The organism is Stenotrophomonas mexicanensis, assembly GCF_032911605.1.
Classification (GTDB): Bacteria; Pseudomonadota; Gammaproteobacteria; order Xanthomonadales; family Xanthomonadaceae; genus Stenotrophomonas; species Stenotrophomonas maltophilia_A.
The window spans coordinates 113,121-168,696 of sequence record NZ_JAWJTG010000001.1 but is presented as its reverse complement, the minus strand read 5'-3'; the positions used below and the strand labels follow the sequence as shown (position 1 = coordinate 168,696).

The 55,576-nt window shown below is 64.8% G+C and carries 57 protein-coding genes (2 of these 57 only partly in view); 36 read left to right on the top strand and 21 right to left on the bottom strand.

Translation table 11 applies throughout. The features are described 5' to 3' along the window. Positions 1–2,445, bottom strand: partial view of a phosphoenolpyruvate--protein phosphotransferase gene (gene ptsP, locus R1L06_RS00830; protein WP_317216632.1) — the 5' portion only. 66 nt of this gene lie to the left of the window's left edge; only the first 2,445 of its 2,511 coding nucleotides appear in the window; the start codon lies at positions 2,443–2,445; the stop codon falls past the left edge of the window. A gap of 156 nt (positions 2,446–2,601) precedes the next feature. Here ptsP and R1L06_RS00825 point away from each other — a divergent pair, with 156 nt between their 5' ends. The 3 genes from R1L06_RS00825 (at position 2,602) to R1L06_RS00815 (ending at position 5,604) form a co-directional block, all read left to right on the top strand. Beyond that, positions 2,602–3,615 (top strand): LacI family DNA-binding transcriptional regulator, encoded by a 1,014-nt coding sequence (locus R1L06_RS00825; protein ID WP_317216631.1) that lies wholly within the window; start codon positions 2,602–2,604, stop codon positions 3,613–3,615. Continuing rightward, entirely contained in the window at positions 3,552–4,055 is a 504-nt protein-coding gene (locus tag R1L06_RS00820; protein WP_317216630.1) for a Rap1a/Tai family immunity protein, read from the top strand. The genes R1L06_RS00825 and R1L06_RS00820 overlap by 64 nt, the downstream gene beginning before the upstream one ends. Positions 4,056–4,311: 256 nt before the next feature. Then, positions 4,312–5,604, top strand: a complete 1,293-nt coding sequence (locus R1L06_RS00815) for an NADH-quinone oxidoreductase subunit D (protein WP_498371067.1) — start codon at positions 4,312–4,314, stop codon at positions 5,602–5,604. Positions 5,605–5,613: 9 nt separating this feature from the next. On the opposite strand, the gene R1L06_RS00810 is transcribed toward R1L06_RS00815, so the two are convergent. From R1L06_RS00810 to R1L06_RS00790, 5 genes are all read right to left on the bottom strand, one after another. Next, complete coding sequence (locus R1L06_RS00810) at positions 5,614–6,270, bottom strand: TetR family transcriptional regulator (RefSeq protein WP_197615173.1); 657 nt, start codon at positions 6,268–6,270, stop codon at positions 5,614–5,616. Positions 6,271–6,326: 56 nt separating this feature from the next. After that, on the bottom strand, positions 6,327–6,902 hold the full coding sequence (locus R1L06_RS00805; protein WP_317216629.1) for a TetR/AcrR family transcriptional regulator: 576 nt from the start codon (positions 6,900–6,902) through the stop codon (positions 6,327–6,329). A gap of 76 nt (positions 6,903–6,978) precedes the next feature. Then, the gene (locus tag R1L06_RS00800) at positions 6,979–8,508 is read right to left on the bottom strand and encodes a TolC family protein (protein ID WP_317216628.1); all 1,530 of its coding nucleotides are present in this window, start codon (positions 8,506–8,508) and stop codon (positions 6,979–6,981) included. A gap of 2 nt (positions 8,509–8,510) precedes the next feature. Beyond that, entirely contained in the window at positions 8,511–11,558 is a 3,048-nt protein-coding gene (locus R1L06_RS00795; protein ID WP_317216627.1) for an efflux RND transporter permease subunit, read from the bottom strand. Beyond that, complete coding sequence (locus R1L06_RS00790; protein ID WP_253143160.1) at positions 11,555–12,643, bottom strand: efflux RND transporter periplasmic adaptor subunit; 1,089 nt, start codon at positions 12,641–12,643, stop codon at positions 11,555–11,557. The genes R1L06_RS00795 and R1L06_RS00790 overlap by 4 nt, the downstream gene beginning before the upstream one ends. Positions 12,644–12,992: 349 nt before the next feature. Between R1L06_RS00790 and R1L06_RS00785 the strand changes: the two genes are divergently transcribed. The 8 genes from R1L06_RS00785 (at position 12,993) to R1L06_RS00750 (ending at position 22,343) form a co-directional block, all read left to right on the top strand. After that, the gene (locus R1L06_RS00785) at positions 12,993–14,111 is read left to right on the top strand and encodes an AraC family transcriptional regulator (protein ID WP_263010003.1); all 1,119 of its coding nucleotides are present in this window, start codon (positions 12,993–12,995) and stop codon (positions 14,109–14,111) included. 175 nt (positions 14,112–14,286) lie between these two features. Further along, a complete protein-coding gene (locus tag R1L06_RS00780) occupies positions 14,287–14,697 on the top strand; it encodes a hypothetical protein (protein WP_012511082.1) in 411 nt (136 codons plus the stop codon). A 265-nt stretch (positions 14,698–14,962) separates the two neighbouring features. After that, the gene (locus R1L06_RS00775; RefSeq protein WP_180837104.1) at positions 14,963–15,643 is read left to right on the top strand and encodes a DUF3313 family protein; all 681 of its coding nucleotides are present in this window, start codon (positions 14,963–14,965) and stop codon (positions 15,641–15,643) included. Between the two features lie 12 nt (positions 15,644–15,655). Beyond that, positions 15,656–16,450: an RNA polymerase sigma factor gene (locus R1L06_RS00770; protein ID WP_317216626.1), complete on the top strand. Its 795-nt coding sequence runs from the start codon at positions 15,656–15,658 to the stop codon at positions 16,448–16,450. Continuing rightward, the gene (locus R1L06_RS00765; protein ID WP_317216625.1) at positions 16,447–17,490 is read left to right on the top strand and encodes a FecR family protein; all 1,044 of its coding nucleotides are present in this window, start codon (positions 16,447–16,449) and stop codon (positions 17,488–17,490) included. Before R1L06_RS00770 ends, R1L06_RS00765 begins: the two co-directional genes overlap by 4 nt. Positions 17,491–17,598: 108 nt before the next feature. Next, positions 17,599–20,055: a TonB-dependent siderophore receptor gene (locus R1L06_RS00760; protein ID WP_317216624.1), complete on the top strand. Its 2,457-nt coding sequence runs from the start codon at positions 17,599–17,601 to the stop codon at positions 20,053–20,055. Positions 20,056–20,101: 46 nt separating this feature from the next. Beyond that, positions 20,102–21,985: a PepSY-associated TM helix domain-containing protein gene (locus R1L06_RS00755; protein ID WP_317216623.1), complete on the top strand. Its 1,884-nt coding sequence runs from the start codon at positions 20,102–20,104 to the stop codon at positions 21,983–21,985. A 124-nt stretch (positions 21,986–22,109) separates the two neighbouring features. Next, on the top strand, positions 22,110–22,343 hold the full coding sequence (locus R1L06_RS00750; protein WP_049422290.1) for a metallothionein: 234 nt from the start codon (positions 22,110–22,112) through the stop codon (positions 22,341–22,343). 24 nt (positions 22,344–22,367) lie between these two features. Here the strand turns inward: R1L06_RS00750 and R1L06_RS00745 are convergent, their stop codons facing one another. From R1L06_RS00745 to R1L06_RS00735, 3 genes are all read right to left on the bottom strand, one after another. Then, the gene (locus R1L06_RS00745; RefSeq protein ID WP_317216622.1) at positions 22,368–22,919 is read right to left on the bottom strand and encodes a cysteine hydrolase family protein; all 552 of its coding nucleotides are present in this window, start codon (positions 22,917–22,919) and stop codon (positions 22,368–22,370) included. Between the two features lie 3 nt (positions 22,920–22,922). Further along, the gene (locus tag R1L06_RS00740) at positions 22,923–23,561 is read right to left on the bottom strand and encodes a DUF6766 family protein (protein ID WP_197615163.1); all 639 of its coding nucleotides are present in this window, start codon (positions 23,559–23,561) and stop codon (positions 22,923–22,925) included. Between the two features lie 100 nt (positions 23,562–23,661). After that, entirely contained in the window at positions 23,662–23,850 is a 189-nt protein-coding gene (locus R1L06_RS00735; protein WP_080355380.1) for a hypothetical protein, read from the bottom strand. A 148-nt stretch (positions 23,851–23,998) separates the two neighbouring features. Between R1L06_RS00735 and R1L06_RS00730 the strand changes: the two genes are divergently transcribed. From R1L06_RS00730 to R1L06_RS00700, 7 genes are all read left to right on the top strand, one after another. Beyond that, positions 23,999–25,162: a zinc-dependent alcohol dehydrogenase gene (locus tag R1L06_RS00730; protein ID WP_317216621.1), complete on the top strand. Its 1,164-nt coding sequence runs from the start codon at positions 23,999–24,001 to the stop codon at positions 25,160–25,162. Positions 25,163–25,172: 10 nt separating this feature from the next. Continuing rightward, positions 25,173–25,679 (top strand): hypothetical protein, encoded by a 507-nt coding sequence (locus tag R1L06_RS00725; RefSeq protein WP_317216620.1) that lies wholly within the window; start codon positions 25,173–25,175, stop codon positions 25,677–25,679. Between the two features lie 102 nt (positions 25,680–25,781). Beyond that, the gene (locus tag R1L06_RS00720) at positions 25,782–26,723 is read left to right on the top strand and encodes an acyl-CoA dehydrogenase middle domain-containing protein (RefSeq protein WP_317216619.1); all 942 of its coding nucleotides are present in this window, start codon (positions 25,782–25,784) and stop codon (positions 26,721–26,723) included. Beyond that, positions 26,711–27,469 (top strand): PIG-L deacetylase family protein, encoded by a 759-nt coding sequence (locus R1L06_RS00715; RefSeq protein ID WP_317216618.1) that lies wholly within the window; start codon positions 26,711–26,713, stop codon positions 27,467–27,469. The genes R1L06_RS00720 and R1L06_RS00715 overlap by 13 nt, the downstream gene beginning before the upstream one ends. Further along, the gene (locus R1L06_RS00710) at positions 27,466–28,053 is read left to right on the top strand and encodes a class I SAM-dependent DNA methyltransferase (RefSeq protein ID WP_317216617.1); all 588 of its coding nucleotides are present in this window, start codon (positions 27,466–27,468) and stop codon (positions 28,051–28,053) included. Before R1L06_RS00715 ends, R1L06_RS00710 begins: the two co-directional genes overlap by 4 nt. Continuing rightward, positions 28,050–28,742, top strand: a complete 693-nt coding sequence (locus R1L06_RS00705) for a glycosyltransferase family 2 protein (RefSeq protein ID WP_317216616.1) — start codon at positions 28,050–28,052, stop codon at positions 28,740–28,742. The genes R1L06_RS00710 and R1L06_RS00705 overlap by 4 nt, the downstream gene beginning before the upstream one ends. Positions 28,743–28,899: 157 nt before the next feature. Continuing rightward, positions 28,900–29,328, top strand: coding sequence for a BLUF domain-containing protein (locus tag R1L06_RS00700; RefSeq protein ID WP_049463400.1), 429 nt, complete (start codon positions 28,900–28,902; stop codon positions 29,326–29,328). Positions 29,329–29,440: 112 nt separating this feature from the next. Here the strand turns inward: R1L06_RS00700 and R1L06_RS00695 are convergent, their stop codons facing one another. Then, a complete protein-coding gene (locus tag R1L06_RS00695; protein WP_180837258.1) occupies positions 29,441–29,833 on the bottom strand; it encodes a response regulator in 393 nt (130 codons plus the stop codon). A gap of 205 nt (positions 29,834–30,038) precedes the next feature. Between R1L06_RS00695 and R1L06_RS00690 the strand changes: the two genes are divergently transcribed. The 4 genes from R1L06_RS00690 (at position 30,039) to R1L06_RS00675 (ending at position 32,567) form a co-directional block, all read left to right on the top strand. Then, entirely contained in the window at positions 30,039–30,377 is a 339-nt protein-coding gene (locus tag R1L06_RS00690) for a hypothetical protein (RefSeq protein ID WP_253143148.1), read from the top strand. 237 nt (positions 30,378–30,614) lie between these two features. Beyond that, positions 30,615–31,082 carry a BLUF domain-containing protein gene (locus R1L06_RS00685; protein ID WP_180837253.1) on the top strand — a complete coding sequence of 156 codons (468 nt, stop codon included), beginning with the start codon at positions 30,615–30,617 and terminating at the stop codon, positions 31,080–31,082. Beyond that, a complete protein-coding gene (locus R1L06_RS00680; RefSeq protein WP_317216615.1) occupies positions 31,079–31,840 on the top strand; it encodes a DUF72 domain-containing protein in 762 nt (253 codons plus the stop codon). The genes R1L06_RS00685 and R1L06_RS00680 overlap by 4 nt, the downstream gene beginning before the upstream one ends. Further along, on the top strand, positions 31,833–32,567 hold the full coding sequence (locus tag R1L06_RS00675; protein WP_180837074.1) for a DNA-formamidopyrimidine glycosylase family protein: 735 nt from the start codon (positions 31,833–31,835) through the stop codon (positions 32,565–32,567). The genes R1L06_RS00680 and R1L06_RS00675 overlap by 8 nt, the downstream gene beginning before the upstream one ends. 39 nt (positions 32,568–32,606) lie before the next feature. Here the strand turns inward: R1L06_RS00675 and R1L06_RS00670 are convergent, their stop codons facing one another. The 4 genes from R1L06_RS00670 to R1L06_RS00655 all read right to left on the bottom strand — a co-directional run bounded on the left by R1L06_RS00670 (position 32,607) and on the right by R1L06_RS00655 (position 34,493). After that, the gene (locus R1L06_RS00670; protein WP_180837072.1) at positions 32,607–33,104 is read right to left on the bottom strand and encodes a YciE/YciF ferroxidase family protein; all 498 of its coding nucleotides are present in this window, start codon (positions 33,102–33,104) and stop codon (positions 32,607–32,609) included. 313 nt (positions 33,105–33,417) lie between these two features. Next, a complete protein-coding gene (locus R1L06_RS00665) occupies positions 33,418–33,840 on the bottom strand; it encodes a low affinity iron permease family protein (protein ID WP_317216614.1) in 423 nt (140 codons plus the stop codon). Continuing rightward, complete coding sequence (locus R1L06_RS00660) at positions 33,837–34,091, bottom strand: hypothetical protein (protein ID WP_049463392.1); 255 nt, start codon at positions 34,089–34,091, stop codon at positions 33,837–33,839. The genes R1L06_RS00665 and R1L06_RS00660 overlap by 4 nt, the downstream gene beginning before the upstream one ends. A gap of 123 nt (positions 34,092–34,214) precedes the next feature. After that, positions 34,215–34,493 carry a hypothetical protein gene (locus tag R1L06_RS00655; protein ID WP_373695411.1) on the bottom strand — a complete coding sequence of 93 codons (279 nt, stop codon included), beginning with the start codon at positions 34,491–34,493 and terminating at the stop codon, positions 34,215–34,217. A 180-nt stretch (positions 34,494–34,673) separates the two neighbouring features. Here R1L06_RS00655 and R1L06_RS00650 point away from each other — a divergent pair, with 180 nt between their 5' ends. Then, positions 34,674–37,322: an excinuclease ABC subunit UvrA gene (locus R1L06_RS00650; protein ID WP_317216613.1), complete on the top strand. Its 2,649-nt coding sequence runs from the start codon at positions 34,674–34,676 to the stop codon at positions 37,320–37,322. A gap of 72 nt (positions 37,323–37,394) precedes the next feature. Here R1L06_RS00650 and R1L06_RS00645 read toward each other — a convergent pair whose 3' ends face one another. Continuing rightward, a complete protein-coding gene (locus R1L06_RS00645; RefSeq protein ID WP_317216612.1) occupies positions 37,395–38,903 on the bottom strand; it encodes a S1 family peptidase in 1,509 nt (502 codons plus the stop codon). 830 nt (positions 38,904–39,733) lie between these two features. Further along, positions 39,734–40,687 (bottom strand): alpha/beta fold hydrolase, encoded by a 954-nt coding sequence (locus R1L06_RS00640; protein WP_317216611.1) that lies wholly within the window; start codon positions 40,685–40,687, stop codon positions 39,734–39,736. A 124-nt stretch (positions 40,688–40,811) separates the two neighbouring features. Between R1L06_RS00640 and R1L06_RS00635 the strand changes: the two genes are divergently transcribed. The 3 genes from R1L06_RS00635 to R1L06_RS00625 all read left to right on the top strand — a co-directional run bounded on the left by R1L06_RS00635 (position 40,812) and on the right by R1L06_RS00625 (position 43,156). Next, positions 40,812–41,426 (top strand): TetR/AcrR family transcriptional regulator, encoded by a 615-nt coding sequence (locus tag R1L06_RS00635; protein ID WP_373695410.1) that lies wholly within the window; start codon positions 40,812–40,814, stop codon positions 41,424–41,426. 61 nt (positions 41,427–41,487) lie between these two features. Further along, the gene (locus R1L06_RS00630; protein ID WP_317216610.1) at positions 41,488–41,964 is read left to right on the top strand and encodes a nuclear transport factor 2 family protein; all 477 of its coding nucleotides are present in this window, start codon (positions 41,488–41,490) and stop codon (positions 41,962–41,964) included. Positions 41,965–42,235: 271 nt separating this feature from the next. Beyond that, positions 42,236–43,156: an MBL fold metallo-hydrolase gene (locus R1L06_RS00625; RefSeq protein WP_012511063.1), complete on the top strand. Its 921-nt coding sequence runs from the start codon at positions 42,236–42,238 to the stop codon at positions 43,154–43,156. Positions 43,157–43,270: 114 nt separating this feature from the next. On the opposite strand, the gene R1L06_RS00620 is transcribed toward R1L06_RS00625, so the two are convergent. The 3 genes from R1L06_RS00620 to R1L06_RS00610 form a co-directional block, all read right to left on the bottom strand. Continuing rightward, a complete protein-coding gene (locus R1L06_RS00620; RefSeq protein ID WP_049422314.1) occupies positions 43,271–44,152 on the bottom strand; it encodes an RNA polymerase sigma-70 factor in 882 nt (293 codons plus the stop codon). A 75-nt stretch (positions 44,153–44,227) separates the two neighbouring features. Then, positions 44,228–44,632, bottom strand: coding sequence for a cupin domain-containing protein (locus R1L06_RS00615; protein ID WP_032127296.1), 405 nt, complete (start codon positions 44,630–44,632; stop codon positions 44,228–44,230). 55 nt (positions 44,633–44,687) lie between these two features. Next, positions 44,688–45,167 carry a carboxymuconolactone decarboxylase family protein gene (locus R1L06_RS00610; protein WP_071228236.1) on the bottom strand — a complete coding sequence of 160 codons (480 nt, stop codon included), beginning with the start codon at positions 45,165–45,167 and terminating at the stop codon, positions 44,688–44,690. 89 nt (positions 45,168–45,256) lie between these two features. Here R1L06_RS00610 and R1L06_RS00605 point away from each other — a divergent pair, with 89 nt between their 5' ends. The 6 genes from R1L06_RS00605 (at position 45,257) to R1L06_RS00580 (ending at position 48,910) form a co-directional block, all read left to right on the top strand. After that, positions 45,257–45,565, top strand: a complete 309-nt coding sequence (locus R1L06_RS00605; protein WP_317216609.1) for a sigma factor-like helix-turn-helix DNA-binding protein — start codon at positions 45,257–45,259, stop codon at positions 45,563–45,565. Beyond that, positions 45,562–46,593 carry a LysR family transcriptional regulator gene (locus R1L06_RS00600; RefSeq protein WP_293793929.1) on the top strand — a complete coding sequence of 344 codons (1,032 nt, stop codon included), beginning with the start codon at positions 45,562–45,564 and terminating at the stop codon, positions 46,591–46,593. Before R1L06_RS00605 ends, R1L06_RS00600 begins: the two co-directional genes overlap by 4 nt. A 129-nt stretch (positions 46,594–46,722) precedes the next feature. Continuing rightward, a complete protein-coding gene (locus tag R1L06_RS00595) occupies positions 46,723–47,490 on the top strand; it encodes an SDR family oxidoreductase (RefSeq protein WP_317216608.1) in 768 nt (255 codons plus the stop codon). Between the two features lie 21 nt (positions 47,491–47,511). After that, the gene (locus R1L06_RS00590; protein WP_317216607.1) at positions 47,512–48,066 is read left to right on the top strand and encodes an OsmC family protein; all 555 of its coding nucleotides are present in this window, start codon (positions 47,512–47,514) and stop codon (positions 48,064–48,066) included. After that, positions 48,051–48,347 (top strand): hypothetical protein, encoded by a 297-nt coding sequence (locus R1L06_RS00585; protein ID WP_317216606.1) that lies wholly within the window; start codon positions 48,051–48,053, stop codon positions 48,345–48,347. Before R1L06_RS00590 ends, R1L06_RS00585 begins: the two co-directional genes overlap by 16 nt. Positions 48,348–48,460: 113 nt before the next feature. After that, positions 48,461–48,910, top strand: coding sequence for a BLUF domain-containing protein (locus R1L06_RS00580; RefSeq protein ID WP_317216605.1), 450 nt, complete (start codon positions 48,461–48,463; stop codon positions 48,908–48,910). A gap of 43 nt (positions 48,911–48,953) precedes the next feature. Here the strand turns inward: R1L06_RS00580 and R1L06_RS00575 are convergent, their stop codons facing one another. Both R1L06_RS00575 and R1L06_RS00570 read right to left on the bottom strand, forming a co-directional pair. Continuing rightward, on the bottom strand, positions 48,954–49,307 hold the full coding sequence (locus R1L06_RS00575; protein ID WP_087922597.1) for a response regulator: 354 nt from the start codon (positions 49,305–49,307) through the stop codon (positions 48,954–48,956). 3 nt (positions 49,308–49,310) lie between these two features. After that, positions 49,311–50,444 carry a two-component system sensor histidine kinase NtrB gene (locus R1L06_RS00570; protein WP_317216604.1) on the bottom strand — a complete coding sequence of 378 codons (1,134 nt, stop codon included), beginning with the start codon at positions 50,442–50,444 and terminating at the stop codon, positions 49,311–49,313. Between the two features lie 798 nt (positions 50,445–51,242). Between R1L06_RS00570 and paoA the strand changes: the two genes are divergently transcribed. The 4 genes in view from paoA to R1L06_RS00550 are tightly spaced (at most 9 nt apart) and all read left to right on the top strand, a layout consistent with a single transcriptional unit that may run on beyond the window. Continuing rightward, positions 51,243–51,890, top strand: a complete 648-nt coding sequence (gene paoA, locus R1L06_RS00565; RefSeq protein WP_317216603.1) for an aldehyde dehydrogenase iron-sulfur subunit PaoA — start codon at positions 51,243–51,245, stop codon at positions 51,888–51,890. Beyond that, positions 51,887–52,837: an FAD binding domain-containing protein gene (locus R1L06_RS00560; protein WP_317216602.1), complete on the top strand. Its 951-nt coding sequence runs from the start codon at positions 51,887–51,889 to the stop codon at positions 52,835–52,837. Before paoA ends, R1L06_RS00560 begins: the two co-directional genes overlap by 4 nt. After that, a complete protein-coding gene (gene paoC, locus R1L06_RS00555) occupies positions 52,837–55,041 on the top strand; it encodes an aldehyde oxidoreductase molybdenum-binding subunit PaoC (protein ID WP_317216601.1) in 2,205 nt (734 codons plus the stop codon). The genes R1L06_RS00560 and paoC overlap by 1 nt, the downstream gene beginning before the upstream one ends. A gap of 9 nt (positions 55,042–55,050) precedes the next feature. Further along, positions 55,051–55,576, top strand: partial view of an XdhC family protein gene (locus tag R1L06_RS00550; protein ID WP_317216600.1) — the 5' portion only. It continues 536 nt past the right edge of the window; the window shows 526 of its 1,062 coding nt (coding positions 1–526); its start codon is at positions 55,051–55,053; the stop codon falls past the right edge of the window.

Genomic DNA, 55,576 nt, shown 5'->3' with positions numbered 1-55,576 from the left:
CAGTGCTTGCAGATCGATCAGCGCGTTGCCACGCAGGCGTGCCTTCACTGCCGGAATGTCGTTCGGGGTCATCGACAGTTCGTCCACGCCCAGGCCGGCCAGCAGCATTGCACCAAAGGGATCGCCGGCCAGGCCGCCGCAGACGCCAACCCAGCGCCCATGCAGGCGTGCACCTTCCACCGTGGCGCGGATCGCGCGCAGCACGGCCGGGTGCAGGCTGTCGGCCTCGGCGGCGAGTTCCGGGTTCTGGCGGTCGATCGCCAGCACGTACTGGGTCAGGTCGTTGGTGCCGATCGAGAAGAAGTCGGCATGGCGCGCCAGTACATCGCTCTGGGCTGCTGCGGCAGGGACTTCAATCATGATCCCGATCGGCACTTCGGGTGCCTCAAGCGCGGCGCGCAACCGTTCGCAGATGGCGCGCAGTGCGATCAGCTCGGGCACCGAGGTGATCATCGGAAACATGATGGACAGGCGTGCGCCGTCCTTCGCCGCGCGATACAGCGCACGCAGCTGTGGTTCCAGCAGGTCGGGGCGGCGCAGCAGCAGGCGCGCGCCACGCACGCCGAGGAACGGATTTTCCTCGCGTGGCAGCTCCAGGTGGGCGACCTGCTTGTCGCCACCGATATCGAGCGCGCGCACGATCAGCGGGCGGCCGTCGAGTGCCTTGGCCATCGCCACGTACGTGGCGTACTGCTCCTCCTCGCTGGGCGTGCTCCCGCGCTCGAGGAACAGGAATTCGGTGCGCATCAGGCCGACGCCTTCCGCGCCTTGCTCCAGTGTCAGCGGCACCTGCTCGGGCAGGTTGACGTTGGCGCCGATGTCGATGCGGTGGCCGTCAGGGGTCTGTGCCGGCTGCGCGCGTTGCGCCGCTTCACGCTCGCGGATCTGCTGCTGTTCGGCGATCCACGCACGGGCCGAGGCGAGATCGGCCTCGGACGGAGACAGATAGAGGCGCCCGCTGCTGCCATCGATGATCGCCTCGCTCCCCGCGCTGATCGTCAGCAGCTCCGCGCCCGCGGCGACCAGCGCCGGCAGGCCCAGCGTGCGCGAGAGGATCGCGGTGTGCGAGGTCGGCCCGCCCAGCGCGGTGGCGAGGCCAAGCACGCGATCGGTGTCGAGGTTGGCCGTGTCCGACGGCGACAGGTCGGCGGCGAGCAGGATGCACGGCTGCGCAGGCAGGTCGGCAAGGCCGCCACCCGCTGCAGACGGATCAAGCTGTGCCAGTACGCGCCGGCCCACGTCACGCAGATCGGCGGCGCGCCCGGCCAGTACCGGGTTGCCCAGGACCGCCAGGCCCGACGCGATCTGCTCGATGGCCTGGTGCCAGGACCACGCAACGCCATGGCCTTCGACCATCAGCTGGCAGGTGCGGGTAATCAGATCGGTGTCGTCGAGCAGCGCAGCCTGCGCCTTGAAGATTGCCGCATCCGAGGCGCCGAGCCGGCGCTGGGTGTCGTCCTGCAGCGCGGCCAGTTGTTGGCGGGTGCGGCTGAGCGCGTCCTGCAGGCGCGCGCCGCCTTCGCCGAGCGGGGTGGGGCGGTCGGCGACCTCTGCCCGCGTGCTGGCCAGTACATGCACCGGGCCAATCGCCAGGCCAGGGCTGGCGCCGATGCCGACGATCGCCGCCTGTGCGTCAGGCGGATTCCAGCCCGCAACCGGCGCGGCCTTGCGCTGCGCCGCGCGCTCGGCATCGGCCTTTTCCTGCGCAATCAGCCCGTCCATGACCTTACGCAGCGCGGCCAGCAGGGCTGGGGCATCGGCGCCCTCGGCAGACACGCTGACCGCGTCGCCATGGCGCAACCCGAGCTGCAGCAGCGCCACCAGGCTTTTGGCATCCGCAGCCTGATCGCCCGCACGGACCTGTGCGCGGGCCGCGAAGCTGCGCGCCGTCTCGGCCCAGCGCGTGGCCGGGCGTGCGTGCAGCCCGTTGGGGTAGGCGATGGTCCAGTCGAAACGCTCGGCCAGGTCCGTCACTGGCGCATTGGGGGCCGTGGTCGCAACATCGCCGGCCAGCGCGTTGATGATCTCGCTCGCATCGACCGTGGTGAACAGGCGCTGCAGCGTGGCCTCGTCCTGGATCAGCCGGGTCAGCCGCCGCAGCAGGGTGATGTGGGTATCGGACTGGGCGGCAATGCCGACCACCAGGCGGGTGACCTGACCCGGATTCCACTCCACGCCTTCCGGAAACTGCAGCACGGCAATGCCATCGCGGCGCACCAGGTGACGGTCCTCGCCCAATCCGTGCGGAATGGCCACGCCATGGCCGAGGAAGGTGTTCGCCAACACCTCACGACGCCCCATGCTGGCCTCGTAACCGGGCGCAACGCAGCCGGCGGCGACCAGCATCTGCGCCACTTGGGCAATGGCGTCGGCCTTGTCGAGCGCCCGCGCATCCAGGCGGATCAGTTCCCGGCTGACGGGGGCAGGGGTGGTCAAGGGCTGCAAGGCGGGCTCCGGGAAGGGGGTGCTGTGGCGTATTGGGAACGTTCCCAGTTCCTATTTCAATGTGCACTGCACAAAAATCCAATAGTCCTTTGGCGTTAGCATTGTCCTGAATGGCCATCCGGCCTCGAACAGCGACAGTTTCCGGGAACGGTTCCAATGAGCATCAGCATCAATGACGTCGCGCGCGTGGCGGGGGTGTCCAAATCCACGGTATCGCGGGTGCTCGGCGGCGGCCCGGTCAGTGAGGCCGTGCGTGGCCGGGTGGAGGCGGCGATCCGCCAGACCGGCTATCACCCCAACCTGCAGGCACGACGCCTGCGGGCCCGGCACACCGGCATCATCGGGCTGATCGTGGCGGACATCCGCAACCCGTTCTTCACGGCGCTGATCCGCGCGGTGGAGGAGATGGCCTATCGTGAAGGCCTGCGCGTCACCCTCTGCAACACCGACGAGGACCCCGAGCGCGAAGCGCTGTATCTGCAGTTGATGCACGAGGAGCGCATCAGCGGACTGATCTTCGCGCCCACCCGGACCACGGTGGGCCGGCTGGAGCGGCTCGCACTGGACTATCCGACGGTGCTGGTGGACCGTGCCGCACCCGGCGGGTCGATCGACAGCGTGGTGCTCGACAATCCGGCCGCGATGGCAGGCCTGGTCGAGCATCTGGTCGCGCGCGGCTATCGCCGCATCGGCGGCCTGTTCGGCAGCACCAGTACTACGGCGGCGGAGCGTCGGGACGGCTATCTCGCTGCGATGCGTACGCATGGGCTGGAGCCGGATTATCGCGAGGTTGAGCCCACGGCTGAAGCGGCCATTGCAACGGTCGAACAGTGGCTGGCTGGCCCATCGCGGCCGGAGGCGCTGGTCGCCAGCAACAGCCTGCTGCTCATGGGGGCATTGAAGGCCGCCCGCAGCGCGGGGCTGGAGATTCCGGATGCGCTGGCGCTGGCGGGTTTCGACAACGAACGCTGGACCGAGCTGGTCGAACCGGGCATCACCGTGATCGAACAGCCGGTCGAAGAGATGGGGCGCGCAGCGATGTCGCTGTTGCTGGAACGACTGCGCACGCCGGAGTTGCCGGTGCGCCGGTTGGTGATGACGGGTCGATGCGTGGTGAGGGGATCAACTGCATGGAATCCAGATGGACGACAACCAAGGTCCAAGGCATGAGAGGACATCAAGGCCGACAGGCGGGTCGTCGCATGAGCCGGCTGCTTACGCTTGGAGCCTGCTTCCTGGCCGGATCCTTGCTTGCGGAGACATCACCACCGAAGCGCACCTGGCTTGTAAGCGGCGCAGAGCTGATCACGCTACTGCAGGGAAAAGGGGCTGACGGATTCTGTGCCGGCGAACAGTGCCGGAATCTGTCCAGCGCCCGTGCCAGTGCCTACATCCAGGGTGCTGCCGATGCCAGTCGTGGCCAGTGGTGTGGCCAAGGCCAGATCCTTCCACATGAACTGGTCGATCGTGTCGCCTCCCATCTCCAGCAACTGCCCCAGGACCGCTTGCAACAGAATGCTTCTTCGCTGGTTGTCGAAGGCCTGCGAACAGCATTTCCTTGCGAGCGCCGGGCATCGCGCGGTGGCATTGGACAGTCCAGGAGAAACTGACCCAACCTCATTGAAGTGATCTGCCACGCTTGGTCCCCGCCGCAACCGGGGTTGGCAGCACGTGCCGCCGTCGAGAAAATCCGCGCGTTGACCGCAGACTGCTTCGGCTCGGGAACAATCCCAGCGCCCCACGTTCCAGACCAGGTAGTCCATAGCCTGCCTTCCACGTCGAAGTAGCATCGACGCTTGGAGCATTAAGCACTTCCGCTGAATGCGTTCGGTCTACGGAAGCTATTGGATGAACACTGAAAGGACGATGGCGGGCGCTCCCGCCCCCATGCGCGATGGTCGCCGGGATACCGAGATCCGGAACTACGTGATGAACCTCGGCCCCCAACATCCTGCGGCACATGGGGTACTGCGCCTTGTGCTTGAGATGGATGGCGAGACCGTTGTGCGCGCGGATCCGCATGTGGGCCTGCTGCACCGGGGTACCGAGAAGCTGGCGGAGTCCAAGCCCTTCAACCAGTCCATCGGCTACATGGATCGGCTGGACTACGTATCCATGATGTGCAATGAACACGCCTACGTACGTGCGATTGAAACCCTTCTGGGAATCGAGGCGCCCATCAGGGCACAGTACATCCGCACGATGTTCGATGAGATCACCCGTATCCTCAATCACCTCATGAACATCGGAACGGGCGCGCTGGACCTGGGCGCCATGGCCGTGATGCTCTATGCATTCCGGGAACGCGAAGAGCTGATGGACTGCTACGAGGCGGTATCCGGCGCTCGAATGCATGCCACGTATTACCGGCCCGGCGGTGTGTACCGTGATCTGCCTGACCAGATGCCGAAGTACAAGGAGTCACGCTGGAAGAAGGGGAAGGAGCTGCGGCGGCTGAACGCCGCGAGAGAAGGGTCGCTGCTCGATTTCATCGAGAATTTCACCCGCGAGTTCCCGAACCGCATTGATGAGTACGAAACCCTGCTCACCGACAACAGAATCTGGAAGCAGCGCACGGTGGGCATTGGCGTTGTGAGCCCGCAGCAGGCCATGGAGTGGGGCATGACCGGGGTGATGCTGAGAGGCTCGGGCGTGGCGTGGGACCTGAGGAAGAAGCGCCCCTACGCGAAGTACGATGCCGTTGACTTCGACATTCCGGTTGGCAGCGCCGGTGACTGCTATGACCGCTACCTGTGCCGTGTCGCGGAGATGCGGCAGTCCAACCGCATCATCCGGCAATGTGTCGACTGGCTTCGCGCCAACCCCGGCCCGGTGATGGTCCAGAACTTCAAGGTGGCGCCGCCGTCCCGGCAGGAGATGAAGTCCGACATGGAAGCGCTGATCCATCACTTCAAGCTCTTCAGCGAAGGCTACCAGGTGCCGGCAGGTGAGACCTACGCAGCGGTCGAGGCGCCCAAGGGCGAGTTCGGTTGCTACCTGATTTCCGATGGCGCCAACAAGCCGTTCCGGGTGCACCTGCGTGCTCCCGGCTTCGCTCATCTCTCTTCTCTGGATGAAATCGTCAGGGGCCACATGCTGGCGGATGTCGTCGCCATGATTGGCACCTACGACATTGTGTTCGGCGAAGTGGATCGATGAGGAACCGGGTCAGCCCACGCATGGGCTGAGCCACGCTCCGGCGGCCGCGAAGGGAACAGCCATGTGCAGCCTGAGCAGGTCTTCCACGGTGCGCGCCCCGCCCATCTCCAGGTCGAGGATGCCGGGCTCCAGGATTGATCCCAGCAGAACACCGACCGCGATCGCATGAAGGCTGCGCGACGCGGTGGCTGCATCAACGCCCTCACGGAGCTGGCCCAGTGCTCCTGCACGCTGGTATACAAGCTCCAGCATGCGGACCTCCGGCATCGCGCACGCTGCGAGCACGTCACCTATGCCGCCCAGCTCACGTGATTCACCAGAGCGCAGGAGAAGCTCAACCGTCCGGCGAACGCGTGGGGTGCGGCGCGTGTGATCAAAGACCCTGACCAGGTCCGCAAACAGAAGCTTGAACGGGTCACTACACTGCCGGATGGCGGCCTCCCGCAGTCCCTCGGGTGCATCTGGCCGCCCACGCGCGGAAAGTTCACCCAGCAGGTTCTGACGGGACCCGAAGTGCCAGTAGATCGCGCCCCGCGAATGGCCGCACTCGGTGGCGATCAGCTCCAGCGTGGCGCCCGCGGGCCCATGGCGCAGCAGGCACACCAGTGCAGCATCGAGGATCCTCTCACGCGTGGCGTGTGCATCCTCCCTGGTTCTTCTAGCCATGGCACGGTTGCATCCCTGCTGTTCGATGAGCGCGCGGCCGCGCGTCCTGATCGTCCTTAGACAAGGCGATGGGACGGACCATGGCCACAGCGCTGCACCGGGATCTGCGGCGTTTGAATGTCGATCTTCGGTTCATTGGCGGGGGCAGGGCAGGACAGTGAGCCAAGCCACAGACCATCGGCGGCGAGACGCGCAGACCTCAGCGCGGGATCGTCGGCCTCGGACGGCTCGGTGGCCAGCTTCTTCTTCATCCACTCGATCCACTGCGACGCGGATACCTGGGTCAGGTCCAGGCGGATGATCAGGGCCGAGAGCATTGCAACGTCGTGCCGTCTGCAGCCCTCGACCACCGATTCCACGTAGGCGTTGGTGAATGCGCCGGAGCGGAGCCCGTTGGCACGCATTCTCCGTTCCACATCCTGATTGAAGTTCTGCAGCCAGCACGAGAAAGTGGCGTCGATGAGATCCTGCTTGCAGTAGAAGTGATGGAACATCGCGCCACGGCTGACGCCCGAGCATTCGAGAATCTCACTGACGGTCACCGAAGACCGACCATTGCGGACGATAAGCGCTGCCGTTTCGCGGATGAGTATGCCGGGCACACGCACGGACGAACTGTGGGTAGCGTTCAAGAGAGTTTTCCTCATGTAGCGGGCGACGAACGATCCGCCAGGCCGGTACGGCCTGGCGGGTTGCCGTTCGAGCCAGTCAGTGATGCGCCGCGGATGCTTCGCTTTCGGCGCTCTTCCGGGAAGCGATGGGCCTGCCGATTTCAATCTCAGGGTCCCCCTTCTCGGGCTGCCATGCCCCCAGTGCCAGCTGCACCTGCACGTGGGCCATCAGCAGTCCGGCCTGTGCTGCCGCAAGCTCTCTGCGCGCCTTCTCGAGCAGCGCCTGCTGCTGCAGGCCGGCATCCTTCGGTTCGATTCCGGCGTCCACGCGGGAAGAGGCATAGGCCGAAGATCTGCTGCTGAGTGCCTCGGCATTTACTGCCTGCTGCATCCTGACCTGGGAACTCGTCCACGCATGCAGGGAGTCCTCACTCTCCTTCAGCGCCGTCAGTACGGTCTGCTCGAAGGCATGCCAGTTCTGATCACTGCCGGCGCGAGCGGCCTCCTCCCTGGCCTTCTTCCGGCCAAAGCTCAGCCACTCCCACTGAAGCTCCGGGCCGGCCGAGAAGCGCTTTGCACTGGAATCGCCCAGCGAACCGAACGGTGCAAGGATGCCGCCGAAAACATTCAGCGTGAGGCGCGGAAGGTGCGCGCGCTCGGCGAGTACGACGTTGCCAAGGCTTGCTCGCAGTAGTGCATCGGCCTTGGCGACGTCCGGCCGCCGCGCCAGGAGGTCGGTCGGCTGCGCAAGCGATGCAAGATCCGGTGGGGCCGGCAGTGGAGCCGGGGCCAGCAACGCCTCCCAGGCGTCATCCTGCGCGGTCGGCGGGCGGCCCGCAAGAACCGCCAATGCGGCCCTGTCCGCCTGCAGCCGGGTAGCGGTTGCCGCCTCCTGCGCCACCAGCTCGGCATGTTCGGATTCGACCGCAAGTGCCTCCCTGCGATCGACCAGCCCGGCCGCATACCGGGCCTTCACACGCACAACGCGGGCCTCGCTGAGGCCGACCTCCCGATCAAGAGAGGACAGGTTGATCTGGTCCATCCTGAGCAGGAAGTAGTTCTTCGCAACCTCGGCCTGGAGCACTGCGGCAGCTGATCTCGCGTCAGCCGCCGCCGCATCGGCCTTGCGATCGGCCATGGCTGCGGCGGTGCCAATGCGCCCAAACAGATCCAGCTCCCAGGAGAACATCTGTCCGGCGGACAGCAGTCTCTGGGAAGGGGGGCGGGGAAGATCCTGGCGATAGGGATCCGCTTCGATCTGGGCGGACTGCATGGCTTCGGCCTTGACCTGCAGCGCACCGCTCGGCAGATAGTCCTTGCGCGCTGCGCCTGCCAGTGCGCGCGCTTCCACCACGGCGGCAAGGGCAGACTTCAGGTCATGATTCCCGCGCATGGCCAGGCTGACCAGCGCATCCAGGTTGGGGTCGGAGAAGTCCTTCCACCATTGCCTGTTGGGCGTCCCGGGCAGGACATCCGCATCCAGCGCCGCCGGCGTGGGGGCCTGGCCCACATGATGCCGGGCTGCGGCGTCAGGGATCCCGGTCCTGGGGGCCACAGAGGCGCAGCCAGAAGACAGGGCCACAAGCACAGCAATCGACAGGCAGGCAACTCGATTTCCAATAGACATGATCAAGCCTCCTCGGTCGGGTGAATGCGGTAGAGCGCGGCATACAGCGCTGGAATGAGACCCAGCGTGATCAGGGTTCCAAGGGCAAGGCCGCCGATCATCACGATCGACATGCTGGTCCACATGGAACCCCCAAACAGCAGCAGCGGGACAAGGCCGAGAATGCAGACCATCTTGGTCATGACGATGGGCCGCAGGCGCTTTGCTGCAGCCTCTTCAATGGCCTGGAGAGGAGGCAAGCCATCGCGCTGGCCGTCGTCGATCGCATCGATGAGCAGAATCGCGTTGTTGACGATGATGCCGGCAAGTGCGAGCAGCCCCAGTGTTCCGATGAAGGTCAGGCTGGTGCCACTCAGCTTGAGTGCCAAGGTCGCGCCGATGACCACGAACGGAATGCTCGCCAGGACGATCAGGCTCTTGCGGATGCTCTCGAACTGCCATACGAACAACAGGAACATGGCAGCAAGGCAGAGCGGGAGCAGCTTCTCGATGCCTTCGTTGGCACTCTTGCTCTCTTCGATCTCGCCACCGAGTTCAACCCGCACGCCCTGCTTGCGGAATTCGGAAAGAAGTGGCTCGACCTTGTCCGCGATCCCCTGGGCGGTCAGCTCGGAGCTCTTTGCAAGCACGGTGACCGCGCGCGTCTGGTTCACTCGCTGGATTGAAGACAGCTGCGGCGCCAACCGAAGCTTGGCCACCTGGCCCAGGGGCACGCTTCCGCTGCCATCCGCCTTCTGGATCGGGAGTGCCTCAAGCTGGCCGATATCCGTGCGCAGTGCCGCCTCTCCGCGGAGGATGACCGGGAGAACGGTGTCGCCCTCACGATAACGGGAGATCGTTGCGCCGGTCAGCAGCATGTCCATGCTCTTGGCGATGTCCGCGCTGCTGATGCCTGCGGCCTGGGCCTTGGGTTGATCGACGTCCACATCAAGCTGGACAACCTGGCGTTCGGCATCGCTGGATACATCCACCATCCCCGGCGTGTCCTGCAGCGCGCGCAGCAGCTTCTCGGCGGCAATCCGATGTGCGCCGTCGCTGCTGGAGATGCGGAACGTCGCTACGCCGGCATCCGAAGACCCCATCGAGAACCGCTTGGGCTCCACCCGCACATCCGGGAAGTGTGTTGCCATCACAGAACGCAGCCGCTCAATGGCCGCTTCATGCTTGACGCCCTTCGCAAGTGACAGCACGGCATACGCGCGGTGTCCTGCAGGAGTAGGGGGATTGAGTGCCAGAATGAAGCGTGGGCCACCATCGCCCATGTACAGGGCGTGGCTGGAGATCTCCGGAACGAGCTTCTCGTCGGCCAGTACCTTGCTGATCTGGTGAGCAACCGCCATCGTATTGGCCGGACTGGAATCCGGGGACAGCTCGATGGCCATCTGCAGCTGATGGCGCTCGGACGGCGGCATCAGCTCATTGGGGACGGTGGTGAACAACCAGCCGGAGGTTGCCAGCAGTGCAACCATTACGCCGATGTAGATGGCCTTGTGTCCCAGGATCCAGCGGACCTTGCCGCGGTACCAGCCCGTCAACCGCTCGACCGCGCGTGCGGTGCGGCTGAGTTCGGCATGGTGATGGGCAAAGTACTTGCACAGCAGCGGAATCAGGGTAACGCCGATGACCAGCGACAACAGCAGCGCGATGGCCATCACGATGCCGAGGCTGCGCAGATACTCGCCGGTTTCCGTGCTGGAGATGGCCAGCGGCATGAACGCGAGAATGATCGCCAGCGAAGAAACCAGAAGCGGCACGAACATCGTGCTGCCTGCGTGAGCGGCAGCCTGGTCCGGCGACTCACCCAGCGAGAGCCGCCGCTCCATGTCCTCGGCAACCACGATCGCGTTGTCAACGAACAGGCCCAGGGCAATGATGATTGCACCCACCGAGATCATGTGCAGATCGATGTTCAGGATCTTCATGATTGCCATCGTCCCCAGCACCGTGGTCGGCACGATGGCGCTGACGATCAGGCCGGTCCTCATTCCAAGGAACAGCACGACGACCGCCATGACGATGGCCAGGGTCTCCAGGAAAACCTTGGCAACACGCAGCAGCTGGGTGGAAACAACCTCGGCCTGATCCGTGATCTGGACAAGCTGCATGCCGGCCGGCAGCGTTTCCGAAAGCCGTTCAACGTCGCCGCGCAGCAGATCGGCGAAGCTGACTACGTTGAGTCCTGGCGCCATGGAGACCGCTATCACCACGGCCGGCGTGCCATTCACGAATGCACCCGTCATCGGCGGGTCCTGGGTCACCCGTTCCACTCGCGCAAGGGCGCCCAGGGGCACCGAGCCACCCCTCGGCAGCGGAATTGGCGTGCTCTTCAGCTGGGACGGGTTGTCGGCGTCACCGCTCACGTTGAGCGTGATCTCCGAACCTCCGATCTCGACATAGCCCGCCGGCGCAATCACATTGCGCCTGGAAACCGCATCGGCAATCACATTGGGGTTGAGCCCACGCGCAGCCAGGGAAGGCACGTCCAGGATGATCTGGACCTGCTCGTCCCTCACGCCGTGCAGCGAGACACGTTCCACCCCGGGCAGCCGGAACAGTTCATCGCGCAGGCGGCGGGCTTCTGCCCGAAGCTCGCCTGCGTTATAGCCATCGCCGGTCAGGCCCATGGTCATCACCGCAACCCGACCGAATTCGTCGTCCACGACCGGGCCAATCGTTCCCTCGGGAAGCTGGCTCTGGATGTCCCCCATGCGCGAGCGCAAACGCTGCCACACGATGGGGATCTTTTCCGATTCCACGGTGGGATAGAGATCAACGTAGGTGAACGCAAAGCCTGGACGAACAGTCGTCCGGATGCGCTTGACCTCCGGCATGCCACGAATGCTCTCCTCGATCGGGCGAGCGACCAGCTGCTCGACCCGGTCCACGCCGGCGCCCGGCATGAAGCTGAGTACCGTCGCCGTGCGAATGGTGATGGGGGGCTCTTCAGTGGATGGGAAGTCCAGCGCCAGAATGAGGCCGGTGAGGACGATCGCTACAATCGCCAGCAAGGTCAGGCGGGGGCGCGCCAGCGAGAATGAGGAGAGGCTCATTGTTCTGATCCCATCTTCATTTCGACGGGCTTGATCAGCGTGCCCGGACGGATGGCCTTGGCACCCGCAACCACGACACGCTGACCGGCGGAAATCTGCCCGCTCACCTCGATCCAGTCACCGTGATACTGACCCAGATCTACCTCCGCCAGCTCGGTCGTCTTGCCATCCTTTGCCAGCCGAAGCACCTGGCCCTTGCCGCCAACGGCAGACGGCAGAACAGCCCGAAATGGCACTTGAAGCCTGGCTGGGCCTGTATCCGTTCCTGTGATCCGGACCGACCAGGTCGAACCCACGGTCGCCGCCTCGGGCACTGCGATGTATGCGGTACGCACGCCGCCTGCATCAACGCGGCCGTCGACACGGAGCACCTTGCTCGCCACGGTGTCCGAGCCGCTGATCAGGTTGACCACCTGCCCAACAGCCAGGGGAGCAGTGCCCGGAATCGCGACAGACAGCTCGCGGCCCGCACCATCGACCTGGATGGCAACAGCGCCGGGGCCCACGGACTGTCCAACTTCAACGTTTCGGGCAGCCACGACTCCGTCAAACGTTGCCTTCAGCGTGGCTTCGCCTTGCGACCAGCCGGCGAGCTCGTGCTGCGCGCGGGCATTGCGGACGGCCGCATTGGCAGCCGCCAGTTCGGCCTTCGCGGCGGTCATCTCCGCCGGGCTGAGCGCATCAGCCTTCTGCGCAACATCCAGTCGCTCGACGCGTCGCTGGACCTCGTCCAGTGCGGCCTGCGCGCGTGCGACGTCGCCGGCAGCGGACGCCTCCTGCGCTGCAAAGGGGACCGGATCCAGTCGAGCAAGCACCTGTCCCTTGCGTACAACGTCACCCGGTTCAACAAGTACCGCGGAGACCTTTCCGGAGACCGGGAAGGACAGCTGTCCTCGCTGCGTGGCACGCACGGTGCCGATGTAAGCGCGCTGATCGCCAGCAGCCTGTCGAACGGAGGCGACATACGCGGTGCGGGCTTCTGCCGTCCCGCTCTCTGGTGTATCGGAACATCCCGTCATCGCGGACAGGGCAATGGCCAGCGCGCTGAGACGAGGCACCAATGACCAGGTCATATGGGTTTTCACGTTCGATTCCTTGTATGGGTGGTCAGTTCCACAGACCAGCGCGGTGTGGTCAGGTCTGCAGGCGGCGTAAATTTAGGGGGACACCTGCACCCCGAACAGGACAGTTGTGGACACGCGGGGGCTCAAACAGGTCATCTGGGACAGATGGCGCGCCTGGTGATCCCTCGTCGCATGAGATGTCCCAGCCTGAATCTGGTCAGCGACGTGAGGGCATGGTTACTGTCGGTGCCCTCAAAGGGACATTGGAGGTCGGGCAGGGGACCCAAAAGGCCAGAATGTGTCCGCCACGTTGAAACAGGTCCCCTGGCGGCCCGACTATGTGGGCGTCGCACTACCTTTCGAAGACGTGATGGCCCCTATCCCCAAGAATTTGCCGGCATTCAAGGACTGGCCTGTCGCCGGCGAGGATCCCGCGCTGGATGCTGCCGGTCTCCAGGCTTCTGAAGATCCAAACGCCGCAAGCGAATCGCAGATTGCCGAGATAGTGCCTACCGGGGCGAGGGCAATCCTCGGCTTGGTCGAGGACCGGGGGTTCTCTCCGGAAGAGCTATGCCGCGGGCTCGGCTTCACTTATCGCGATCTATCAATGAGGGACGTGAGGCTGTCCTACCGCCAGATGCGCCAGTTGTTCATGCGGGCTGAGCGTTTGCTGGGCGAACCTGCGCTGGGCCTGGCACTGGGAGCCAGACAGACGCCCATTTCCTGGGGCGTACCCGGATTGGCAATGCTCACCTGCGAGACCTACGGCGATGCACTGACGTACGGCCTCACCCATCAGCAAGCCATCGGCTCGATGCTGATCCACACGGTGGAGGAGGTGGGAAGGGAAGTGAGGATGGAAGTCCGGTTCAAACGATTCGACATTCAACTGGAGTCGGTGCTGGTCGAGGACGCGTTCGCCGGATTCGTTGCGGTCAGCAGATACGTAATTGGACCATCATTCGCGCCACTCAGGGTTGATTTCTCACTCCCCAAGCCCTCTGATCCTGAAGTCTATCGACGATTCTTCCAGTGCCCTGTCCGCTTCGATGCTGGCGTCAATCGCCTGACCATAGACTCACATTGGCTGAGCGCGCGCTTGCCCGGTTTCGATCGGGTCAATTCAAGAATTGTCCGAGAGCAGTTGGATTCACTTCTTCCAACGCGAGGGGGCCGCAATGAGATTGTTGAATCCCTGTCGAGCCACCTTCGATGTGATATCGAGTCAACAACCAAGCAGAGCGAACTTGCGAGCCTGATCAATGTCAGTGAAAGAACGCTCCGCCGCCGCCTGAGCCGCCAGGATTCCAGTTATAGGGAGATTCGGGACGAAGCGAGGTATGAGCGGGCCCGCGATCTCCTGCTGAACTCAGAGTTGAGCATCGCCGAAATTGCAGACGCGGTTGGATATTCCGACGCCCGTGCATTCCGCCGCGCATTCAAGCGTTGGGCGGGTTGCCTGCCAACCGAGTTCCGGGAATCCAGGTAGACAGCATCCACCCTGGTTCCAGCACGGCGGGTAGCCATCGGTAGAGACCGGGCCACCCAATGACGTCGGGGCTGCCGCCGGGCCGTGCTGCCGGTGGTGGTTGCGCGTCTGTAGTCCATTGCACCAGTGCGTGTGCAGTCCTCTCCAGCCACCCCTCCTTCACCTGGGTAGAACCATGAAGCGCATACGGCTGTTTGAATCGAAACTCGCGGCGAGATTCCTTGAGGTCGATCGATTGGCGCGGGAAGGCGCTACGTTGAAGAACGTGGCTGAGAACATGCGCACGATCACCATTGCGGTGACGATGCTGATCGTGGTGGGGCTGCTGATGGACGTTCCGGCGTCCGTCATTCGTGTGGCGGCCATCGCATGGGGGTGCTGGGCATTGGTCTATGCACTGCTTGCCGCAGCACAAGCAGGACTTCTCTTTGTCCTGCTGCTTGGCGAGGTGGCCCTGTTGAAGCACATCCTCATCCGGATTGGATTTCTCAGAGGCGCCATTGCCACAGGATTCGCGGTGCTTGTCGTGATCATCATGGCAGTGTCGTGCGTGCTGTTCGATCCGAAGCACATGTTGCATTGGTGATTGCCGACATCCTGCCGACACCCTGCAATCGTCGGGCCCGGCATTCCGGACCGGCCAAGGCGAGCCCCGCACATGGGGGATGTTCGACCTCGATTGATTCCGTTCCACTCAACCTGTGAAAGTCATGCACTCTGCAATTCCCTGCTGCCGTCGTCATTCATCAGGCGGCGATCGAACTGCCACTCTGGCCAGAACATCCGGTTCCGGACGCGTCGCGAAAGGCAGCTTGTGGCGGCGGGTTCCGCGGCTCCTCGCAGGAGTGGGAATGCTGTTGCTGGCCGCATGCAGTCCGGTGCATGTGGTCAGGTCAAACCAGGCCAGGACCTATGCAGGTCTCAGCATCCACGGGGAACGTCGGATGGAGATCGTGCCAGCGGGTAGCACGCACGGGCACTTCCAGACGGTGACTCTCGCCCCCGTCCTGCTGATGCCAGAGGTAGCTGCAACGCTGAGCCCGGGCGTCGGTGATCGCCTCAAGGCTGCCGTAAGCAGTCAGCTGCAGCGGCAGATCGACAGGCGCCTGGGCCGGAGTGGGGCAGGGCGACCGGGAACGGGGCTGTTGCTGCTTGCAAGGATCACCTCGGTGAAGGAGGTGTCTGTCGGCCTGAACATTGCCACATCGGTCCTGATGGGGCCGGTGAGCAAGGGGCAGCTTTCCCTCGAGATCGAGGCGATCGACGCAGGCACTGGCAGGCAGGTAGCACTGCTGCTGCTCGCCGACGAAGCCGATATGAGGGACATCCGGAAAAGCTACACCCCGGACGGTCATGCCAAGGCGCTTGCAGGCCGGTTCGCGATTGAGGCGGTGGAGTTCATCGCGCCAATGGTGCGATCACGGCAGCTTCCCGGAGAGCGCAACTGCCGTGCGCTTCACCCCGGTTCCCAGGCCTCATCCGAACCGCGGCTGCAGGAAAGGGAGGGGGTAGGGAGTTCCAATTGCAAATGACTCTCACTACACTTGCGACATCCCACCCCTTCCGCCGCCTATGGCGGCCAGAACTCCGGCTCCCAACGTGAATTCCCCGCCCCACCTGTGCAGACCGCAGGCATTTGCCCTGAGGGTGATGTGTCCACGCTAGGCCGGGGCACGGGCAGCAACGCAGATCGGGCCTCGTCCACGGAGGCAGGCATTCCGGAAGACGCCTCGCCAATGGGCGGCAACCTCCTTGCGAAAGCCTATGCCCGCTGGCGCGGGCCCATTCTGCGCAGCCTTGCGCGTGTCAGAGGTGCGGACGGTGAGGACGCCCTGCACGACGGTGCAGTCAAATGGCTGGCGGCAAACCCTGCACTGGCCTCGTGCGACCAGCAAGGCGCCTATTTCCGGCGAACGGTGATGAACACCGTGGCCGATGAGTATCGTGAGCACACCGCAGGTCGCCGTCTCCAGACCCTGCCACTGGCAGATGCCGAGGATGCGGGCCAAGCCATCACCAGCGATGAATCACAGTGCCCGTTGCAGCTCAGCGCCCAGCGGCAGCGCCTGGAGCGCCTGCGAGAAGCGCTGGCCGAGCTGCCGGAACGTCAACGCGAGGCCTTCGTGCTCTGCCGCTTCGATGGGCTGACCCAGGAGGACGTGGCCGCTCGCATGCAGATCTCCCGCCGCATGGTGGTCAAGCACCTGTCGCGAGCGGTTGCCTACTGCGAAGTGCGGGTACGCTATGCGTCTCTGGCACAGATGCAGGAACTGCATCGCCCGACCAAGGCGGGCGAGGCGTTGGCGCCTGCCATCGATGCTGATTTTCCCTGCCGATGACCGATCTCCCTTCTGCCGCAGGTTCCGACCCGTTTGCCCTGCATGAGGCGGCGGCCGCGTGGCTGGTACGGCGGCAGGATGCGGACTGGCAACCGAAGGACGAGGCGGCCCTGCAGCACTGGCTGGCCGGGAGCGAAGCACATCGACAGGCGTTCGCCGATGTGACCAGAACCTGGCACGACCTGGGCCTGCTGCCACGCCCCGTACTGGCCTCGGACGCGCATGCGGTGATCACCCCAGCAGTACCTGCACCTGCCGCTCTACGGCGGGGCAGGGCGGCGCGGCGTGCACGCTCGTGGCGCCTGCCCCGCATTGCGGCGGCTGCCGCCGCGGCAATGCTGGCCTTGGGGTACGTCGGCTACGGTTGGTACACCGCGCCCAGCTACGTACAGGACGTGGCCACCGGTGCGGGCGAGATACGTGATCTTCAATTGCCGGACGGCTCACGGATTTCGCTCAATGCACGCAGCACGCTGGCCGTGCATTTCTATCGATCCCGCCGTGAAGTAGTGCTCAGCCAGGGCGAGGCGTTCTTCGAGGTCGCCCCGGCGGCCGACCGACCCTTCACCGTCGATGCCCAGCGCAGCCGGGTGACGGTGGTCGGCACGGCCTTCAATGTGCGCAATGGGCCGGGCGAAGTCGTGGTCAAGGTGCTGCATGGGCACGTGCGGGTGCAGCCGGATCGCGCCGAAGGTGCCTCGCCGGTCAGCCTGCGCGCCGAACAGGGCCTGGCCGTTACCACGCTCACCGCTGCTTATCGCCCCATCGCCGCAAGCGCAGACAGCATTGGCGGTTGGCGCAATGGACGCCTGGTGTTCCGGCGCACCCCGCTGGACGAAGTGGCGCAGGAGGTCGGGCAGTATCTGGGCCATCCCGTCACGTTGGGCCAGCCAGGGCTGAAGTTCCTGCCGGTCTCCGGCTACGCAGCCACCGATGCCCCGGCCACCTTCCTGGAAGCGCTGCCGGATCTGTTGCCCGTGCAGGTGACCCGCACTGCCCAGGGCGGCTATCGCATCGACGAACGGCCTGTCACCCGCTGACGCCGGAACGAAAATTTCTTCCGGCGCGGGTTCCCACCCCACCGCCATTTTCCGTTTACCCCAGTGAGGCCAGTAGCGGCCAAGCATGATGGAGCGGTAATGGGGTACATGAAGATCAAGCGCGCACTTGTTGCTGGCGCGTTCTCTACGGGGGTACACGCCAAGCGGCTGCCGTTGCTGGCACTGTGCATTTCCAGCGCGCTGGCAGCGCCGACCATTGCACAGGCGCAGCCGGCTGCGCGCGTGCAGTTCGATATTCCGGCGCAACCGCTGGATGCCGCACTGCGCCGCTTTTCCGAGCAGTCCCGGCAGCAGGTGCTGTTCAGCGAATCGGCGGTGGCGGGCCGTCGCGCCCCGGCCTTGACCGGCAGCTACACGCCGCAGGAGGCACTGGCGCGCCTGCTGGAGGGGAGTGGCGTGCGTGTCAATGCCACCCGTCCGGGCGTGTTCACCCTGGCCCAGGAAGCAGCAACACCTGCGCGCAGCAAGGAGGCCCAGACCACCCTGCAGACGGTGAACGTCACCGCCAATGCCCCAAGCGATGGCGCTTACACGGCACGTGAGCTGAGCCTGGGCAAGCTGGGGCAGAGCATCCGCCAGACCCCGCAGTCGGTCAGCGTGATCACCCGCCAGCAGCTGGACGACCGCAACCTCACCACGCTGGACGAAGCGCTGGCACAGACCACCGGCGTGACCAAGACCGCCCGCAACTTCGGCAACCACAAGTTCTCGATCCGCAGCTTTACCGTGGACGACAGCAACTATCTGGTCGACGGCGTGGCCGGCATCGTCTATGCCCCGGTGGGCTGGCTGCCGATCGACACCGCCGTGCTGGAACGGGTTGAAGTGCTGCGCGGTGCCGGTGGCATGATGCTCGGCGCGGCCGACCCCAGCGGAGCAATCAACATGGTGCGCAAGCGCCCGCGCGACCAGGCTCATCTGGATCTGGCCGCAACCGTGGGCTCGTGGGACAACTACCGTGTCGAAGTCGATGGCGGTGGCCCGCTCAATGCCGCCGGCAGCGTGCGCGGCCGACTGGTCGCCGCCTACCAGGACCGCGATTACTTCCAGCGGGGCACCTCATCGAAGACGCCGGTGGCCTATGGGGTGATCGATGCCGATCTGGGCACGGATACCACGCTGACCTTCGGCCTGCGCCATCAGGCCAGTGACACCGACGGCTACTGGCTGTTCGGCCTGCCGCGCTACACCGATGGCGGTGCGCTGGACATCAAGCGTTCCACCTCGCTCATCCAGGACTGGAACCGGCAGGAGGGCTCCGTCGACGAAGCCTTTGCAGAGGCGGAGCACCGCTTCAACGAACGCTGGAAGGCACGCCTGTCGGTGAACCGCACCGAGTCGGACCTGGACCAGCGTGTCGCGGTTCCGCTGGGCGGGGTGGACCGCGCCACCGGCATCGGTTCGCGCTTCTATGACATCTATTTCAACCGCTCGCGCGTGCGTAGTGATGGCATCGACCTGCACACCACCGGCAGTTTCGACGCCTTCGGCCGCAGCCATCAGCTGCTGCTGGGCGCGATGTGGTCGCGCCAGCGTACCCGCCAGAGCTCGGCGGACCTGGCCATCGACGTGCCGATCAATGTCTACGCACCCGACCACAGCGCCATCGCGCAGCCGCTGCAGCCCGCGTGGGACTGGTCAGAAAACGCCCGCGCCCAGCAGAGCGGCGTGTACAGCAACCTGCGTCTGCAGCTGGCAGAACCGCTGCACCTCACGCTGGGTGGCCGGCTGAGCTGGGTGAAGTACCAGTCCAGCGATGGCTTCACCGGCGCCAAGAGCCGCGACTACGAACAGAAGCACGAATTCACCCCGTACGCCGGCCTTGTCTACGACCTGGGTCCGCAATGGTCGGTCTATGCCAGCTACGCCGATACCTTCCAGCCGCAGAGCTCGTACGTCACCGCGTCCGGCTCGGTGCTGGATCCGGCCATCGGCGCCAACTACGAGCTGGGCGTGAAGGGTGAGTTGAACGATGGCCGCCTGAATGTCTCCGCCGCGGTGTTCTCCATCCGCAAGACCGGCAACGCCGTGGTGGACGAATCCGACCCGGGCAGCTACCGTGGCTCGCTGGCGTCGTCCGATTGCTACCGCAATGGCGGCAAGCTGCGCAGCAAGGGCTTTGAGCTGGAGGCCAGCGGCGAACTGGCGCCGGGCTGGCAGATGATGGCGGGCTATACCCACGTCACCAGCCGCGACGATGAGGGCGCGACCATCAGCGCCGAGACGCCCCGCCACCTGCTGCGCCTGTCGACGTCCTACCAGCTGCCGGGCAAGTGGAACGCGTTCTCTGTGGGCGGTGGTGTATCGGCACAGAGCAGCTACTCCTATCCGGCCTACGACGACCCGGACTGGCGCATGGGCGCAGCGGGACGTGCCGTGTGGGACCTGCGCGCCGGCTACCGGATCAATCCGCGCTGGAGCGTAGGCGTCAACGTGGCCAACCTGTTCGACACCCGCTACTACGCGATGATCAGCCAGATCCGCCGCGGCAACTTCTTTGGCGAACCCCGCAATCTGATGCTGACGCTGCGCGGCTCGCTGTGATCTTCCGCAACCGGCGGGGCAACGGCCTGCCCGCCACGGGGCAGGCATGAAAGCGGGCTTCCGGCAGAGCATGTCGTGGCTGCACACCTGGTGCGGCCTTACCTGTGGCTGGCTGCTGTGCGCGATCTTCCTGACCGGCACGCTCAGCGTGTTCCGTGAGCCGATCACGCGATGGATGGAGGCCGGCCCCGTGCCGGCCTCCTCGCCGGCGGTGGACACGGAAATGCAGGCGGTACGTGCGCAGCACTGGCTGGCCGCCAACGCCGCCGATGCCCGGGCATGGCAGATCCGTTGGCCTGTCCAGCGGGGCTGGCCGCTGGAGCTGTCATGGGAGGATGGCGACGGCACGGGGCACGAAGGCTGGGTGGATGCCGGCACCGGCATGCCACAGCCTCCACCTCGTCTTCGGGAAACCGAAGGCGGGCGCAACTTCATGTCCTTCCATTACACCCTGCACGGCGGCATGGCCGGCTACTGGCTGGTCGGCTGGATCACCGCCTGCATGCTGCTGGCGCTGGTGTCCGGCGTGGTGGTGCATAAACGCATCTTCAAGGACTTCTTCACCTTCCGCCCGGGCAAGGGACAGCGCAGTTGGCTGGATGCGCACAACCTGAGTGCCGTGCTGACCCTGCCGTTCCTGTTCATGATCGGCTACACCGGGCTGACCTTCTTCTACAGCAGCTATCTGCCGTGGCCGGTGCATGCGGCCTATGGCGATGCTGATGACGCCTATGCGCGCTACGAAGCCGAGCTGGCGCCTATGCAACCAGCTCCGCCCGGCATCCTGGTATCCACCGCGCAACTGCCGGACCTGCAGCAACTGCTGGCACGCGCGCACGCCATTAGCGGGCAGCCACCGGCACTGATCGTGATCCAGGCGCCCGGCACCGTGCACAGCGTGGTGGAGGTGATCGGTCGCAAGCCCGTGGGGCGCGCAGACAGGCATCTGCTGACCGAGGCCAGCCGGGTGACGTTCGATGCTGCCAGCGGCGCGCTGCTGCAACAGCATGGTGCACATCCGCATGTCATTGGCGCCGTACAGGTGCACGAAACCATCGAAGCACTGCACAAGGCCGATTTCGGCGGCTGGCCGATGAAGTGGCTGTACTTCATCAGCGGCCTGCTGGGCACGGCGATGATCGCCATCGGCACGCTGCTGTTCTCCATCAAGCGGCGCAAGCGCAGCGAGCATGAGTTCGGCGCGGCCACGGCGGGCATCTACCGCTGCGTGGAAGCCTTCAACGTGGCATCGCTGGCCGGGGTGGCGCTGGCAAGCATCGTCTACCTGCATGGCAATCGGTTGCTGCCATTGGGAATGAGCGATCGCAGCGCATGGGAAATACGCATTTTTCTTGCTGCCTGCGCTGCCTCGGTGCTGCACGCGCTGTGGCGCCCACCGCGCCTGGCCTGGATCGAGCAGTTGTGGCTGGCTGCAGCACTGTGCCTGGCGCTGCCGCTGGTGAACATGGCAACCACCGGGCAGGGGCTGCTGATGTATCTGCAGCGGGGCGCGTGGCAGCAGGCCGGCGTGGAGCTGGTCGCACTGGCATTCGGGTTGATGCTGGCAAGGATGGCCCTGATGCTGCAGCGCCGTTGGCCCCGGGCGCAGGAGGCGGCGCGCCCTGCCAAGCCTCCGGCCGGGCGGGAACCGGCCTATCGCTGGCAGGTGGCGAGCCGAGTGCTGGCCGCCTCACTGGGCGGCTACGTGTTCACCGCCGTTACTGCCACGGCACTGGCGTTGTTGTTGCCCGTGCTGGTGGGGGTAAGGACAGCCGTTTCGGTCCTGGCCAGTTCACTGCTGGGGTTCGTGCTGTTCATTGCCATTGCTGTGGGCGTCTTCTGCGCCCGTAGTGTTGGGAAGGTGTGGCTGAGTCTGGCGGCAGGGAGTGCCCTGATGGGGTTGCTGGTGACGATGCTGCAGCGAGGGTGAGGGCAGGGGAAAGCAATCGCTGTGGTCCAACCCGCATTCTGCACGCATACCATACGATGCGTTCACGGTCACCGACACCCGCGCTCAACACACTGCACCTTCCTTACGCACGAAGAGGTGCCACATGGCCACCTGTGATGTATGCGGCAACAACTACGACAAGAGTTTCACCCTGCAGCAGGGCGGACGCAGCGGAACCTTCGATTCGTTCGAGTGCGCGATTCATGCATTCGCGCCGCGCTGTGCACATTGCGACTGCGCGGTGATCGGGCATGGCGTTGAAGGAAAGGGCCAGATCTTCTGCTGTGCACATTGCGCCGGTCATGCCGGTGTACAGGGTGTAGCGGACCGGGCCTGAGCTGCCTCGATTTGATCCTGCCGATTACGCAGAGACCAGCGACGAAAGTCGAGCGACCCGGGCTGCGCCCGAGTCCGCCAGCACTGCCAGTGCACGCCGTTTCTGCGAGGGCATCGCCGCCACAGCTTCCAGTGCCACCACGACCTCGAACTCCCTGGCGTTGGCGTCCAGCGCCGTGGCAAGGACACACGAGTCGGCCGTCATGCCGGTGAGCCAAAGACGGCGTACTCCCAGCTTGGCCAGCAGAATCGGCAAGGGACTCGCGAGGAACGCCGAGTGCTTGGGCTTGAGCACGAAATAGTGGCCGGGCAGGGGGGAGAGGGTTGTGGCAATTCGGGCAGCCGTCCCCCCGTCCCGCTGGCACTGCTCCACTTGCTGGCGGAAGTCCCGCTTCCAATCTGAGAAGTTGTCATTGGCATAGATGACTGGCCACCCCTGGTCATCGAAGTGGTCTCTCAGGCGGCGGATCTGCCGGGCCGCGTTCTCTGCGGCTGGCGCCAGCGCGTCTGCACCTGGGAAGTCGAAACGACTGAACATGTCGATGATCAGCAGGGCGGTAGAAGGGCGGCGTGCCATGCCTCAATCTCCTGTCTGGGCATGGGGCGCTTCGACCGGCTTGGACTGTGGCGAATCCTTCTGGCGCAGGAAGATGGTCAGCACAACCAGAGACAGCACGGCCAGAAACTCACTTTGCCAGTTCTGCATGGATTCGAACCAGAACGTGCTGCTGGCCAGGTGCTCGAGAAAGCCCGGCACTGGCAGGCCCTGCAGCTGCTGCTCGGCTTGTTCGGCTCGCCAGCTTCCCAATGCGTGCAGCGTAAAGCTGGTCAGGAACAACAGGCCGAAGGCGATCGCAAGCGAGTGCCCGTAGATGACTTTCCATGCGCCACCACGCCTGAAGGGCCAAGGCGTCGGCCCCGGCTCGATGCGATTCTGTTCCTGCGCAGGGTCCAAGGGCCGCGATTCGGCCGAACCGCGCTGGCGCAGGCTGACCGTCAGAAGCACGTACATCCCCATCTGCAGGAATTCGCTCTCCCAGTTCTCAAATGTGGCGCTGACGAAATGCCCGGTTGCCAGGTAGTGCCAGAGATCGATCGGCGTGCGTCCGTGCTGCACCAGCTCCTGGTTGTGCACGTGATGTCCCGCAATTGCCTGCCCACCAATGAATACGACGGTGAGCACAAGCAGCACCAGCGAGAGACCGTTGCGCTTCCACATGCAACACCTCGTTCAGGCTGTTCCAGAGACCATGCATGAAGCTTGCGCGGTCGCAGCGCCATGACTTGTGATTGCTGCGCATCCAGAATGTGATGTGGTCTCAACGTTTCCCTGTTGGATCGGGATCAGGACGCTCGTAGTCCTCGGGTACAGCCTTGGGCCCATCGCCATCGTCGGGCATGTCGTGCTCCTTCCATCTGGCTCGATCATTGCGCCGCTTGTCCGGCGTATGTGCCTTCGACTGATCATCCACGTCCGTGGTCGGATTGAAGGGGAGTTTGTCGGTCATGGGTTGCTCCTGCAGCAGGAGGTTGAAGCGTGCAATCAATCCGGTTAACGCGGTGACGTCGCGAAATGAACACCATGCACACCGGGATGTCACCGCAGGGGGAGGGGGGTGTTGCGATGCTGGAACCCCCTCTTGCTGGAGAAGCGCGATGCAGGCATTGACCTACCACGGCCGCAAGGATGTACGTGTCGAGACCGTGCCGGACCCGGTACTGGCGGCTGACGACGATCTGATCCTGCGTGTTACCGCTACCGCCATCTGCGGCTCGGACCTGCATCTGTATAGGGGCAAGATTCCCGATCTGCACGACGGCGATGTGCTGGGCCACGAATTCATGGGCGTCGTGGAAGAGGTCGGCAGCGGCGTCACCCAGGTCAACCCGGGGGATCGGGTGGTGATTCCCTTCGTGATCGCCTGTGGTGAGTGCTTCCACTGTCGGCTGGCCGAGTATGCCGCCTGCGAAACCACCAATACCGGCAAGGGCGCCGCGCTGAATCAGAAGGGCCTTCTGCCGCCGGCCGCGCTGTTCGGATACAGCCATTTGTATGGCGGGGTTGCCGGTGGCCAAGCGGAGTTCGTGCGCGTGCCCAAGGCGAATGTGGGCCCGCTACGTATTCCGGAAGGCGTAGCCGACGAGCAGGTCCTGTTCCTGTCTGACATCCTCCCCACCGGCTACCAGGCCGCGCTGAACGCAGGGGTGAAGCCGAGCTCAACGGTGGCCATCTTCGGTGCGGGCCCGGTAGGGCTGATGAGCGCGGCCTGCTGCCGGCTGCTGGGGGCGGAGACCATCTTCATGGTCGACCATCTTCGTTACCGCCTGGACTACGCGCGCCGTGCTTACGGTGTTACGCCCATTGACTTCAAGGCGACCGAAGACCCGGCGGACTACATCCTTACCCAGACCAGCGGGCGGGGCGTGGACGCTTGCATTGAGGCGGTAGGCTTCGAGGCCGAGGGCAGTGCGCTGGAGTCAGCATTGACCGCCGTCAAACTGGAAGGCAGCAGCGGCGTGGCGATCCGGCAGTGCATCGCGGCAGCACGCCGCGGCGGGGTGGTCAGCATTCCAGGTGTCTACGCCGGCTTCATCCATGGTTTCCTGCTGGGTGACGCGTTCGACAAGGGGCTGACGTTCAAGATGGGGCAGACCCATGTGCAGGGACTGATGCCGGAACTGCTCGACGCAATCATGGAAGGAAAGCTGGACCCAGGCGACATCATCTCGCACAGGATGCGACTGGCCGATGCGGCGCAGGGCTACGCGATGTTTGACGCCAAGGACGACGACTGCCGCAAGATCGTATTGACACCTTGATCGTGCCGACATGAGCGCGATCATCATGACGTGCGTCTATGCACTCTGGTTGGCGGCCGGTTCGCTCGACTTCCACTTTCACCGGCGTACCGACCTGCCGCACACCTCCGCGTTGCGGGAGAGCGTATTGCACGGACTGCAGCTACTGCTGATTGGCAGCGGCGTGCTGGCGTGGCTCCTGCTGGAGAACACTCGGTCACTCGTCGCGCTTCTGGCACTTCTGGTCTTCGCGCACGCGATCGCCGGCTACTTCGATACCGTCAGCGCGGACGGCCGCCGGCGCATCAGCCCGGTAGAGCAGCATGTGCATAGCGTGCTCGATGCCGCGCCGTGGGCCCTGCTGGGCTGGGTGGGCTGGCACGCGGAGCCGGAGTGGTCGCTGAGCGTAGAACCTGCAGCGCTGGAGGTTTGGTGGCTCGTTCTGCTGCCTGCGCTGGTGCTGGTGGTGCTGCCATGGCTGTGGGAATTGCAGCAGTGCCTGCGCGTGAGGCAGCAACGGCGTGGGACAGGTGCGTGAGGATCACTGCGCAGGGCATTCATGTGCCCGCCACACCTCCAAGACAGTGATGTGACCGCCTGCCGCCTACGTTCATGACATATCTTCATTGCAGAAGCCCTCATGCAGGATGTGACGCCGCCATCATCATTGATCAACCGCGCCCGCCAGCTACTCGTCCAGCAGCCTGAACTGCCATTACCGGGATGCGGGCAGACACTGGATCGTTGGAGGGCGCTCGCGGCGTTGGGGGGCGATGATCTCTGCCTGGCCAAGGTGCTGGAGGCGCACTACGACGCGCAGGCGATCATGGCCGAGTTGAAGGCACCGTCGGCTGCTGAAGGCAGATTGCTGGCGGTGTGGGCGGCAGAGGGCCCGGCGAGCACACTCCGCATCGACGCCGAGGGCAGGCTGCGCGGGGACAAGCCTTGGTGCTCGGGCAGCGACTGGGTGGATGCCGCATTGGTCACGGTTCGCAGTGCTCAGGGGGTGTGGCTGTGCCAAGTCGAAGCGGAGCACTGGGGTACGCTGTCGGGTGAGCCATGGCCCGCCGTCGGCATGGCCGGGATTCCGTCCACCACCGTGCGCTTTGATGCCGCGCCAATGGTGATATTGGGGGCTCGCGATGACTATCTGCAACGACCGGGCTTCTGGCATGGAGGCGCGGGTATGGCGGCGGTATGGTTTGGCGCAGCGGTCGCGTTGGCCGAACGCATGCGATCAGCCTGCACCGAGGGAAATCGTGCACGTCTACTGGGTAAAGTGGACCTCGCGTTGGCGCCGGCCGCGGCGCTGCTCCGCGAGCTGGCAGCACGCATCGATGCCGAGCCCGAATCGGCGCATCGCGAGGACGTGGTGCGGATTCGTTGCGTGATCGAGCGGGCGGCTACGCGCGTGCTGGATCTGGCGGGTCGGGCCCTGGGCCCGGCCCCCATGTGCCTGGAAGATGCCCATGCCCACCGCTGCGCTGACCTGACCGTGTTCCTTCGCCAGAACCACGCCGACCGCGATTGGGAATGGTTGGGTGGGCAGCGGGCGGCCCAGGAGGCGACATGGGCGCTGTAGCCAATGCACCGCTGCAAGGCGAAGGAACCCAGGAGCAGGCATGGCTGCGCTGCCATTGGCTCTGGCAGCAGCCGATCACACCGGCAAGCGGGCTGTGCACCGGGCATGACCGCCTGGTGGTGGTCGCGCCGCACCCGGACGACGAAATCCTCGGCTGTGGCGGACTGCTCCATCACGCAGTGGGGCAGGGCATGGAGGTGAGCGTCGTTGCCGTGACGGACGGCGAAGCATGCTATCCGGGCGAGCCGTGGTGGACGCCAGCGCGCTTGCGGTCGGCACGGCGGGCGGAGCTTGCCGCGGCATTGGGCGAACTCGGCATCCCGGCCGGTTCCATATTTCACCTGGGTATCGCCGACGGCGCGGTCAGCACGCACGAACAGGGCCTGGAAGGCTGGCTGCAACAGCATCTGCAGCCCCGCGACCTGGTACTGGCGCCATGGCGGTTTGATGGCCACCCCGACCATGAAGCGGCAGGCCGTGCTGCCTGCCGCGCCGCCCGGGCGGTGGGGTGCCACCGCCTGGAGTACCCGGTCTGGGGATGGCACTGGCTGGATCCGGCCTGTGCACATATGGCGTGGGAGGTGCCCAGACTGGTCGACATTTCAGCGGTGGCGGCCGCGAAACGAAACGCGATCGCGCATTTCCGGACGCAGACGGGCGACGTGCCGGGCTTGAACAGCCCTCCGGTGCTGCCCGCGCATGTACTGACCCGATTCTTCCGAAACTACGAGGTATTCCTGGCATGAGCGCGCAACCGTACTTCGATGACCTGCATGAGCAGGAGGACCCGTTCGGCTACCGAAGCCGATGGTATGAAGAACGCAAGCGTGCACTGCTGCTGGCAAGCCTGAGCCAGCGTCATTTCACTCGCGGGTGGGAGCTGGGTTGTTCCAATGGCGTACTGACCGAGGCACTGTCCACCCGCTGCGAGCGCCTTCTGGCAACCGACATCAGCCCGCGTGCTGCGTTCCAGGCGCGCCGCAACCTGGCCCACCTGCCGCACGTGCAGGTCCATTGCGCCAGCCATCCCGAGCAATGGCCGCCGGGCCGCTTCGATCTGATCGTCTGCGGCGAAATGGGCTACTACCTGGGAGCCGGCGCGCTGCGCGAGCTGCGCACCGGTATCGGGGAAGCGCTTCGTGATGATGGACTGCTGGTGGCCTGCCATTGGCTGCCCTCGTTCCCGGGGCGCGCGAGCCGCACCGAGGTCGTGCATCGATGCCTGGGTGAAGGCCTGCAGGAGGCCTTCCACTATCGCGACGCGGACTTCGTACTGCAGGGGTGGACGCGCGGCGCGCTGTCGTTGGCCCGTCTGGAGGGCCTGCGGTGATAGGCGTGCTGGTTCCGGCCCACAACGAGGCCGCCAACATGGAGCGGTGCCTGCAGTCGATCAGGAGGGCGGCCCTGAATCCCGGGCTGGGTGGCGAAGCGGTGGAGGTGATTGTTGCGCTGGACGATTGTTCGGACGCCACGGAATCCATCTGCGCCCAGCAACGGGTTGATACGCTGCGGTTGGATGCACGCTGCGTGGGCATCGCCCGGGCCGCCGCCGCCGCCGAGCTGCTGGGTCGGGGTGCAAGATGGCTGGCGAGCACGGACGCGGACAGCGAGGTACCTCCTGAGTGGCTGGTCGCACAGCTTGAGGCACGCCCGGACGTCTTCTGCGGGCTGGTGGACATCGCAACGAGCTGCAGCGCCGAGGAGCGCCTGCGCAAGGCGTTCCGGAGGCGGCAGCAATGGGGGGACGATCATGGGCGTATCCACGGTGCGAACCTGGGTGTTTCCGCCCAGGCCTATCGTGCGGCAGGCGGCTTTTCGCCGCTGCACTGCGGGGAGGACGTCCAGCTGGTGAGGACATTGCAGCGCCTCGGCGCTGATGTGCGGTGGGCGGGTGCGCCGCTCGTCATGACCAGTGCCCGCCTGGCAGGACGCGCGACAGGGGGATTTTCAGCCTATCTGGCGGAGATGGGAGCGGCGGGCGCCGCTTCGGCGGCGGGCCAGCCAATCCTGTTGACTTGAAAATCAGGCATTTCGGCGCGCCATGGCGGAATGCAACGGAAATGCTGTTAAAAACCCCGGTTCGCCGGGCAATATGTGACCAATTCACGTTTGGCGTTTACGGTCTCTCAACGACACGGGCCTTAGATTGAGCGACCGGGAGAGCAGGAGCGCCACCATGCCGAACAGAGCGATTGTCTATGTCAGCGAAGCCGTCGCTGGATTCACGTCCGCGCGCTTGGAAGCACTGATGGAAGATGCGGCCCGCTTCAACCGATCAGCGGGTGTGACCGGCGTCCTTCTATTCGACGGCCGGCACTTCCTGCAATACATGGAGGGCCCCGCCGATGGGCTGGATGTGGCCTTCTCCCGCGTCAGTGGCGCCGGCAGTCACACCGACCTGATGGAGCTTGCTCGCGGGCGTGTCGGGCAACGGCGGTTGCCGTTCTGGCCAATGCGCTGCCTGCCAGTCAGTGCGGATGAGCTGCGGATGATCGCCCTTGCTGACTGGACCAGTTTCATCCAGCGGGCGGCGACGAACCAGGCGGGAGCTACCGCGATGGAAAAGCTCCTCTCGATCGTCGAACCCTATGCTAAAGCGGCCTGACTGGTCGACGCGTTGCTGTAGGCCGACCCTCCCGAATTTCGCAGGGCGGCGCAGGACAAGTGAAACGGGTTTTCCCTTGCTGACACCCCACTGAGTTGACTGCGACGCAGGATCAGTGCGTGGTCAAGGGCGTGCAGGCATCGCCCATCACGCGTTGGACGGCCTGCTGCAACTGGGCGATGTGGAAAGGTTTGGCCACGAAGGCCGCGCTTCGGTGGCGCTGCGGCACCAGTTGGTCATAGACCGCAGACACAAACAGGAACGGGATGCCAAGCTCGGCCAAGCGATCGGCAACCGGAAAGACCACGCCGTCACGAAGCTCCACATCCAGCACGGCGCCATCGAACGTCTGCTTCTCCAACAGCCCCATCGCATCAAACACGCTATACGCATGGGTTACCTGGCCCCCCCCGTCTTCGAGCGCCTGCTCCATCAGTGCGGCCAGATCGAACTGATCCTCCACCAGCAGCAGGTTGCACCTGCGCCGGCTCATATCGGGTTGCATGCGCGCATGCCTGTATTGCCTCGGGAACTGCAGTGTGTGCTGTGCTGCATCAACGCTGCGCGTGTGGAATGTCAGCCCGGTGCGAAGCTGGGGCAGGTGTTGCCAATACTGTCGAAGTGGCGTGGAAAGAGCCCGATGTTTGTTGACGGCATTTTGGCAGCGGCCGTGGATTACTGCCGCCATCTTCGACACTGGAGCTCTCACCATGCATCGACCTGTAACCGATCCTGCTTCGCCCCGCGTGCTGCGTGTCGAGAGCACGTCCCTGGACTGCGGTGGCACCGCCGTTGTTATGGAGCTTGATCGCACACCTGAGCGGGCGTGGATGAAGTCGCTGAAGCGAGCCCTTCAGGCCGACACCGCCCTGGAGGGGGCGCAGGCCAAGTTTGATGGCCGTTTTGTGTATTTCGTGGGCATGGAGGAGAGTGGGCATCGCGTCCAGCATCACGTGATGCAGGCGCTGATTTCGGCGGAACCGGGCCGGGACCCGGCCAGGCTCAAGGGTTTCCCGGGCGCGGCACTCTCCAGCTCGATGACCGTCTGAGTGCGACCTGGGCCGATACGGCATTCCGCCTTGATTGCCACCGTCAGCCCATGCCGGCCGCCCTCGCGGCTGAAGCCCGCCATGCGCTGGCACGCGTGCGCACATCCGAAGCGCACGTTGCATGTAGACGCGATGCGCAGCGGCCACGCCACAACTCAACGCAACCTCCACACCGGTATCACTGCGCGTACGAGGCGCGTCGCTAAGGTAGAGCTGTCTGCAACAACCGGTGGTGTCATGCCTCTTCGCGCAATTGCCTACGTAAGTGAAGCGTCCAACAGCCTGACTGCGGAACGGCTGCAGCAGCTTGTGATGCACGCGGTGCTGTTCAATGAATCCGCCGATGTCACCGGGACGCTGTTGTTTGATGGCACCCGTTTCCTGCAGTACATCGAAGGTCCCGAGGCTGGGGTCAACGGCGCTTACAAGCGGATCCTGGCATCTACCAGCCACAGCGGCATGGTCGAACTCAACCGGGGGAGGGTGGGCCGGCGGCAGTTCCCGCACTGGCGGATGTGCTGCGTACGGGTGGATGAGCTGGCCCTGGGAAAGATCGCCATCTCCGACTGGACAGGCTTCGTGCGCAGCGCATCGGCGCTGGCATCAAGTAGCAGCGCGCTCGATCGCCTCCTGTCGGTGACGCAGTCAAATGTGGAAGGCGTTGCCAGCAGCGCTCTGGAACCTGTCGGCTGGGTGGCGCGATGAACACAGCTCCGTCGCCGCCCGGTCCGCTACGCATCGGTTGCGCTGGCTGGTCGCTGTCCCGGTCGGCGCAGGGAGCCTTTGGGCAGGGCAATAGCGTTCTTCAGCGCTACGCCACCCGCCTGCCCATGGTCGAGATCAACTCCTCGTTCTACCGTCCGCACCTGCCCAGCACCTATGCACGGTGGGCTGCGAGCGTGCCGGACTATTTCCGCTTCGCAGTGAAGATGCCGCGCTCGATCAGCCATGAACACCGGCTTCGCGATGCAATGCCACCGCTGCAGCGGTTCCTCGATGGCGTGCTGGCACTGGGTGACAGGTTGGGTCCGCTGCTGCTCCAGTTGCCACCCAGTCTGGCATACGAACCGGCGACGGCGGAGGGATTTCTGCATGGTCTGCGCGCACGTACCCAGGTCGATGTGGCCTGCGAGCCGCGCCATCCCAGTTGGTTCACTATGGAAGCGGACGCCCTGCTGAGCGACCATGGTGTTGCCCGGGTTGCAGCGGACCCGGCACGGGCACCCTCAGCTGCGATTCCCGGCGGGGACCGCACGTGGAGCTATTGGCGCTGGCACGGCCAGCCGCAGATCTATCGAAGCGCCTACAGCGAACAGACCTTGGCGGGCCTGGCGCGGGAGCTAGAGCTCGAATCGGATACGCAACGATCAGTCTGGTTCGTACTGGACAATACCGCGCTGGGCCACGCCACCAGCAACGCCCTGCGCCTGCAGGCCCTGCTGCAGGAGGGAGAGCATGCCTGAGGGACCATCCATCGTCCTGCTGTGCGAGGCTGCGAGGCATTTCAAAGGGCACGTCGTCCACACCGTTTCAGGGAACAGCCGGATCGATCTGTCGCCACTTCAAAGGCGCAGGGTGAAAGCGGTTCGCAGCTGGGGCAAGCACTTTCTGTTGGAATTCAGCCATCAGACCCTGCGCATCCATCTGATGATGTTCGGCAGCTGGCGCATCGACGAACGGAAGCCAACCCCGGCGCGAGTGTCCCTGGCGTTCGACAATGGCGAGCTGAACTTCTATGCCTGTTCCGTAAAGCTCATTGGCGAGCCATTGGACGACGTCTACGACTGGCGCGCGGATGTGATGAACGATGCCTGGGATCCGAAGCTGGCCCGGCGCAAGCTGAAGGCAATGCCAGGCGTCCTGGTCTGTGACGCGCTTCTGGACCAGACAATCTTCGCCGGCGTCGGTAACATCATCAAGAACGAGGTGCTGTTCCGTATAGGCGTGCACCCGACCACTCGCCTGGGTAACCTGCCGCCGCGCAAGCTCACCGCCTTGATCACGCAGGCACGCACCTACAGCTTCGATTTCCTGGAGTGGAAGCGCCGCTTCGAGCTGAAGAAGCACTGGCAGGTACACACGCGCAGGATCTGCCCGGTCTGCGGTGGCCCGATCAGCAAGCTGTACATGGGTACCACCCGGCGGCGCACATTCTTCTGCCCGAACGACCAGGTGCTGTACGAACCCTGAGGCCGCCTTCCATGGCGGCCGGGCTGCATTCGACGCGGCTCAGGTAGCCTGCGCGGCCTTGGCATTGCCGCCGCCCTTGGCCAGCAGGGTCAGCTTTTCATCGGTCGCCTTCTCTTCCTCCAGCGTCTCCAGCAGCAAGGGAAGGGCATCCTTGTAGCCCAGCTGTTTGGCCAGCGCGGCGATGGTGCCGTAGGACGCAATTTCGTAATGCTCGACCTTCTGTGCGCCACCGATCAGGGCGGCATCGCGCACAGGGCCCTTGTCGATGCTGTCGATCACTTCCTTACCTTCCTCTACCAGACCTTCCATTGCCGCGCACTTGATGCGCTTCAGGCGGATCCCAAGCACCTCCACTACCTGGTCGATGCGCTCGATCTGGCCCTGGGTTTCTTCCAGATGCGTTTCGAACGCCGCCGCCAGATCCGGATTCTCGGCCGCACGGGCCAGGCGCGGGAGGGCCTTGGTCAGCTGCTTCTCGGCGCTGTAGATGTCCGAGAGTTCGTGGATGAACAGGTCTTCCGCCGTCTTGATAGCCATAGTGGGCTCCGCGTTGAGTGGAGCGCTCAGCGTAGGCGTCGCCCGGTTGCGCCAAAGCAGGGGCCAGGTGAAGGCTGCATGGGAACGTCAGCAGAAAGCCTGCGCGCCGTCTTCACGAAGCGGCGCCTGTCACTGTGTGTGGCTGCATTTCAATGCCGGCAGGCCTTCGGCATGGCTTCAGGATGGCATCGCAGCTTGGGACTGCTTGCGTCCCCGGTCGATGGCCTCCGTCGGAACAGCCCTGCAAGGCCCTGCCAGGCAGTGCCTTGCACCAGGACATCCACACGCGGGTCTGCCGTCGTCGCGGCGCCTTTCAGGCCTCGGCGGCCGCGTCCACCTCGCAGGGCATGCAACGCTCTTTCTTGAACTTGATGTCTGCCGCGGTCTTCGCCAGCGCCTCGTAACGCTGGCGAATCTCTTCAAGGTGAGCGGGCTCCATCGATTCCAGGTTCAACAGCTCCTGGTTGGCATCCTTGCTGACCCGGATCAGCTCATCCAGCTTGATGTGCAGCGCGGCCGTATCGGCGTTCTGCGTATGCTGGATCAGGAACACCATCAGGAAGGTCACGATGGTCGTTCCCGTATTCACCACCAGCTGCCACGTATCATTGAAGTGGAAGGCCGGCCCGCTGGCGGCCCAGGTGATGATCACCCCCAGCGCGGCGACGAATGCGCCCAGGCTGCCGGACAATCGTACCGTTGCGGCCGCCACACGGGCAAAACCGCGCCGGATCACGCGTCACCTCCCGCGGCCTCCTTATCCGTGCGGCGGTCTGGCAGCGTGACCCGCTCCCCAAGGCGCTTGGCCTGCTCTTCCGGGGTTGGTGCAGCAACAAAGGGAGAGATCGGGTCACTGGCGGGGAAGGTTTCCTGCAGCGCTTCGTCATGGTTGCGGCGGTTGTGCAGCTTCGCCTGCAGTGGACTGACAGGATCGGGATTCTGCGCTTCCGGGTCCGGGTGGGGAAGGTCTTTCTGATCACGTTGCATGGTGAATCTCCAGGTTGATCACCACCAGTCAGGTGGCGGGTCCAGCATAGGAGTGCGCTGTGAGCGGCCCCATCAAGAGTGGGGCAACGTGATGTCAATCCTTCAGGCAATACGCGTTAACAATCAGCAGGGCGGGAGAGCGTTGCACCGGCCGCGACGGCGCCAGGCCATCACCTGGCCCACCACGGCCGTCAACAGCAGCATCGCATTGGTGACCACGAAGACGGTGCTGCCCAGCATCGCGCTGTACACCGTAAACAGCGCGGACGCGGTCATCTGGCCCACGAACAGCCACTTCGATACCGCTTCCGGGTTTGGCGACTGCCACTGCTTCACCATCTGCCGGATCAACGTCGCCATCAGGACCGCCGTGGCGATCCAGCCAAGTACATCGGGATGCATGATCGCCTCCTATCGTGCAGATGACTCACGCTAGCCCTTGGCCGCGCAACGGCGTAGCAAGGGGAGGTGAAAGTGGCATTCCACCTCCTGCGCCCTCACACCATTCACTCCGCAGCAGCGAGAATGGCCTACCGGGCGCGCCCATTGCGCGGCCCGCCCGCCGAATGCAGGAACGCTGAAATGTCCAACACCCCCTTTGGCGAGTCGTCATGTGCAGCCGCAGCCAGCGGCTGCATCGAGGTCCGCGGCGCGCGCGAGCACAACCTCAAGAATGTCGACGTCTCCATCCCGCGCAATGCACTGGTGGTGTTTTCCGGGGTGTCGGGTTCCGGCAAGTCATCGTTGGCCTTCGGTACCGTCTTCGCTGAAGCGCAGCGGCGTTACTTCGAGTCCGTGGCACCCTATGCGCGCCGCCTGATCGACCAGGCGGGCGTGCCGGACGTGGACGCCATTGATGGCCTGCCGCCGGCAGTGGCCCTGCAGCAGCAGCGCGGCGCCAGCAATGCGCGTTCATCGGTGGGCAGCGTGACCACGCTATCCAGCCTGGTGCGCATGATGTACTCGCGTGCCGGTGCGTACCCGGCCAACCAGCCCATGCTGTACGCCGAGGACTTTTCGCCCAATACGCCACAGGGCGCCTGCAGCACCTGCCATGGCCTGGGGCATGTCTACGAAGTAACCGAAGCGCTGATGGTTCCGGACCCGTCGCTGAGCATCCGTGAGCGCGCCATCGCTTCCTGGCCGCCGGCATGGCATGGCCAGAACCTGCGCGACATCCTGGTCACGCTCGGCTACGACATCGACATACCGTGGAAGAAGCTGCCGAAGAAGGACCGGGACTGGATCCTGTTCACCGAGCAGGCCCCCAGCGTGCCGGTCTATGCCGGGTTCACGCCCGCCGAGACCCGCGCCGCACTGAAGCGCAAGCAGGAGCCCAGCTACATGGGCACCTATACCGGCGCGCGCCGCTACGTGCTGCACACCTTTGCCAATACCCAGAGCGCGCTGATGCGCAAGCGCGTGTCGCGCTACATGGAAGGCCGGTTGTGCCCGGCCTGCCACGGAAAGCGCCTGAAGCCGGAGGCGCTCTCGGTCACCTTTGCCGGGGTGGATATCGGTGAGTTCATGCGGCTGCCGCTGGACCAGCTGGCGGCGCTGCTGGAGCCCATCGCACAAGGTGATTTCGGCGCGCACAGCAAGGGCGCTCGCACCAACAGGAGCGCGACACCCCGCGATCGCGCCCGGAGGGCCGCGAGTGGCCAGGCGACCCACGAGGGCGCTCCGGACGTGCGCCTGACCTCGGCCTTGTCCGAAGAGAAGCGCCTGGCAGCACAACGATTGGCAGGCGGAGTCATGGCGCGTGTACGCCAGCTGCGTGACCTGGGCCTGGGCTATCTCTCGCTGGATCGCGCCACGCCAACCCTGTCAGCCGGCGAGCTGCAGCGCCTACGGCTGGCCACGCAGCTCAGCTCGCTGCTGTTTGGCGTGCTGTACGTGCTTGATGAACCCTCTGCCGGCCTGCATCCGGCCGACAGCCAGGCGCTGTACGACGCACTGGAACGGCTGCGCGACGGCGGCAACTCGGTGTTCGTGGTGGAACACGATCTGGAGCTGATGCGCCGCGCGCAGTGGCTGGTGGATGTGGGTCCGCAGGCGGGGGAACACGGCGGGCGCGTTCTCTACAGTGGCGAGCCCGACGGCCTGCGCCAGATCCAGGATTCACGCACGGCCCTGTATCTGTTCGACCAGGTGCCGGCGCCTGCCAGCCAACAGCGTAGCGCCAACCGCTGGCTGGAACTGAAGGGCATCCACCGCCACAACCTGCAGGGCGTGGACGCACAGGTGCCGCTGGGACTGCTGACAGCCGTGACCGGCATTTCCGGCTCCGGCAAGTCCAGCCTGATGGCGCAGGCGCTGCCCGAGCTGTTGCTGCTGCACCTCGGGCATGAGCCTGCCGACGACCGCGCCGATAGCGCGCCCACCGACGGACCGACCGTGATCGAAACGACGCGGGGCACATTGGCAGGCGATATGGACGCGATCCAGCGGGTGGTGCAGGTCGACCAGAAGCCCATCGGCCGCACGCCGCGCTCCAACCTGGCCACCTATACCGGGCTGTTCGATCACGTGCGCAAGCTGTTCGCCGCAACGCCGGCCGCGCGCCGCCGCCGTTTCGATGCCGGCCGCTTCTCGTTCAACGTGGCCAAGGGCCGGTGCGAGACCTGCGAGGGCGAGGGTTTCGTCAGCGTCGAGCTGCTGTTCATGCCCAGCGTCTATGCGCCGTGCCCCACCTGCCACGGTGCGCGTTACAACGACGCCACGCTGAAGGTGCAGTGGAATGACCGCAACATCGCCGAGGTCCTGCAGATGACGGTGGACCAGGCGCATGCGTTCTTCAGCGAGGAAGAGGCCATTTCCCGCCCGTTGCAGTTGCTGCAGGAGATCGGCCTGGGCTACCTGCGGCTGGGCCAGCCAGCCACGGAGCTTTCCGGCGGTGAGGCGCAACGCATCAAGCTGGCCACCGAGCTGCAGCGCAGCCAGCGCGGGCGCACGCTGTACGTATTGGACGAACCCACTACCGGCCTGCATGCATCGGATGCGGACAGGCTGCTGGTGCAGCTGCAGCGGCTGGTGGACGCGGGCAATACCGTGGTGATGATCGAGCACGATATGCGGGCGGTTGCACAGGCGGACTGGGTGATTGACGTAGGCCCCGGAGCTGGCGGGGCAGGGGGCACCATCGTCGCGAAAGGAACGCCGCAACAGGTGGCTCGCGCCAAAGGCAGCAGGACGGCGCCGTTCCTTGCCAGGGAGCTGGCGCTTATGTAGAGCCGAGCCATGCTCGGCTGACGAAGAATCCACGCACGTGGTTCCAGCACTGCACTCATCAACAGATGCGGGCTATGGACAATCAGGGCATCCACTGCAGTGCAGGTTGTACTCAACGGGCTCGGCGGTGATTCCAGACGCATCCTTCAAGGTAATCCGCTCCCTCCAGGTCAACGGGGGAGGGGGAATGACGGGAGGCGGGTAGAGCACGATGGGGTAGAAGCAGGCCCATGTGTAGTTGAGCGGGGAGGGCATCTTGTCCGGCAACGTTTCCGTGGCGGGTTCGCAGGGCCCGCTCGGGCACACGGGGCGCTCCAGCGTCAACTCTATCGGGAACTTCGGAACTCCCTTGTACGCAACCGGAACGGAAAATGGCCTGAAATAATTTTCAGTGCGATCTGCGATGCCGGTAACTTCAAAGGCCTCCGTCAATACGGAAACACCAAGTGCTGAAACCCGCTCGATGGGCATGTAGAACAGGTCGTTCTCAAATCCCGTGTCTTCACCGCCCCGGCCGTGAATGACGCCGAGGGCCGCATTGTTCGAAAAGACCGGCCCACCGCTGTCACCTTCGACGCTGAGAGGACCTGGAGAAAGGTTGCGTGCACGGATGTACCTGCCTATGGCCCCATTATGATTGGACCTTGAATTCATATCCTCAATGGTCCCGCATGCGTAGTGGCCATGAATTCCACTCTTGCAGATCACATCCCCCACATGCGTCGAACTGGAGGGGAGCGTGCTGGTTATTTCGAGCGTCTGCGACGGACCATTGATCAAGGAGATTTCATTTGTCTGCGCGTGGCGCGGGCCCCTGGGCGGCTCTTTATGCCACTGGACATCGTAGTCGCCTACGTTCTGCTCGCTCTGGAAAACGAGAGGCGCGGCAATGCCCTGATAGGTCAGCGTATTGTCACAGTGACCGGCCGTGAGGACGCCAAGCTCACGATCTGCGTCGAAGACGTTGAAGCCAGTAGTGCAACTGAAGGCAGTACCGGTCAACTTATGGCCGCCGGAGATTGCGGTAGTGACAGTAAAGCCTTTCACTTGCTTGATCGCCATGAAATCGACAGCGCCCAGCAATGGCCGGAGTGCGCGTCTAGCGGCCGCTTCGTCCTTCACGTAAAAGGTCACAATGGACCGCTTGATATCAACGCCCGACTCGAACCCAACCTTCTTTGCGAGAAGCTGGGCCTCTGCCTCGGCCTGGGTCGCCAGGAGCATCTCGAGCGATTGAGCGGAAGTGCGGCCGGCAAATACAGGATCCTGCGTGTACTTTGCCAAGGTCTCTGCCGGCTTCTTCGTGAACAGCACTACGATCTTGAATTCTGGCTCATGCTCAACGTACAAGCCACCAAACGTATCCGGCTCAGATGCCTGAATCCTGGCTTCCAGACCTGCCGCAGAGATCGATTTCATCGACCTGTATTTTGCTTCGGCCTCAGATACATTGAACGTTCGCGAGTAGGTGTGTGCCGTGGGGTTGCCAGTTATCGGCTGGCCGTGCAGGGAGAATGCGAACGCACCGAGGGCGGACAATGTCAGGGCACGCATGGATAGCTTCGTGCGCAGACTAATCATGGCTGCTCCTTTGCCTGACGCATCAAGTGAATCGTCATGAGTGGGCCAGTACAGGCATCCGGAATGGACGCAGCAAGACTCGAACGGAGCGATTCACCTCCATGCCCCCCTCCGAATGATGCGGCAATTCCGAATTCCATTATTTCCCCCGATCGTTCATCCTGCACGCCTACGGGAACGCCCCCCTTCATGGCCAGCGAGTAATCGTGAGGCCATGCTGCAAGATATGCCGTGCCACCTGGATCCACGAAGTAGACACAGCCATTGATTGGCCTCAGTACCCCCCTGAGCAGTCCAGTTGCAAGGACCGCACTTTGCGCAGGCGAGAGCGTGACAAGTACCAGTGATCGGGCCTCCCTTGCGCTCGCCGACGGGGTCGCGGATGCGCCGCAGGTGGTCATCAGAAAAAGTAGAGCCGCAAGCGTTGCTGAAGAGCTGCCAGAGACCATGCACATCCCCCACCTCCATGTCACAACCGATTGATGGTCCGCCTGGAAATCAATCGCATTATCAGCAATTAGGTTGCAGCGGACTTGAAGGTATTGACTTTCCCCGCCGTTAACTGTGACCACTTTCACGAACGCGTATTTTCAGCTTACCCGCTCCCTCCCTGTAAAGCAGAGTTATTGTGTGAAGGAGGGGGAGGATTATTGTCGGGGGCCGAGGTTCTGGCATGGCCATTTCCACGCCCTTGCAGCCGGGCCCGGATGAAATTCTGCACCGCCTGAATCCGCACGGGGCGGGCGGCTCTGACCGGGGACGGACACGCGGCGGGGCAGAAACACTCTGATGTGAGACGGGCTCCGGCGCGATGCCGGAGCCCCGGTTACTCACTTTTCCTGCAGGAAGCTCAGCAGATCCTGGTTGACCTTGTCCTTGTGGGTGTCGGTCAGGCCGTGCGGCGCGCCCGGGTAGACGATCAGCCTGGCGTTCTTGATCAGCTTCGCCGACTGGCGGCCGGAGATGTCGATCGGCACGATCTGATCGTCATCACCGTGGATCACCAGCGTCGGCACATCAAACTTCTTCAGGTCGGCGCGGAAGTCGGTGGCCGAGAACGCGGCGATCGAATCGTAGGTGTTCTTGTGGCCACCCTGCATGCCCTGCGCCCACCATGCATCGATCAGGCCCTGCGACACCTTTGCGCCCGGGCGGTTGAAGCCGTAGAACGGGCCGGACGGGATGTCCTTGTACAGCTGCGCGCGGTTGTCCATCTGCGCCTTGCGGATGCCATCGAACACTTCCATCGGCAGGCCATTGGGGTTGTCAGCGGTCTTCAGCATGAGCGGCGGCACCGAGCTGATCAGCACCGCCTTCTTCACCCGGCCGGTGCCATGGCGGCCGATGTAGCGCGCCACTTCGCCGCCGCCCGTGGAGAAGCCCACCAGGGTGACGTCATGCAGGTCGAGCGTGTTGATCACCGTGGCCAGGTCATCGGCGTAGTGATCCATGTCGTTGCCATCCCAAGGCTGGCTGGAACGGCCGTGGCCACGACGGTCATGGGCGATGACGCGGTAGCCGTGGTTGGCCAGAAAGATCATCTGCGATTCCCAGCTGTCCGAGTTCAACGGCCAGCCGTGGCTGAAGGTAACGACCGGGCCGTCCTTCGGGCCCCAGTCCTTGTAGTAGAGCTGCACGCCATCGGCGGTGGTGATGTAGCTGGCTGTGCGCGCGATGCTGGTGACTGCTGCCGGCTTGGCCGGTTCGGCGGCCTGGGCGGACAGGCCGGCCTGGACCGAGAGGGCGAGGGCGGCAACGGCCAGGGTACGGGCAAGGGCGTTCATGCGGGGCGTCTCATGGGTGGGTGGTGAGACGTACTTTGCGATCGAAATCGGGCGTCTGGATGATGACATGTACGAATTTCTTGATAGATCGTCCTGAGCGGATGCACGCACCCGGGAGGTCGCGATGCCGCCCGTTGACAGGGTAGAACGATCGTTCTACCTTGGCGCCGTGAGCACAATCACCACCGATACCCAACAGAAGATCCTGGCCACGGCCGAGGCGCTGATCTACCAGAACGGGATCCACGCCACCGGCATGGACCTGCTGGTGAAGACCTCCGGCGTTGCCCGGAAGAGCATCTACCGTCACTTTGAAAACAAGGACCAGGTGGCCGCTGCGGCATTGAACGCGCGCGACGTGCGCTGGCTGAACTGGTTCCAGCAGGAGTGCAACAAGGCCGACACCGCGGAAGCGCGCATCCTGAGCATGTTCACCGTGCTCAAGGGCTGGTTCCAGTCCGAGGGCTATCGCGGCTGCGCCTTCATCAACACCGCAGGCGAGGTCGGCAATCCCGACGATCCGATTCGCCACATCGCCAAACATCACAAGCAGAAGCTGCTGGATTACACGCTGGAACTCACCACGCAACTGGATATCAAGCAGCCGGAAGCACTGGCGCGGCAGCTGCTGGTTCTCATGGAAGGCGCCATCACCGTTTCACGCGTGATGGGCGACTACGACGCCGCAGACACTGCAAGGGATGTTGCAGCGGTGTTGTTGGAGCAGGCCAGGCGCTGACGCCCGAGCCATCAAAACCCGTCGAAGCACCCCGTTCATCCATTTGATTGGAGGCCCCACCGTGTCCACTGAAGCACCCCGTCCGCCACTTCCCCCGTTCACCCGTGAATCCGCCATCGAGAAAGTGCGCCTTGCCGAGGATGGCTGGAACTCCCGCGATGCCGGCAAAGTCGCGCTGGCCTATTCACTGGACACCGAGTGGCGCAACCGCGCCGAGTTCACCCATGGCCGCGAGGAAGCGCGGCAGTTCCTGGCCCGCAAGTGGAACAAGGAGCTTGAGTACCGGCTGATCAAGGAGCTGTGGGCCTTCACCGACAATCGTATTGCCGTGCGCTACGCCTATGAGTGGCATGACGACTCCGGCAACTGGTTCCGTTCCTATGGAAACGAGAACTGGGAATTCGGCGCCGATGGCCTGATGCAACGCCGCTTTTCGTGCATCAACGACATGCCGATCAAGGAAAGTGACCGCAAGTTCCACTGGCCGCTGGGGCGCCGCCCCGATGATCATCCGGGGCTATCTGATCTGGGTATGTGATTCGCATTGCTTCCCGGAATGCAACATCACGTCCCCCTCCACGGGCCTACCGCGGCAACGGTGTGCTGCCTAGGCTGATCGCACACGGCATATGCCGTGTTCCGGGCCCACCGCTTGCGCAGTGGCCCGTCTTCCCATGAACCCTGCAGCGCTGGCCTGCCAGGCATCCGTGCCCTGGCAACGCCACGCCCTGCGCCGTGGGAAAGCGCCCGGAATCGTTCGCGCCAGCCTTGCATCGCTGCCCGCCCAATGCCCTTCGTGGAGATCCCTCATGTTCAGTCTGGAAAACACCGCTGCGCCCATTGCCCCCGCCCTCGATGAGCTGGTGCCCTCGCGCTACGCCCTCAAGGTGGGCGACGTCGAAGTGCTGGTGATCAGCGATGGCGTCCTGCCGTTGCCCACCCAGATGCTCGGCCACAACGTACCGGCCGCCGACCGTGCCGAATGGTTCGAAGAGATGTACCTGCCGCAGGATGCCTTCGACTGGGCATTGAACGTGATGGTGGTGCACAGCGGTGATCGCACCATCCTCATCGATGCCGGCCTGGGCATGGACCCGGACCTGCAGCTGCCGCGCGCCGGCCAGTTGATCCGCCGCCTCGGTGCCGCCGGTATCAACCTGGGCGAAATCACCGATGTGGTGATCACCCACATGCACATGGACCACGTCGGCGGGCTGCTGGTTGAAGGCGTGAAGGAACAGCTGCGCCCGGACCTGAAGATCCACGTGGCGGCGGCGGAGGTGGAGTTCTGGAAGTCGCCGGACTTCAGCCGCACCAACATGCCGCAGGGGTTCCCCGATGCGCTGCGTGCCACGGCCAAGCACTTCTGGGCCGAGTACAGCAGCTATGTGCACACCTTCCAGGATGAACAGCAGATCGCGCCGGGCGTGACGGCCCGCCGTACCGGTGGGCATACCCCGGGCCACTGCGTGGTGCGCGTGGCGTCTGCCGGGCAGGCCCTGACCTTCGCCGGTGACGCGGTGTTCGCGGTCGGCTTCGACCAGCCGAACTGGCACAACGGCTTCGAGCACGACCCGGAGGAATCCGCGCGCGTACGCATCGCCCTGCTGAAGGAACTGGCAGGCACCGGCGAAATGCTGGTGGCCACGCATCTTCCGTTCCCGTCCGTGGGCCGGGTGTCGCTGGAGGGCGAGACCTTCCGCTGGGTGCCGGTGTTCTGGGACTTCTGATCGGGTCCTGCGGCCGTTGCGCAGGCAGGCGTTCACGATCGGGGCGCATCGGCGCCCCGGTCGAATCCCGCAAGAACGAGGTCGCAATGGATGCCATCCACGCGGGGCGCGGATCTACTGGATGGAGGTGGGTAGTGCCAGCCGCTGCAGCTTGTGCGGGTTGCGCTGCACCAGGATCTGTGTGATCCGTTCGCCATCGGTCTCGAAGGCCATCGCCGCTTCCAGCTCACCATCGAAATAGCGCAGCAGTCCCAGCCGTCCGTTGAGCATGGCCGGCACCATCCGCAATTGCGCGCTGCGCCGCAGGTGCGGGGCATACAGCAGCTGGGCAATGCGTGCGCCCCCGACCATCGGCTTGGGGAAGCTGGTGACGATGCCGCCGCCGTCACCCACCAGCTCGGCCGACTCGGCCATCAGCGCCTTCATCGTGCGGAAATCGCCGCTGGATACGGCCTCGGCGAAACGGCGCAGCAGTTTCTGGTGCACCTCCTGCGGGACGTTGTAGCGCGGGCGCTCCTGCCTGAGCTGCAGGCGTGCGCGATGCACGATCTGCCGGCAGGCGGCTTCTGTCTTGTCCAGGGTGCGCGCGACCACCGCGTAGTCCTGATCGAACACGTCGTGCAGCAGGAAGGCCGCACGCGCATCCGGCGCCAACCGCTCCAGCACGCTGAGGAAGGCGACCGACAGATCGCTGGCGGTTTCCAGCACATATTCAGGCGTGCTGGTGTCATCGGTCAGCAGCGGCTCGGGCAACCACATGCCGACATAGTGTTCGCGCGTATGCCGTGCCAGGCGCAGGCCATCAATGGCGCGACGGGTGGTGGTGGCCACCAGCCAGGCTTCGGGATTCTCGATCTGTGACGGGTCGGCGCCATGCCAGCGCAGCCAGACATCCTGCACCACGTCCTCGGCTTCGTGCGAAGACCCAAGCATGCGGTAGGCCACGCCGAACAGGCGCGGGCGGAGGCGGGAGAACAGCGCAGTGGAATCGTCCATGCCAGCGTAGACGGGACAGGTCCCCGGATTGTGACACCCGGGGACCTGTCCTTGGTGCCAGCGCCGGACGTGCGATCAGTGCGGCGGCAAAACCGCCGGCTTGCCGATGTCCTTGATCAGGAATACCACGAACTTCGCCGGCTCGGTAGCGCTGGCGTTACGACCCACGGTGTGCAGATCGGCCGGACCTTCATGGAAGGCCTCGCCCGGGCCGAGGGTGACCTCCTTTCCGCCGGCCACGCCCATCACGATTCGTCCCTCCAGGACGTAGACGAAACCATGGGCATCGTGACGGTGCACCGGATCGGCGCCACCCGGCGGGTATTCCACGGTAAGGATCAGCGCTTCCTTGCCGGGCTGCTCCGGCAGGGCGCGGGTCATCACCTCACGTACCAGGGGCTCGGGCGCAGCAGGGGGCGGGGTGGCGGCAGCGCTGCACAGTGGCAGCAGCGCAAGCAGGGCCAGAACAGAACGACGCATGGCAGGTCTCCAGTGCGGTAGGGAAGGGCCGCTGCCTGGGGCAGCGGCGGATCGATCAGGCCAGGCCGGCCTTGTCCAGGCCAAAGGCCGCGTCCAGGATGCCGGGCGTAGTACGGAAGGCGACGTTGGCGCGGTTCCACGCGTTGATCGCCATCACCGCGTGGGTCAGGTCGACGATCTCCTGCTCGGACAGCTGGCCGCGCACACGCGCGTACAGCTCGTCGGGCACACCCTGCGCCGGCAGCTGGGTCAGCACCTCGGTCCAGGCCAGGCAGGCGCGCTCGCGCGGGCTGAACAGCGTCGATTCACGCCATGCTGCCAGGTGATGCAGGCGCAGCGGGCGCTCGCCGCGCAGGGTGGCCTCCTTCACGTGCATGTCCAGGCAGAAGCCGCAGCCGTTGAGCTGTGATGCACGGATGTTGACCAGATCGATGATGGCCGCTTCGATCGAGGCGGTATGGGCGGCATGCGAGTACAGGCCAAGCTTCTTGAACAGTTCCGGCGATTGTGCGGCGTAATCCAGACGTGCGGTCATGGCGTGTTCCTGTAGCGAGTGAAGGACACAGCGAGGCTAGGCCTGCGCCCGCACTGCCGGTAGGCCGGGGCCGGGCCGCATGCTGTTGCATGAAAAACACCAATGGCCTGTCACAGCGGCCGATGCTCGGCCGTCTGCCGGGCATGGACACCTCAACGCACCTGCGCGCCGCATTCCGCCCTGCCAGCGAACAGGTCTGGCAGACCTTCCTGGCCGCACTGCGTGAATTGCCGCCCGATGCACGTGCGGTGCTGTTGCTGCACGACGTGCTGGGCGCCGGGTTCGAGGACATCGTGCCCCTGCTGGGGCTCGACCTTTCCGCGTGCAGGCAGCGCCTGGCGCTGGCGCGGAACCACCTGCACGCACAGCGTGCCCGCCTGGAGCCAGGCCGCCCATGAACACCGCACAGCCCAGCCCGGCCAGCGACGGCCACGATGCGCTCAATGCGTCCTTCTCCACCAGCTACGCCGGCGTGCTGGCCTTCATTGCAGTGGCGGCCGAGGGCAGTTTCGCCCGCGCGGCCGACCGCCTCGGCATCGGCCGTTCGGCCGTCAGCCGCAGCGTGCAGAAGCTGGAAAGCCAGCTGGGCGTGCGGTTGTTCCTGCGCACCACGCGCTCGACCACGCTGACCCGCGAAGGCGAGCTGTTCCTGGAGGGCTGCAACCCGGGCGTGAACTGCATCCTGCAGGCGCTGGAGGAAATGCGCGACCTGCGCGAGGGCCCGCCGCGCGGGCACCTGCGCATCAGTGCCAGCCACGGCTTCGGCCGGCGGGTGATCGCCCCCTTGCTGGCCGCCTTCCGCGCCGAGTACCCGCAGGTCTCGGTAGAACTGCTGTTGGACGAGCAGGCCCCCGACCTGGCGGGTGACCGCATCGACGTAGCGTTTCGCGACGGCCTGCTGGAAGACAGCCAGGTGATCGCCAAGCAGCTGGTGCCGATGCAGCTGGTCGTGTGTGCATCTCCGGCGTACGTACAGGCGCATGGTCTACCGTCGTCGGTGGATGCGCTGTCCACGCATGCCTGCATCGGGCGGCGCCTGCCGGGTGGGCGCATGCAGCCCTGGGAATTCCGGGTCGACGGCACCGATGTGCACCTGCAGCCGCCGGCCGCACTGGTGTTCAACGATGCCGATCTGGCCCTGCAGGCAGTCATCGACGGGTTGGGCATCGCCCAGCTGCCCAGCTATCAGGTGCGTGAAGCGTTGTGGGCGGGCAGGGTGGTGACCTGCCTGGATCGGCATGCGCCGCTCGATCGCGGCCACTACCTGTGCTACCTCAGCCGCCGCCAGCTTCCCAAGCGCGTGCGGGCCTTCATCGACTTCAGCACGCAGCGGGTGCGCGCGCTCGAACTGGATGTGATCTCGCACTGGGAGGCGCGCCAACAGGCCACGCCCATGAAACCAGGCGCACAGCCCGCCTGGGCCTGAGCGTATTGGTGCGTAATGGGCAACAGTCCGCGCCCCAGCGCGGACCTACTGCCTCGCGCCCACGCTGCCTACGCTTCCTGCATGCCCGGCCACAGCCGGTCGCCCCTTCTACATTCCAGGAGACACGTCATGAGATTCCTCGTCATCGGTGGTACCGGCCGCATCGGCAGCAAGGTGGTGGAGCGCCTGCGCACCGCCGGGCATGACATCGTGGTGGCAGCGCCCTCCACCGGCGTGGATGTGCTGACCGGCGAAGGCCTGGACGCCGCCATGGAAGGCGTCGACGTGGTGGTGGACCTCGCCAACTCGCCCTCGTTCGAAGACGCGGCAGTGCTTTCGTTCTTCGTGACCGCTGGCCACAACATCCTCACCGCCGCCGCCCGTGCCGGCGTACGCCACCACGTTGCGCTTTCCGTCGTAGGCACCGACAAGCTTGCGGCCAGCGGCTACTTCCGCGGCAAGATCGCCCAGGAGCGCCTGATCCGCGATTCGGGCCTGCCGTACACCATCATCCATTCCACGCAGTTCTTCGAGTTCCTGCCGGGCATCATCCAGTCCGCCGGCAATGGGGCGACCCTGCGGTTGCCGGCCGCCGACGTTCAGCCGATTGCCGCCGAGGATGTAGCCGAGGCGGTGGCACGCATCGCGCAGCAGCCGCCCCGCAATGGCGTCGTGGAAATTGCAGGCCCCCAGCGCGCCGCGATGGCGGATCTGGCCAGGCAGTATCTGCAGCGGACCGGCGACCCGCGGCAGGTCGTGGCAGACGCCGAGGCCCTGTACTTCGGTGCGCCGCTGCAGATCGATACGCTGGTGCCGGTGGGGCAGGCGTGGCTGGGGCAGGTCAGCTTCGACGCCTGGCTGCAGCAGTCTGGCCTGTTGCAGCGGCAGCCCGCCTGAGCGGCCATCGATCGCCTGCCAATGACCGAGCTGAAGCCACCTTCGCCCGCCATGCTGGACCGCTACCAGGGCGACGACGTGCAGCCGCTGTACACCGGCCGCGTGCGGGTGAGCGGCGGCCAGGCCCAGCACGGGCGCGCGTCCGGCGTGGTGCGATCGGACGACGGTGCACTGGCGGTGGACCTGCGCCTGCCGCCGGAACTCGGTGGGCCTGGCGGCGGATCGAATCCCGAGCAGCTATTGGCCGCAAGCTACGCCGGTTGCTTCCACGGCGCCATGGTACTGGTGGCCGCGCGTGCCGGCCTGCTGCTGCACAACCCCAGCGTCGAAGTGGCGGTCACCTTCGCCCGTGATCCGGCAGATGGGCTGTACCTGCTGTCGGCCGAGATCGTGGTCCATCTTCCCGGCATGGATGCGAACCTGGCCGGCGAACTGGTGCGCAACACCGAACGCGTCTGCCCGTACGCCAAGATGTTCCATCGTGGCATCCGCCATGTGGTGCGTGTCCGGGTGGCCGCAGAACGTGGCGCAGCTCAGGCCTGCAGCGACGCGGGTGGCGCATGTCCCAGCACGTGATCGCATTCGACCAGGCGCGCGTTGCTGACAGCCTGCCGCTCGCCACAGCCCGCGCAGGCAAGGAGCGTCCCGCCAGGCATGCTTTCCAGTTGAGGCACCTTCAGATGGGTGATGTGCCGGCACCGGTTGCATCGAATGCTGATCGCATTCACATATTCCAGATGGCCCTGCTCGTCGCGGGCAGCGTCGAGGTCGAGAACGTAGAAGAAGCCTGTATCGGGCATTGCGGCATACCTGGAGATTTCGCGCATGGTGCACTGCGCATCGCCTCCATCTTGTGATGACGGCCCATATTCAGCGTCATGCGAAACTGAACTGTTGTGTATTTCTTCGACACCTCACATTGACACACGCCCCTTGCTGCTAGGGTCGTGTCTCATCAAGGAGGTGCACAATGCCCATCAGGGCGGTGGTATATGCAAGCGGTGCCGGCAAGGGCATCGCGGGCGACAGGCTGGGCTTGTCCAGCGGCAAGCTGGACTGGATCGTGGACGACGCAGCCCGCTTCAATCGCAATGCCGGGGTTACCGGCGTGCTCCTGTTCGATGGCGAGCGCTTCCTGCAGTATCTGGAGGGGCCGGAGGACGGACTGTCGGTAGCGTACTCACGTGTGCTGGGCGCCAGCAGCCACAATGGCATCGTTGAGCTGCAACGGGGCAGGGTGGGACAACGCCGCTTGCCTTTCTGGCCGATGAAGTGGCTGCCTGTTGAGCCGCAGGAACTGCGGCGGCTGGCACACGCCGACTGGACCCGCTTCAATCAGCGAGGCGACGCGGGCAATGCCAACGCAACCGCCATGGATCGCCTGGTGGGGCTTGTAGAGCCTTACGCCATCGCTGCTTGAGGCGCGCCTTCGCTGCTCCTGCTCGAACGTACGGGAGTGCAGCTCAGAACTGGCTCTTGATTGCAGCAATCAGCTGCGTGAAGCGATAGGGCTTGGAAAGGAACTGGACGTTGTCCGGCAACACAGGCAACTGCGAGCGGCTGTAGCCCGATGCCAGCAGGATGCGGGCGTCGGGCTGGACGGCGGCGGCTTCCGAGGCCACATCCAGGCCAGACACGCCTTCCGGCATGCTGTAATCAGTCACGACAATAGAGAACCGAGCGCTGCCGCGCAGGCATTGGATCGCTTCAACGCCATTGCGGGCGGTGGTCACCGCGAAGCCCTGGGCGGCAAGTGCATCCACAACGATCTCGCGAAGATCATCCTCGTCGTCGACAAATAGTACTGAAAGAGGCATTGGCTACTCGGCGACAGGGTAGTAGAGGGCGACAGAGGTTCCTGAGCCAGGCGTGCTGTCTACGCGGATGAAACCGCCCGATTGGCTGGTGAAGCCGAAGACCTGGCTGAGTCCCAACCCGCTTCCGCGTCCGACGGTTTTCGTGGTGAAAAAAGGCTCGAATATTCGTGCCTGATCGTCCGGCGCAATCCCTTCGCCGTTGTCTGCCACGGTTATGCAGAGGAACCTGCCCGGTTCCTGGTGTGGGTCATCAGGATGACGTTCTGTCTGTAAACGCACTGTAATCTTGATGCATCCGCCGCTTGGCATTGCGTCACGGCTATTGCACACCAGATTGAGGATGGCGGAGTCCAGCTGGCCACGGTCGAGGTTGACGGACGGAAGATCGCCCGCAACGTCGAGCTCGACTGCAACCGCATCGCCGGCGGAACGTTGCAGCATGTCGTGCATGTCACGTATCGCCTTGCCGGTATCGAAACGTTCCGGTGCCAGTTCATGGCCACGCCCAAACGTCAGCAACTGCCGAGTCAGCAGGGCGCCACGTTCTACCGACCTCAGGGCCGTGCGGATGTACTTGTCAGACACCTCGCCATGAGGCTGCGCGGAGATCAGATCCAGGCAGTTGGTGACGACGCTGAGCAGGTTGTTGAAGTCATGGGCAAGGCCCAGTGTCAGCTTGCCGATGGCCTCCATCTTCTGCGCCTGCAACAGCTCATGTTGTGCACTTCTCAGCTGCTCCTGGGCAAGGTAGCGCTCGGTTACATCCCGCGTGATCTTCGCGAAGCCGACGAGTACGCCATCCACCCTTACCGGGTCGATGACTACGCTGGCATGAAAGCGTGAGCCGTCCTTTCGAAGCCGCCAGCCTTCGCCCGCGTAGCGGCCTTCATTCGCGGCGATGGCCAGGTTGCGTGCGGGAACGTCGGTCGCAATATCTTCGGGCGTATAGAACCTGGCGTAGTTGGTGCCGACCACCTCATCCTTTCGATAGCCCTTGATGCGCTCTCCGCCGGGGTTCCAGGTGCGGATGACCCCGCGAGGGTCGAGCATGTAGATCGCGTAATCAGTGACGGAATTGACCAGAAGTCCAAATTGCTGCGACTCGTCGCCCAGATCGCCCGTGGGATGTGGAGTCATGGAGCGCCTTCCTTCGGGCCGATCAAGCTATGCTTCTGTTTGTTAGCTGTTTGTGAAAGTGAAGGTGGGCCTCCCATGTCGACGGATGGTCATTCAAGCCGCCTGCCACGCACCAGGGCGGCAGCGGCGGTCAGCCCCGCAGCGTCGACATGCCGTCGCACCGCATTGAAGACATTCACGGCATGGCGGACTTCATCAGCCGGTTCCCGTGGGTGGACACTACGCGCCTGGGCCGGCTGGGCATCTGTGGCGGTGGCGGCTATTCGCCGGCGACCGCGCAGACAGGCTTCAAGGCCGCCACGATCAGCATCGTTCAGCTCCGGTCGCGTGCACCGCAATGGCTATGCCGACTCGCAGCTGGATACTCTCCAGCAGCGGCTGCAGCAGGCTTCACAGGCCCGTGCGCAGGAATCCGCCGGCGGCGAAGTGTTGTACTCCGGCGGTGCCAACCTCAGCGACGAGCAGATCGCCAAGCTTCCGTTCGACCTGTATCGGCAGGGCTATGAGTACTGGATGAGAATCTGGGCGCGGTGGATTTGGTGTTGGATGGAGCCGAACTGGCACGCATCAGTGAGCGGGTGGCGAAGATCAGTGTCAGTGGCGCACGTTTGCCAGAGGCGGCGTTGAAGATGACCTGCCAGTAGGCTCGGCCGACGATGCCGGCACACCCTGGACAGGCTTCACAGATCTGTACTGCCCAAGCGGGCATAGTGCCCTTTGGGTAGTCTGAGCGCGTCCATCCAGCCACGGGGTTTCCCCGAACGCCAGGAGGTCACTGTGCCAAGTTGGGACGAAGGAGTGAAGTTGACGCGTCGCCAGGTGATCGCCGGCGGCGCCACGACCGTGGCGATGTCCGCCGCACCGGGGGCGTCATCGCTCGCCGCCGAACTGGCGGCATCCCCGCCGCCCAGGCCGCCGGTCATCAGCACGGTGGCGTTGACGGTCAACGGCACGCATCGCAAGCTCGAGCTGGACACCCGCACGACGCTGCTGGACGCCCTGCGCGAACACCTGAAGCTGACCGGCACCAAGAAGGGCTGCGACCACGGTCAATGCGGTGCCTGTACCGTGCTGGTCAACGGTGAGCGCATCAATGCCTGCCTCAGCCTGGCAGTGCAGCACCAGGGCGACGCCATCACCACCATCGAAGGCCTCGGAACCCCCGACAACCTGCATCCGATGCAGGCCGCCTTCATCAAGCATGACGGTTACCAGTGCGGGTATTGCACGCCGGGGCAGATCTGTTCGGCGGTGGCGGTACTGGACGAGATCAAGCGCGGTGTCCCCAGCCATGCGCAGGCCGATGTCAGCGCACGGCCCCAGGCCACCAACATGGAGATGCGTGAACGCATGAGCGGCAACCTCTGCCGCTGCGGCGCGTACTCCAACATTGCCGAGGCGATGCAAGAGGTCGCTGGCGCGACCTCTGGACGGGGGCGCTCATGAAGGTCTTCAGTTACGAGCGCGCGAAGTCTCCTGCCGAGGCAGCCAAGGCCGTCGCCGGCACCGAAGGCGCGAAGTTCCTGGCAGGAGGAACCAACCTGCTCGACCTGATGAAGCTGGAGGTCGAGACGCCAGCGCACCTGGTCGACGTGCAGGACATCGGCCTGGACAGGATCGAACCCACCGACGAGGGCGGCCTGCGCATCGGCACGCTGGTCACCAATACCGCACTGGCCTCGCATGAGCGCGTGCGCCGCGACTACGGTGTGCTGACCCGCGCGATCGTGGCAGGCGCGTCCGGGCAGCTGCGCAACAAGGCCACCACCGGCGGCAACCTGCTGCAGCGCACCCGTTGCCCGTACTTCTACGACCCCCATCTGCCCTGCAACAAGCGCCTGCCCGGATCAGGCTGCGGCGCGCTCGAAGGGTTCTCCCGGCAGATGGGCGTGATCGGCACCTCGGACAGTTGCATCGCGACCTATCCGGGCGACATGGCGGTGGCCCTGCGAGTGCTGGACGCCTCGATCCAGACCATCAAGGCCGATGGCAGCACGCGCAGCATCCCGATTGCCGAGTTCCATCGTTCCCCGGGCGACACGCCACAGCAGGACAATGTGCTGCAGCGCGGTGAGCTGATCACCCACGTCACGCTGCCGGAACCGCTGGGCGGCCGGCACGTGTACCACAAGGTGCGTGACCGCGCGTCCTATGCGTTCGCACTGGTGTCGGTCGCCGCGGTCGTGCAGCGTGACGGCTCGGCGCGGTTCGCCTTCGGTGGGGTCGCGCCGAAGCCGTGGCGCATCGAAGCAGCCGAACCCCTGCTGCGCGACAGCGTCAAGGCCGCGACACGACAGGTGTTCGCCGGTGCCCGTCCAACGCAGGAGAACGCGTTCAAGATCGCGCTCGCCGAGCGCACGCTCGCAGCCGTTCTGGCCGAAGGAGAGCGCTGATGCCCCTCGAATTCAACGCCCCCGCCGGCGACAACCTGTTCGACAAGGCCAAGGTGGTCGGCAAGTCGACGCCACGCATTGATGGCCCACGCAAGACCACCGGCACCGCCCCCTATGCCTACGAGCGTCATGACGTCGCGCCAAACCAGGCCTACGGCTATATCGTGGGCGCGGGCATCGGCAAGGGGCGCATCATTTCGATGGATGCCTCCCGCGCACGTACCGCCCCCGGCGTACTGGCGGTGATCACCGCACCGGAGACCAAACCGGTCGGCACATCCAACTGGAACAATGCGCCACTGTTCGGCGGGCCCGAGGTCGCCCATTACCACCAGGCCATTGCCTGCGTGGTGGCCGAGACCTTCGAGCAGGCCCGCGCCGCAGCAGCGTTGATCCGCACCCGTTACGAGCGCAGCAAGGGGCGGTTCGATTTCCCAGCGCTGGCGCCGTCCGCGCCGCTGGCCAAGGGGCGCGGTGGCAAGCCCGACCGGCAGACGCTCGGCGATTTCGACACCGCCTACGCGAGCGCGGCGGTCAAGCTTGACGAGACCTACCACACAGCCGACGAAAGTCATTCGATGATGGAGCCGCACGCCACCATCGCCACCTGGGAAGGCGACAAGCTCACGCTGTGGACCTCGAACCAGATGATCGACTGGGCCAGGCAGGGGATGGCGGCGATCCTCGGCATCGATCCCGACAAGGTGCGCGTGGACTCGCCCTATATCGGCGGCGGCTTCGGCGGCAAGCTGTTCATCCGCGCCGATGCAGTGCTGGCCGCACTGGCCGCCAAGCAGGTCGGGCGGCCGGTGAAAATCGCGCTGCAACGCCCGTTGATGCCCAACAACACCACGCACCGGCACGCGACCATCCAACGCGTCCGGATCGGTTGCGCGAAAGACGGCAGGATCTCCGCCATCGCCCATGAGAACTGGTCGGGCAACATCAACGGCGAGGACGGTGAGAACGGAACCCTGCAGACGCCCAAGCTCTATGCAGGCGCCAACCGCCTGGTGGCCAACTACATCGCCACGCTCGACATGCCCGAAGGCAATGCAATGCGCGCGCCGGGCGAAGCACCGGGCCACATGGCGCTGGAAGTGGCGATGGACGAAATGGCCGAGAAGCTGGGCCTCGACCCGATCGCGTTCCGCGTCCTCAACGAGCCCGAGGTCGTGCCCGGCGATCCGTCAAAGAAGTTCTCCGACCGTAACCTGGTGCGCTGCCTGCGCGAGGGCGCGGAACGCTTCAACTGGAACACGCGCAACGCCAAGCCGGCGCAGGTACGGGAAGGACACTGGCTGGTCGGCATGGGCGTGTCCGCGGGCTATCGCGGCGCGCCGACGATGAAGTCGGCGGCGCGGGTGCGGCTTGACGGCCAAGGTGGGGTGATCGTGGAAACCGACATGACCGACATCGGCACCGGCTCCTACACGATCATCGCGCAGACGGCAGCCGAGACCATGGGCGTGCCGCTGGACCGGGTCCAGGTGACCCTCGGCGATTCCCGTCATCCCGCCTCCGCCGGTTCCGGCGGCCAGTGGGGCGCGGCAAGCTCCACCGCAGGCGTGTACGCGGCGTGCGTCAGCCTGCGCCGCAAGGTGGGCGAGAAACTGGGCTTCGACGGCGACACCGCAAACTTCGCCAATGGCCACATCCAAGCGGGTGGGCGGACCATCGACCTGGCCGAAGCGGGGACACTGTCGGCAGAGGACGGCATTGCCTTCGGCAAGTTCAAGCAGGAGTACGACGTCGGTACCTATGCAGCGCATTTCTGCGAGGTTGCCGTGCATGCCTACACCGGAGAGACGCGCATCCGCAGGATGCTTGCCGTATGCGATGGCGGCCGGATCCTCAACCCGCTGTCCGCACGCAGCCAGGTCATCGGCGGGATGGTGATGGGCGCAGGCGCGACCCTGATGGAGGAACTGGTGGTCGACAAACGGCTTGGCTTGTTCATCAACCACGACCTGGCGGGATACGAGGTTCCCGTGCACGCCGATATTCCACACCAGCAGGTGGTCTTCCTCGACACGCTGGATCCGGTGATCTCGCCAATGAAGGCCAAGGGCGTGGGTGAGCTGGGCATCTGCGGGGTCGGCGCTGCGATCGCCAATGCGGTCTACAACGCAACCGGCGTGCGCGTGCGCAACTATCCCATCACCCTGGACAAGCTGTTGCCCGGCTTGCCCGACGTGGGCTGACCGTTGCGCATGGACCGACCCGTGGCCTCACCCGCCCTGGAGACCTGTGCGGTAGAGGGAGTGGAGCCCAAGCATGCTGCGGGGCACCTGTCCGCAGCGCCGGGCTTCCTCACCGAAGGCAGCCCCCGCGGCGTGCTCGAGACGGCCTTGTCGCGCGTGCGCGTGGGGAAGCACGCCGTGCTCGCACTGGTGCTGGAAACCGATGGCTCCACCTACGCCGGTGCCGGCGACATGGTGCTGTTCTGCAACGGCAGCCAGGTCGGCTGGCTCAGCGGCGGATGCCTGGAGCCCGAGCTCGCGCGACGCGCGGAGCAGGTGAGCGCGGCGGGGCAGGTCGACTGGATCGAGATCGACACCCGCAGTGACGACGACCTGTTGAGTGGGTCCGCGCTCGGCTGCCGCGGCCGGCTTCGGATTGCGCTCCTGCCATTGCGTGCCATGACCGGCATCGACGCCGTGATCGAGGCATGGCTCCGCGAGGGGGTGTCACTCCAGCGCGACCTTCGCACGTCGGGGCAGATCGTCTTCCGCGCCG

Coding starts and splice junctions, on each gene's coding strand:
- R1L06_RS00825 (WP_317216631.1), top strand. CDS start 2,602: ATGAGCATCAGCATCAATGACGTCGCGCGCGTGGCGGGGGTGTCCAAA.
- R1L06_RS00820 (WP_317216630.1), top strand. CDS start 3,552: ATGCGTGGTGAGGGGATCAACTGCATGGAATCCAGATGGACGACAACC.
- R1L06_RS00815 (WP_498371067.1), top strand. CDS start 4,312: ATGGCGGGCGCTCCCGCCCCCATGCGCGATGGTCGCCGGGATACCGAG.
- R1L06_RS00810 (WP_197615173.1), bottom strand. CDS start 6,270: ATGGCTAGAAGAACCAGGGAGGATGCACACGCCACGCGTGAGAGGATC.
- R1L06_RS00800 (WP_317216628.1), bottom strand. CDS start 8,508: ATGTCTATTGGAAATCGAGTTGCCTGCCTGTCGATTGCTGTGCTTGTG.
- R1L06_RS00795 (WP_317216627.1), bottom strand. CDS start 11,558: ATGAGCCTCTCCTCATTCTCGCTGGCGCGCCCCCGCCTGACCTTGCTG.
- R1L06_RS00785 (WP_263010003.1), top strand. CDS start 12,993: ATGGCCCCTATCCCCAAGAATTTGCCGGCATTCAAGGACTGGCCTGTC.
- R1L06_RS00780 (WP_012511082.1), top strand. CDS start 14,287: ATGAAGCGCATACGGCTGTTTGAATCGAAACTCGCGGCGAGATTCCTT.
- R1L06_RS00775 (WP_180837104.1), top strand. CDS start 14,963: ATGCTGTTGCTGGCCGCATGCAGTCCGGTGCATGTGGTCAGGTCAAAC.
- R1L06_RS00765 (WP_317216625.1), top strand. CDS start 16,447: ATGACCGATCTCCCTTCTGCCGCAGGTTCCGACCCGTTTGCCCTGCAT.
- R1L06_RS00760 (WP_317216624.1), top strand. CDS start 17,599: ATGAAGATCAAGCGCGCACTTGTTGCTGGCGCGTTCTCTACGGGGGTA.
- R1L06_RS00755 (WP_317216623.1), top strand. CDS start 20,102: ATGAAAGCGGGCTTCCGGCAGAGCATGTCGTGGCTGCACACCTGGTGC.
- R1L06_RS00750 (WP_049422290.1), top strand. CDS start 22,110: ATGGCCACCTGTGATGTATGCGGCAACAACTACGACAAGAGTTTCACC.
- R1L06_RS00745 (WP_317216622.1), bottom strand. CDS start 22,919: ATGGCACGCCGCCCTTCTACCGCCCTGCTGATCATCGACATGTTCAGT.
- R1L06_RS00740 (WP_197615163.1), bottom strand. CDS start 23,561: ATGTGGAAGCGCAACGGTCTCTCGCTGGTGCTGCTTGTGCTCACCGTC.
- R1L06_RS00735 (WP_080355380.1), bottom strand. CDS start 23,850: ATGACCGACAAACTCCCCTTCAATCCGACCACGGACGTGGATGATCAG.
- R1L06_RS00730 (WP_317216621.1), top strand. CDS start 23,999: ATGCAGGCATTGACCTACCACGGCCGCAAGGATGTACGTGTCGAGACC.
- R1L06_RS00725 (WP_317216620.1), top strand. CDS start 25,173: ATGAGCGCGATCATCATGACGTGCGTCTATGCACTCTGGTTGGCGGCC.
- R1L06_RS00720 (WP_317216619.1), top strand. CDS start 25,782: ATGCAGGATGTGACGCCGCCATCATCATTGATCAACCGCGCCCGCCAG.
- R1L06_RS00715 (WP_317216618.1), top strand. CDS start 26,711: ATGGGCGCTGTAGCCAATGCACCGCTGCAAGGCGAAGGAACCCAGGAG.
- R1L06_RS00710 (WP_317216617.1), top strand. CDS start 27,466: ATGAGCGCGCAACCGTACTTCGATGACCTGCATGAGCAGGAGGACCCG.
- R1L06_RS00700 (WP_049463400.1), top strand. CDS start 28,900: ATGCCGAACAGAGCGATTGTCTATGTCAGCGAAGCCGTCGCTGGATTC.
- R1L06_RS00695 (WP_180837258.1), bottom strand. CDS start 29,833: ATGCAACCCGATATGAGCCGGCGCAGGTGCAACCTGCTGCTGGTGGAG.
- R1L06_RS00690 (WP_253143148.1), top strand. CDS start 30,039: ATGCATCGACCTGTAACCGATCCTGCTTCGCCCCGCGTGCTGCGTGTC.
- R1L06_RS00685 (WP_180837253.1), top strand. CDS start 30,615: ATGCCTCTTCGCGCAATTGCCTACGTAAGTGAAGCGTCCAACAGCCTG.
- R1L06_RS00680 (WP_317216615.1), top strand. CDS start 31,079: ATGAACACAGCTCCGTCGCCGCCCGGTCCGCTACGCATCGGTTGCGCT.
- R1L06_RS00675 (WP_180837074.1), top strand. CDS start 31,833: ATGCCTGAGGGACCATCCATCGTCCTGCTGTGCGAGGCTGCGAGGCAT.
- R1L06_RS00670 (WP_180837072.1), bottom strand. CDS start 33,104: ATGGCTATCAAGACGGCGGAAGACCTGTTCATCCACGAACTCTCGGAC.
- R1L06_RS00660 (WP_049463392.1), bottom strand. CDS start 34,091: ATGCAACGTGATCAGAAAGACCTTCCCCACCCGGACCCGGAAGCGCAG.
- R1L06_RS00655 (WP_373695411.1), bottom strand. CDS start 34,493: ATGCATCCCGATGTACTTGGCTGGATCGCCACGGCGGTCCTGATGGCG.
- R1L06_RS00650 (WP_317216613.1), top strand. CDS start 34,674: ATGTCCAACACCCCCTTTGGCGAGTCGTCATGTGCAGCCGCAGCCAGC.
- R1L06_RS00645 (WP_317216612.1), bottom strand. CDS start 38,903: ATGATTAGTCTGCGCACGAAGCTATCCATGCGTGCCCTGACATTGTCC.
- R1L06_RS00640 (WP_317216611.1), bottom strand. CDS start 40,687: ATGAACGCCCTTGCCCGTACCCTGGCCGTTGCCGCCCTCGCCCTCTCG.
- R1L06_RS00635 (WP_373695410.1), top strand. CDS start 40,812: ATGCCGCCCGTTGACAGGGTAGAACGATCGTTCTACCTTGGCGCCGTG.
- R1L06_RS00625 (WP_012511063.1), top strand. CDS start 42,236: ATGTTCAGTCTGGAAAACACCGCTGCGCCCATTGCCCCCGCCCTCGAT.
- R1L06_RS00620 (WP_049422314.1), bottom strand. CDS start 44,152: ATGGACGATTCCACTGCGCTGTTCTCCCGCCTCCGCCCGCGCCTGTTC.
- R1L06_RS00615 (WP_032127296.1), bottom strand. CDS start 44,632: ATGCGTCGTTCTGTTCTGGCCCTGCTTGCGCTGCTGCCACTGTGCAGC.
- R1L06_RS00610 (WP_071228236.1), bottom strand. CDS start 45,167: ATGACCGCACGTCTGGATTACGCCGCACAATCGCCGGAACTGTTCAAG.
- R1L06_RS00605 (WP_317216609.1), top strand. CDS start 45,257: ATGAAAAACACCAATGGCCTGTCACAGCGGCCGATGCTCGGCCGTCTG.
- R1L06_RS00600 (WP_293793929.1), top strand. CDS start 45,562: ATGAACACCGCACAGCCCAGCCCGGCCAGCGACGGCCACGATGCGCTC.
- R1L06_RS00595 (WP_317216608.1), top strand. CDS start 46,723: ATGAGATTCCTCGTCATCGGTGGTACCGGCCGCATCGGCAGCAAGGTG.
- R1L06_RS00590 (WP_317216607.1), top strand. CDS start 47,512: ATGACCGAGCTGAAGCCACCTTCGCCCGCCATGCTGGACCGCTACCAG.
- R1L06_RS00585 (WP_317216606.1), top strand. CDS start 48,051: ATGTCCCAGCACGTGATCGCATTCGACCAGGCGCGCGTTGCTGACAGC.
- R1L06_RS00580 (WP_317216605.1), top strand. CDS start 48,461: ATGCCCATCAGGGCGGTGGTATATGCAAGCGGTGCCGGCAAGGGCATC.
- R1L06_RS00575 (WP_087922597.1), bottom strand. CDS start 49,307: ATGCCTCTTTCAGTACTATTTGTCGACGACGAGGATGATCTTCGCGAG.
- R1L06_RS00570 (WP_317216604.1), bottom strand. CDS start 50,444: ATGACTCCACATCCCACGGGCGATCTGGGCGACGAGTCGCAGCAATTT.
- R1L06_RS00560 (WP_317216602.1), top strand. CDS start 51,887: ATGAAGGTCTTCAGTTACGAGCGCGCGAAGTCTCCTGCCGAGGCAGCC.
- paoC (WP_317216601.1), top strand. CDS start 52,837: ATGCCCCTCGAATTCAACGCCCCCGCCGGCGACAACCTGTTCGACAAG.